The sequence below is a fragment of the Vibrio sp. genome (genome assembly GCF_048266485.1).
In the GTDB taxonomy this organism is placed as follows: Bacteria; Pseudomonadota; Gammaproteobacteria; order Enterobacterales; family Vibrionaceae; genus Vibrio.
The window spans coordinates 1-56,987 of sequence record NZ_JBLWZK010000016.1; the positions used below are offsets into that span (position 1 = coordinate 1).

A 56,987-nucleotide genomic window follows, 5' to 3' on the forward strand; every position below is an offset into this window, starting at 1 on the left:
TATAAGTTTCTTCAATCTTGGCTTCATAAATATCATCAAGTCCATTATTGTTACTGTCGATACCTAAAATAGCCTCTTTGCTTTCAGGATCTAAGGGGTTGTCTGGCTCTGTGGGTAAGGTAGGTTTATCGGCGCCGATTAAAATTAACCAAGCATCGCTACTCTCAGGGCTTTCTCCGCTACTCCAGTACTTGGCTAAATAGAATTTATCCTGATAAGCAACAACATCACCACCATGATAAGTATTTGATGAATCCCAATTTGGGTTGTTATTGGGGAAGGTGACCCATCCATCCCAGTTGTTTTTATTATTGACTGGTGGTGTATTTTTACTCCAATGTGTAGAAACATAAATGACACCATCTTTAGTGACCATATCTCCTGCGGTATAGGTGAGATTTTGGTCCCAAGCTTCATAGGAATGGCTTAGAGATGAGTATAAAAATAAGCTAGATAGCCATAGTTTTTTCATTGCTTTTCCTTTGATAGGTATAAAAGAAAAACAAAGCTACTTAATTTTTTTGTTGATGTTGAATAGTTTCTTAACGGGGAAGAAAGAGAAGGTTTTATTTTAGAAAAGCTAGAAACTTTTAATGAATGGACATCAATAAGTTCTTATTTTTGAGAGGAAAACACCAATATACGACGGGTTATATTGGTGTTTTATTAGGACTTGTTGGGCTGTTTAACCTTGATAAGCCTTATTCACTTCTTCAGCAATAATCTCAATGCCTCGCTGCATATCTTGCTCGCTTTGTACGTAGTTCATACGTAAACATTGGTGGGCATGGTCCCATTCATCATCTTGACCAAAGAAGAAATACTCTCCTGGAACAATCAATACACCACGGGCTTTTAAGCGTTGGTAGAGTTCCATAGTAGTGATCGGTAGTTCATCAAACCACAGCCATAAGAAAATTGCTAACCTAATCAGTGACGAAAGGAAGAGAAGGGTGCCAATTGGGCACCCTTTTTGTTATAACGAAGTATATAAGAAAGATTAATCGATAAATGACATGGAACCCAAGATGCAAGTGGTGATTATTGGTGGGACCAGTGGTATTGGTTTGGCGTTAGCGCGTCATTATTTAAATCAAGGGCATCAAGTTGAGGTGACGGGGCGTGATATAGAGAAAATTCCTGAATCACTCTATTGCGCTAATCTTTCATTTAGTCAATTTGATGTCTGTTCAAAAAATGAAATTCAGTGCTACTTTGAGTCACGAAAAAATCAACCAATAGACATCTTTATTTATTGTGCTGGAAAATATTTCACTCAAGCTCGTTATGATTTAACTGAATATGAAATACAACAGGTGACAGGAGTAAACGGTTCAGGTTTTCTGCATTGCTTTAAATTGGCCGCTGCTAAAATGCAAGCTCAAAATAAACCAGCTTATTTAGTGGCGATTTCTTCAGTGGCAGGCGTGATTAGATCATCAAACCCAACCTTATATGCCCAACTTAAAGCTCAGATGATTTCTGTGGCGGAGCAATATCGAAATAAGCTTAGTCAGAATAATATTTCGGTTACAGTGATTGCGCCTCATTATATGAACACACAAAAATTAAGAGATCTGAAAGGAGGTGAGAATCCTAAAAAAGCGTTTTTGATGGAAGAATCCACCGCCGTAGCGCATATTGTCAAAGCGATTGAAGCTAAAGAAGCACTTGCAATATTTCCTTGGCAAATCAAATGGATGGTAAAAGGCTTGAATCTACTGCCACTCGAGTTGGTTCGTTGGATACTGAATAAACGATAAATGACAAACGACAGCTTTTAGGAGGCCGACCTTTAACTTAAGCTCAGTGAGAAATTTCAGATAAATCGATCATTTGATCTAATGCTTTTAAATGAAAATCATGGATCACACAATGTGGACGTGCTTTCTTCATTATCTCTAAAGCTTGTTGTGCATTTTCTGCTAATCCTTTGACTAACAACCACGCCATTACCGCAGTACAGCTTCGTGAATAACCTAAAGCACAAAATACTAATACTTTTCCTTTGGCATCCGTTTGCTTCATTAATCTGTCTAATGCTTGTGCTGCTTGCCAACATTGTTGCGGTGTTACGGGGATTAAATCCAATCTCGCTTGTTGTTCATATTGGATGCCTGGAGCAATTGAAATCGGTGATTCTGCGCACATATCTAACACGCCTGCATATTGTAAAATCTCGGTTTGATCTGGCTTTCTTCCGACCCAAATCCCTTTAACCACTTCATTTGCAGGATCCGATTGACCTGAATAAAAACGAGTGATTAATCTAAGGACAAGAAAATAAGGCGCGTATAGCCAAATCGAAGCAAGGCAAAAGTGTCCATTATCTTGTTTTTGAAAGCCAAGAGTTCCTAGAACCGCATAATTTAAAGCAACCAAGAAGAAGCAAGTACTTGGCCAAATTAAAGTTAAGCACATGCCTGAAAAATAGATCGCTAAACTCAATAGCGATAAACTGACAGAGAAGTAACGAAAGGCAATCTGAGCACGTTTTTTTTGATGTAAAAGGGAAGCGTCTGCTAGCGTATCTTTTACTAGGTAGCGCCAACGTAAATTAGATAACGGGCTTTTTAAGTGTGTCGGCCAACACCAAAGAATGAAGACTCCAGCCAATATGCCTAAAGGAAGATCTAAAAAGTGATGTTGCCAAGTGGTCAACACAGATAAAGCGATCAGTGCAAACCAAATAATAAACACTAGGCGTACGGTTTTCATTAATGGCGACGAAAAACGGTTTAAATATTGGAAATAACAACGATTTAAGATGATAGCCAAGACCACGTGCAAAGAGGGCGCTTGGTTGAATGGTTGATCAAACAGCATCAATAATCGGAATAATTCACCAAATAATCCTTCCACAATCGGGCGCTCAACGCTAAATGTCAGAGGGAACAGGACGAATAACACACAACAAATAATTTGAGCAGACAACAAACGTAAGCCTAGAGTATTAAGCTCTTTGCGAGTGTTTGGCAGAAAAAAAGCGGTCGCATACAACAAATCAATTGACCAATACGGCACAATTGTCCACGGAATTAACGGGATGTATTGTTCCCAATCAAAACGAATATTGGCGACATAAGGCAAACTAGCTGCGTAGTTATTTGTTGCTTGGTAGGACAGACTAAAAAGCACGCCTAAGGCACAAAGCCAAAGAAGGCGGAGTTTCCATAATGACGTTGATGTTTTTTCTTGAACAGTCATAGTACTTTTAGTATGTCCTATTTGAGCGTGTCTATCTGTCATGCTCGATTTGAATATGATTAATTGATTTTTTTAGCAATAGAAACACTAAAAATACCCATTTCATCAATGCGTTGTTCAATTTTCTCAAAGCCTGCCTTAGCTACCAATTGATCCATTTCGGCTTGGCTACGACGACGCATTACCCAAGCTTGACCTTCTCGGTGGCTGGTTAAAGCTCGAGCGATTAATTCCAGTTGTGGGTGCCAAGGTTGACAGGTGTAAACTAAATAACCGTCTTTTTCCATACCTTGTGATAACCCTATCAATGAATTTTGTACCATCTCATTATCGGAAAACAGCTCATACAAACCTGATACAACCGCTAAATTTGGTTTAGGTTCAAGCTGTGCTAAATCGGCTTGATCAAAGGCATCGCCTCGAACAAATTGAGCAATACCTTGCATGCCTTTTTGTTGAATTAATGCGTTACCTTGTTCAACATTCAGCTCGCTATAATCTCGTAATAATACAGATGTAGGTTTAATATCTGATTGCTCTATGGTTGATAAAATATAACGTCCATGACCAGCCGCAATATCTACAACTCGAATTTCTTCATTGCGTTGTTCGAGCTTTTTCATTGCTAAAGTTAATATTTCTTCTAAGTGAACTTTACGCTGGCGGATACCTACCCAACCGACAGAATTTAAATACTGTTTATCGACAAATTTACCTAGAGCATTTGTTCCTCGGGGTTTATTTTGATAGACGTAATCTAACGTGCTTCCTGAGTCAAAACCGGTATCAAAGCCTAATTTGATACCCATTGAGAATTTGCTCATGTAGGATAAGATTTTACGATAGCCTAACCAAAAAAGTTTATGAGGTGATTTTTTAGGTAACGGTGTTGATAGAGATTCTGATTCAGAACAGAAATAACCAAATTTATCGGCATTAAGTAAGTTTTTAGGAGTGATAGGAGAGGCAAAGCATTGTTTAATAAAGCGATTTATACGAGTTAGTGCTTGTGCGCGGTCTTTCTCACCTAAGGTATCGTGATGAAAACCAGGAAGAATGTGCATTTCTTTATCGCTTGAGCCTAAACACTTAAAAAAAGTTGTTTGAGGTTTTGTGCGTACCACCCAATCACTGCCTGAAATTAATACTTGTGTCGGCACTGTAATTGCTTGAGCATCCGCCACAATTCGTTTTGAAGCATCGTGCAGACTTAATAGCATATTCACCGATATCGCACGGGCGATAAGCGGATCATTTTCAAAAGAATCAATGCGCTCCTGATCATGAGTCAATAGCTTGGCTTTAACGTAACTATTGACGTAAAAATCGCCTTTAATCGCTTTTAATAAACGTAAGCCAGCAATCGCAAAAGGAACATAAAGCTTGATGCTAAAGGCTGGGGATGCGAGTACTAAACCACGAATGTTCGGTGCGTAATCGTGAACCCAAGTGCTGGCAATTACTGCGCCAACACTTTGACCTAAAATAATTGTCTGGCTCAGTTCAATTTTGTGCTCTGCAATAAGGTGGTTTACAAAGGTTTGCACATCTTGAACGCTCGTGCCAAAACTTGGACTATAACCACGTTCACCTGGTGATAAACCATGCCCTCGGGCATCCCAAGCAAAAAACTCAAACTCATCTAGCTCTAATTCATCTACCAAATGTACCATTCGTTGACTGTGTTCGTGACCACGGTGAAACATGATGATAGTTTTTTTTTCTTTCGTTGGCTTTTTCGCAGACCAATGATGATAAATTAATTCAACATCATCATGGGTGTTAAAGCTTAGTTTTTGCATTGTTATTTGTGGCTCATCGATTCGCGTGTCTGTAATGGTCTCAGTCATGGTTACCTTAAGGAGATTTTAATAAATTAATGTCATCAACCTGATATTAGAGAGCGTTTTTATGATTATCTTAGTTTGATATCTTTTTTTCTTGCTTGCTCAAGTCCACAGCGAATACGGTTAAGGACGGTAAATATAGTCAAACATAAGATAGTAATTAAGGCGATATTAATCCAATCAATGATGATCCAACCCCATGCCCAAAGAAAAGCAAGTAATCCAAATATAAAAGCACGGTCACTTTTTCCCATTGGACCATCATAACGACGTTCCGCTCCTACCATTAATCCTAGTACACCGGAAAATTCAGTTAATGTCGCAATAAAAATAATGGAAAAAATTAAATAAGGATTAACACCTACTAAAAAAGCAAAAGGTAAGAATAAAGCAGCATCGGCAATAACATCACTTAATTCATTGAGATAAGCTCCAAAATGCGACTGTTGTTTAAATTCTCGGGCTAACATGCCATCAATTGCGTTCAGTGCCATACGAATAAACATCCATATTGGAAGAATTAAAAAAAGTAGTGGGTGTGAATGAGCAAAACATAAGCCAATTCCAATTATTATTGAAATGAGCATTGCAAAGGTAGTGACTTGGTTGGCAGTAATGTTTTTGCGGTATAATTCCTTCGTCAATGGGCGTAAAAGATCTTGAAAGCGAGATTTGAGTTGATAAATAGATACCGACATTGTGAGATTAGTCCATTATTGATAAGTATTGGGCTCAGGAATATTGAATAATATCATTATCACCAATAATTTGGTTAATTATTGTGCTGATATTATAAGGGGGGAGAATTAAGTTATTCATGCATTTTATTTACAATGCAATATTCTGATAGCTCATCATAGGCTTTTTGCATGGTATTAACGAAGTCATTACTGTCTCTAAATTGTTCGATTTTTTCGCCTAACACAACATCACAGTTGAAAGGAACAAACATAGCAGTACCTTTCGGTAGTGAGCACCCTAAACCACGCATAATTACAGGGACAATAGAGCAGGGATTGTTTTTATTGATATGATTACTTTCTTCTATTAAGTGATAAATCCCTTTTTTTAACCCACTCATCACTTCTGGCTCTCCACGACTGCCTTCAGGGAAAATAATTAAAATATCTTCATTTTTTAATGCCTTATGACATTCATCAAAAATAGTTGCTTTGGTTTCTTTCGTTGCAGCCCGTTGGATTGGAATAATGCCAAGTATATTTGAGGACAACCAAGCCGATAATTTATTTTTAAAAAAGTAGTCAGCTGCTGCAACAGGACGAACTTTATGAACGTGTGTGATAGGAAATAGAGCTAATAAAACCAAGGTATCAAGATGACTGTTATGGTTAGCCGCAACAATTACCGGGCCTTTTAAAGGCAGGTTTTGACGGTTGATGATATTTAGTCCTAAGCCAATGAATACCAATGGTTTAACGATGAATAGTACAAATATAATTTTTAGCCAGATCATCAGCATCCTATTGGTTCGGTTGAATATTTTAAGGTTAATATTTGAGTTTTATGCTTTTCTTTTAGTAATAAAGATAATAGATATAATGAAAAAATAGAGGTGCGGTGAAGATCAAACTATCGACCCTATCTAAAATTCCACCGTGTCCTGGGATAAACTGACTTGTGTCTTTTATCTGTAAATCACGTTTTACCGATGAAATAACCAAGTCACCAATAAAACCACTGAAACCAATAATGATACCTGCAATCGCCCCTTGAACTGATGTTAATGGAGTCAAATAAGGCGCTGCAAAATAACAAAGAATGATGATTGTTCCCACACCACCAATAAAGCCTTGCCATGTTTTATTCGGGCTGACTTTAGGAACGATCTTATGCTTACCAAAACTCTTACCCCAAACATATTGGCTGATATCATTTAACTGAGTAAATACCAATAAAAATAACAGTATTCCAACAGGTCCTGCGTCTGGGTTTTTGTTTGGAAGAACCAATAAGTAAGACATGTGACTAATACAAAATACGGTTAACATTAATGCCCAGTGTATGATTCCTGCAGAACGAATAAAGCCTTTGGTTTCACCGATTAAAACTGCCACCATAGGCAAATACAAGAACATATATACAGGAATGAAAATAATGAACATTCCATACCAACCTATATATAACCAATAATATTGCAATGGAATAGAAAGGTATGCCCAAAAAATGACACGACGGTCAGCCATGCGAGTTGGGACAATAGATAAAAATTCTTTTAAGGCGAGAAAGCTTAAAAAACCAGCGAAGGCTATGGTGTACGCTAAGGGTAAATAAAGTACGATAAAAACAATACCAATCATCCACCACCAAGATCGTATTCTAAGTTTCAACTCTTGGTAATCTTTAGTTGGATTTTGACGTGAAATAAAAAGATAAATAAGAGTTCCGATGACTAAAGTGATAATAATGATAGCCATCATATAAAGGGAGTTAGTGGGGATTTTGTTCATGGTTAGGCCTATATATTGTTATTAGTTTAGTTTTGATATGCCTTATTCACTTCTTCAGCAATAATATTAATACCACGCTGCATATCTTGCTCGCTTTGTACGTAGTTCATACGTAAACATTGATGAGCATGGTCCCATTCATCATCTTGACCGAAGAAGAAGTATTCTCCTGGAACAATCAATACGCCACGGGCTTTTAAACGTTGGTAAAGCTCCATTGTGGTGATCGGAAGCTCATCAAACCACAACCATAAGAAGATAGCGCCTTCTGGTTTATGGATTTTAAAGCGAGGGTCGGGAATCGCGCTTTGTAATAGCTCGACTGCATGTTGGGCTTTGTGTTGGTAGTAAGGCTTAATCACATTTTCGCTTAATGGCAGTAAATTCCCTTGTTTGATCATGTGAGTAGCAATCGCAGGGCCAATACTGCAAGGGGCTAAATTAATGATGCCATTGATGTTGGTCATTGCTTGGGTCATGGCTTCGCTGGCAATCACAATTCCACAACGCACACCGGGTAAGCCCAGTTTGGATAGGCTCATACATAAGATGGTGTTGTCATTCCAAAAGGGCGTGACGTCTTCAAAAATAATATTAGGAAAAGGCGTGCCGTAAGCGTTATCTATGATCAGCGGAATATTGTTATCACGGGCTAATTTATCCAGCTTGCGGATTTCTTCATCGGTGAGCACATTACCAGTTGGGTTGGTTGGACGAGAGGCACAAATCGCTGCAACCGAGTCATCAACTTGAACTTGTTCAAAATCGACATGGTATTTAAACATGCGATTATCCAGTAACTCGATTTCAGGGTGGTAAGAAACAAAAATATCGTCATCAATTCCCGCATCACTATAGCCAATATATTCAGGTGCTAAAGGCAGTAGGATTTTTTTATGACTATCATCAGCTTGTTTGCCAGCGAACAGGTTAAACAATGAGAAAAAAGCGCTTTGACTGCCATTGGTGAGGCTGATGTTTTTCGGGCTGATATCCCAACCATAAGTTTGTTTTAACAAATCGGCGAGGGCTTGAATAAACACATTCTTGCCTTGTGGGCCATCATAGTTGGTCATGGCAGCAATCATTTCACCGTTATTGATCATCTCAGTGCTGGCTTGTTTAAAATACTCGAGCATTTCTGGAATGGCGGCTGGGTTGCCTCCACCGAGCATGATGGCACCAGGAGTGCGGAGGCCATCATTGAGATCATCCATTAATTGGGTAATGCCTGAGTAGCGATTAAACTTGTCACCAAACCGAGAAAACTGCATATCCTTTACATCCAACGTTGTAGTTATTGATTGAATGATGAACATACCTGATTGTGGTATTGATAGAAAGGGGTAAGCATAGAGACGAGTAACAAAAAAGCCCAAGCTACATTGAGTATAGCTTGGGCTTAATCTTAATACTTTTATCAGTTAACAAAGTGATGTTCTGTTACCGATTAATGCTAATGCTTATTTTTGCAATAACGTCTATTTTTGCAGTAAAGAGATGTCAGCGATCTGCAAGAACAAGTTACGCAGGTTGTTCAGCATAGTCAGACGGTTTTTCTTCAGTGCTTCATCGTCTGCCATCACCATCACGTTATCGAAGAAAGCATCAACTGGCTCACGAAGGTCTGCCAATTTGCTGAGTGCTTGTTGGTAGTCACCTGTAGCAAAAGCTGGCTCTAACGCTTCGGTCATCACTTCCACATTTTCTGCTAATGCTTTTTCAGCGTCTTCTTGCAGAAGTGCTAAATCGATGTCTGCGCTTAGCTCACCATCGAATTTCGCTAGGATATTACCGACACGCTTGTTGGCGGCTGCAAGTGCTTCTGCGGCATCTAGACCACGGAAGTGAGATACCGCTTTCACACGTTGGTCGAAATCAAGAGGTTTAGTCGGGCGACGAGCCAGTACCGCTTGAATGATATCAACGCTAAAGCCTTCATCTTGATACCAAGAGCGGAAACGGCCTAGCATGAAGTCTAATACGTCAGATTCAACATTGGCGTTAGTCAGTTTGTCACCTAGCAATTCTTTCGCTTTTGCGATCAGAACCGTTAGGTCTAGCTGGTAACCTTTTTCTACGATGATGCGCAAAATACCTAAAGAAGCGCGACGTAGCGCAAATGGGTCGGAACCTTTTGGTGCTTGGCCAATACCGAAGATGCCAACCAGTGTATCGAGTTTATCCGCCATAGCTACTGACGCTGCCACACCTGAGCTTGGTAAGTCATCACCCGCAAAGCGAGGCATGTATTGCTCGTTAAGAGCTACAGCGACTTCTTCGGCTTCACCGTCGTGACGTGCGTAGTGCATGCCCATCACACCTTGAGTGTCGGTGAATTCAAATACCATAGAGGTCATCAAGTCACATTTGGCTAATAGGCCAGCGCGTTTTGATTTTTCAACGTCAGCACCGATTTGCTCAGCAATAAAGCCAGCCAATTCAGTGATACGGTCGGTCTTGTCTTTGATAGTCCCTAGTTGCTTTTGGAAGATCGCTGTTTCCAATTCAGGAAGGTGCGATTCTAACGTGCGCTTACGGTCAGTATTAAAGAAGAACTCGGCATCCGCTAGACGAGGACGCACCACTTTCTCATTCCCTTCGATCACTTGACGAGGGTCTTTTGATTCGATGTTCGATACGAAGATGAAGTTAGGTAATAGCTTCTTGTTTGAATCATAAACAGGGAAATACTTCTGGTCGCCTTTCATGGTGTAAACCAAGGCTTCAGAAGGCACTTTCAAGAATTCTTCTTCAAACTTAGCGGTTAATACTACTGGCCATTCAACCAAAGACGTCACTTCTTCTACTAGGTCATCTTCTAGATCTGCCGTACCACCAACCGCCGCTGCCGCTTTTTGTGAATCACGTAAAATAATTGCTTTACGTTCTTCGTAATCGGCCATTACTTTGCCTTTTTCAGCCAGTAACGTTGGGTATTGGTCGGCGTTATCGATAGTAAACTCACGCTCACCCATAAAGCGGTGACCACGAATAATGCGATCAGAAGCCACACCTAGGATTTCACCTTGGATAAGTTCTTCACCAAATAAGATGGTTAGGGTTTTTACTGGGCGGATAAATTGAGTTTCTTTATCACCCCAACGCATTGGTTTTGCAATCGGTAGGTTCGCTAATGCTTTCGCTGCCATGTCGACCACTAGATCTTTAACCGCTTGGCCTTTGACTTCTTGTTTATAAAGTAGCCATTCACCTTTATCGGTTTTTAAACGGTCTGCTTGTTCAACGGTAATGCCATTACCACGCGCCCAACCTTGAGCTGCTTTAGTTGGATTACCATCGGCATCAAACGCTTGAGCGATCGCAGGACCACGTTTTTCAACGATTTTGTCTTGTTGGCTTTCAGCCAGTTCGCTGACTTTTAAAGCCAAACGACGAGGCGCTGCGTACCATTTTACGCCTTGGTGCTCGAGATCAGCGGCTTTTAATTCCGCTTCAAAATTGCTAGCAAATGCTTCAGCTAAAGTGCGAAGTTGCGTTGGTGGTAGCTCTTCCGTACCCAGTTCAATTAGGAAATTCTTCGCCATGATTACTTCTCCTCGCCTTTGCTTTTCACATCATTGCTTTTGCACCCATCTTTTGGTCGACACATAGGGAAGCCAAGCGCCTCACGAGAAGCGTAATAAGCTTCTGCAACCGCTTTGGTTAAGTTACGAATGCGTAAGATGTAGCGTTGACGCTCTGTTACCGAAATGGCTTTACGTGCATCAAGCAAGTTGAACGCGTGACCAGCTTTAAGAATGCGCTCGTAAGCAGGAAGCGGTAGAGGCTTTTCAAGCTCAAGTAAGTGCAGACATTCTTTTTCACATTGGTCAAAGAAGCTAAATAGGAAATCCACATCAGCGTGTTCGAAGTTGTAGGTTGATTGCTCTACTTCATTTTGGTGGAAGATATCACCGTAAGTCACTTTACCGAGTGGGCCATCGGTCCAAACTAAGTCGTATACGGAATCCACACCTTGAATGTACATAGCAAGACGTTCGATACCGTAAGTGATTTCACCAGTAACCGGTTTACACTCTAGGCCACCGACTTGTTGGAAGTAGGTAAACTGAGTCACTTCCATACCGTTTAGCCATACTTCCCAGCCTAAGCCCCATGCGCCTAGTGTTGGGTTTTCCCAGTTATCTTCCACGAAACGGATATCGTGAATAAGTGGGTCAATGCCAAGCACTTCTAATGAGCCTAGGTACAATTCTTGAATGTTGTCAGGAGAAGGCTTGATGATGACTTGGAATTGGTAATAGTGTTGCAGACGGTTCGGGTTTTCACCGTAACGGCCATCGGTTGGACGGCGTGATGGTTGTACGTAAGCGGTAGCAATTGGCTCTGGACCAATCGCGCGAAGGCAGGTCATCGGGTGAGAGGTGCCTGCGCCTACTTCCATATCTAAAGGTTGAACAATGGTACAGCCGACTTGGGCCCAATAATCCTGCAGCGCGAGGATCATCCCTTGAAAGGTTTTGACGTCATATTTTTGCATAACTTTATTTGCCTACTCAGTTCGCGCGATTTGAATTGAAAAAATAGTTCCTCAGTATAGCGAGTTCATGAATCACCCTCAATCTACTATTGCAGTAAAGGCTTTATTGATTGAATGAAAAGCGAGGAACTTATATCCTTTTGCGACAAAAAAGCCATTAACGACGAAAAATATAAATGTGAGTAATAGGCAATGTGGGATGTACTGTTTTTAGCGCTAGCATTAAGCATGGATGCGTTCGCGGTTTCGATTGGTTTAGGGGCAAAATTAGTTGGCCAAACTAAGAAACCGACTGCATTAGCCATAAAGGCTGGGGTCTACTTTGGTGTAGCGCAAGCACTGATGCCATTTATCGGATTTTTAGGTGGTCAGGGCGTACTAGGTTGGGTTGAAGGTTATGCGCCTTATATTGCCTTTGTGTTGTTATTGTTTATTGGCGGCAAGATGGTTTATGAGTCGTTTGTCGAAGGCATTGAAGAAGATTTTTGCCAGATCACTCACCGAGTCATGTTAACTCTGGCGATTGCCACTAGTGTTGATGCGATGGCGGCGGGTTTTAGTTTGCCGCTGCTTGATGTCGATCCATTTTTAGCCTGTGCTTTGATTGGTATTGTCACTTTCTTGTTTAGTTTTCTTGGGGTGTTTATTGGCCGTAAAAGCGGTACTTGGTTGGAAAGTAAGGCGGAACTGTTAGGTGGTTTGGTATTGATAGGAATCGCCTTTAAGTTTTTATTGGTTTAGTGATCTTTAATTCATCCATTTGTCATGCTTGTCACTATACTATTTATAAGCCCTATTAATAGTGAGGTGATGCGATGTTGATACGTTACGCAGGTATGACCCCAAAGAGCCAAAGTTATTTATTTACCTTTGGTTTGGCCTTAACTTTAATTGGTATGATGATCACGGATATGTGGCTGCCGATGGTGGCAGGTGCGATTATTTTAGCCGGGCTGGCGGTTGAATCTTGGATCCGAATTCTCTACATCATTCCAATGAAGAAACAGCTCACCGAGCTGACGGTGCGGTTAACTCGGCTTGAGCATAAGTAACCTAAACTAAATATTACAGCGGTCTATTCTTGGTTAAGGATAGGCCGCTTTTAGTTTAATCCTTTTTTAATCACAAACTGGTACGGTAGGTCGTCGGTACTGGCTTGTAATAGCTGGTGGTCCATAAAGCGGCAGAAGCTCGGAATATCACGAGTGGTCGATGGATCATCGGCGGTGATTAATAATATTTCGCCATCTTGCATGGTACGAATCGTCTTTCTTACCATCATCACTGGCTCTGGGCAGCGCAAGCCTAGGGCATCCAATGTTTTACTGGCATTTTTAGGGTTGAATGACATAACCGTTTAACTCTTAGTGTGATATGTGACGAAAAATGAACCGAGATAATACTGATGGAGAAAAAAAAGGCAATCGGGATTTAGTAAAGCGAGTTTTATTTACTAGTGTTAATGGCGTGAGTTCAGTGTATCTATTATTGATGGAATGGACTAACTCTTGCTTCCAATCTGAATTCTACATGTTTAAGTTACTTGGGTATTATAGTTAATTCGCTTATTTGCTGCCGCTATTCGAATATTCACGAATAGCGGTTTTCTTTTTTCTTCAGTCTTTAAACCTTTGGCGTTATGCCCACTCAATGGTTTCGTTGGCATGTTTCTCACATTCAGTTTTTATTAGGCTGAAAAGTTCTGCGCCTGTTTTTGAGCAAATCCACTCACCATCATTATATTTGAAATGGTAGCCACCGGATTTTGATGCTAGCCAAATTTCATGCATTGGTTCTTGGCGGTTAATAATGATTTGGCTACGGTCTTCAAATTCGAGTGTCATCACATTACCTGACACGTCATAATCGATATCTGCGCCAGAATCATCAATCGCTTCTTCAATTTGTGTCATCTGAATATCGACTAATTGGTGGAATTCCGTATCGTTCATTGGTTTCATCCTATTGGTTGAGATAGCTTGGCTATTGCTTTTCTTGTGTGTGGTGCGATTATAGGGGGCATTGAATCATTAATCACGATATCACAATGAAAAAAACAACTTTTAGCTTACTTGCATTAACCGTACTTGGTTTAGCTGGTTGTGGTCAAACTGGGCCACTTTACTTACCGGATGAAGAGCCAACGCCGGTTAATACTGGTGAGGTTTCTATTTCAGGTGCAGATGGCGGAACTGTAACCGTTAAACCTGTAGAAACGGAGCAACCAGAACCCGCGACAGAATCGACTCAGCCTGCAGAGGCTCAAGACGCAGAATAAGGAAGAGAACATTGGATTTTTTTAATTATCAGGATGATGGTCAGCTTTGGGCTGAAGACGTCTCTCTTACGCAATTGGCACAACAACATGGCACACCTCTTTATGTGTATTCTCGTGCCACATTAGAGCGCCATTGGAAAGCATTTGATTCCTCGGTTGCTGATCACCCGCATTTAGTTTGTTATGCCGTGAAAGCCAATTCGAACATTGGTGTGCTTAATGTATTGGCTCGTTTAGGTTCTGGTTTTGATATCGTATCTGGTGGTGAACTTGAGCGAGTGATTGCTGCAGGTGGCGATCCGAAAAAAGTAGTGTTTTCTGGGGTAGGTAAAACCAGCGCTGAAATGAAGCGTGCGTTAGAGCTTGGTATTAAGTGCTTTAATGTGGAATCTGAACCTGAGCTTGAGCGCTTAAATAAAGTCGCCGGTGAGCTGGGTGTGATTGCTCCGATTTCTCTCCGTATTAACCCAGATGTTGATGCACATACTCACCCTTATATTTCGACTGGTTTACGTGATAACAAATTTGGTATTGCGTTTGATCGTGCGCCGCAAGTGTATAAATTTGCGCATAGTTTAGAAAACCTCGATGTACAAGGCATTGATTGTCATATAGGTTCTCAATTAACCGACCTTGCGCCATTTATTGACGCGACTGATCGCTTACTTGCGCTGATTGACCAACTGACAGAGCAAGGCATTAATATTCGTCACCTTGATGTTGGTGGTGGTCTAGGTGTGGTGTATCGTGATGAATTGCCGCCACAACCGTCTGAGTATGCCAAAGCCTTATTATCTCGTTTAGAAAATCACGGTCATTTAGAGCTAGTGTTTGAACCGGGACGTGCCATTGCAGCAAATGCGGGCGTACTACTGACTAAGGTAGAACTACTCAAACCTACCGAGCATAAAAACTTTGCGGTGATTGATGCAGCAATGAATGATTTGATTCGTCCTGCTTTGTACCAAGCTTGGATGGATATTGTGCCGGTAGCGCCTCGTCAAGGCCAGCCTGCTACTTATGATTTAGTTGGCCCAATTTGTGAAACTGGTGACTTCTTAGGTAAAGATCGCGAGTTAGTGCTAAAAGAAGGTGATTTATTGGCAGTTCGCTCTGCTGGTGCTTATGGGTTTGTGATGTCTTCTAACTACAATACCCGCATTCGCGCTGCTGAAGTGATGGTGGATGGCTCTGCTGTTCATCTTGTTCGCCAGAGAGAAGAGTTGAGCAGCTTGTGGGAATTGGAAAATATCCTACCAGAATAATAAAAACAATATGCCCCAGTTTTTGATCTCTGGGGCATTTTATATGAATTAATGAGGCGATATGCATTTCCATTTTTCTAAAATGCACGGTTTGGGTAATGACTTTATGGTGGTCGATTGTATTACTCAAAATATCTTCTTTTCGCCGGATTTGATCCGTCGTTTGGCCGATCGCCATACTGGCGTTGGTTTTGATCAATTGCTGGTGGTAGAAGCGCCCTATGATCCAGAAACTGACTTTCATTACCGTATCTTTAATGCCGATGGCAGTGAAGTAGAACAATGTGGTAACGGCGCACGCTGTTTTGCCCGTTTTGTACGCATGAAAGGGCTCACTAATAAATACAGCATAAATGTCAGTACCAAAAAAGGTCGCATGGTGCTTAAAGTGGAAAGTTTAGATTCAGTGACCGTTAACATGGGTCAGCCAATTTTTGAGCCAAGCAAAATACCGTTTAAAGCAAAACAATCGGAAAAGACCTATATTTTACGTGCAGGTGAACACACATTATTTTGTGGCGCAGTCAGCATGGGTAACCCACATGTGGTGACGATTGTTGAAGATGTTGATATTTTTGATGTCGATAACATCGGCCCGTTAATGGAATCTCATGAGCGTTTTCCTGAGCGAGTGAATGCCGGCTTTATGCAAATCATTGACCGTAAAAACGTTAAGTTACGTGTGTATGAGCGTGGTGCGGGTGAAACTCAAGCTTGCGGTAGCGGTGCCTGTGCTGCGGTTGCAATCGGTATTGATCAAGGTGTGCTTGATCAAGAAGTGACGGTACAGTTGCCAGGCGGAAAATTACGTATATTTTGGCAAGGTCAGGGTAAGCCGCTATACATGACAGGCCCTGTGGCACATGTATATGACGGCCAAATTAGCTGCTAAATATACCCATCGTACTTGAATCTGCAGCTTTGTTGACGGCGTTCATTCTCCTCAATCACATAGGCGAGCTATGCTCATGAGGCCTCATTCACTTGTCGCCTCACTGCAACTCCAATTACTTTGGCTATAGAATATAGTTAACAACACATTTCAAACATAGAGTGAGTGATGCAAGCGGATCATTTGACTGCCGAAACGGTAGCAGAATATTTAAAAGACAATCCTGATTTCTTTTTACATCGTCCTGAGCTGGTGGACCGCTTAGCCATTTCCCATCAGCAGCAAGGGGCGGTTTCTTTGGTTGAAGTGCAAATGCGCCGTCAACGTCAGCGTATCGAAGAGCTTGAAGAAGACATTACGCAAATGATGTCTTTGGCAGCCAAAAACGATCGCACTTTCCATCAATTAATGGAGTTGCAAAAGTCGTTACTGGCTTGTCAAACCATCGAAGCACTTGATCAAGAAATCATGCAATATAGCCGTAAGATAGGCTTGAAATCACACCTTTTATTGGTTGAGCATGTTAATTCAAATTGGCACTTATCTCGCGATACCTACCAGAGATTTGTCACTAATCATTTAAATGGTAAAGATGCTTACCTTGGTCGCTTAAATCGCCAAGACCGTTATGCGTTATTTGGCGGTGATCGTTTTGCTAACAATGAGATGTCCGAATTAGGCTCTTATGTGATTTTGCCTTTAGCAGCGCATAGTAAAAAATTGGGCTTATTGGCTTTTTCTAGTCAAGAAGGCGGTCATTTTCAGCCAGAAATGGACACCTTGTTTTTGCGTCACCTGACCGAGTTAGTTACTTTTATGGTTCAGCTGCTTGATGAACGAATGGAATCGAGCGAGCTAGAAACCTTAAGCTGCGCCAATGAATCCTAATTTTCCAGCTAGTTTAGCGAGATCACTACAACGCTTTTATGATTATTTACATCATGAAAGAGGCTTAAGTGCCCATACTCAAGCTAACTATCAGCGTCAGTTAACCATTATGACTCAACAACTGATTGATATGGGGATTACCGAATGGCAGCAAGTTGACGCCGCGTGGGTAAGACAGTTGACCACTAAAGGAATGCGCGAAGGGTTAAAAGCTAGCAGCATTGGCACGCGCTTATCGTCTTTACGTAGCTTCTTTGATTATCTTATTTCGATCGATGAGTTAACCGCTAACCCAGCCAAAGGGGTAGCGGCGCCGAAGAAAAAACGCCCTTTACCTAAGAACCTTGATATCGATTCGGTTAGTCAGTTGTTGGAAATGAATGACGATGACCTACTTTCGATACGTGATCGTGCCATGATGGAATTGATGTACGGCGCAGGTCTACGTCTAGCCGAATTAGTTAGCATTGATACCAATCATGTACAGCTTAATATTGGTGAAATTCGTGTGATCGGTAAAGGCAATAAAGAGCGTAAAGCGCCGTTTTCTGGCCAAGCTAAGCAATGGTTAGAGCGTTGGTTGCAAGTGCGCTCTAGTCTGGCTAATGAAGACGAGTCAGCATTATTTGTCTCCAAACGTGGCACACGCATTTCACATCGTAATGTGCAAAAACGCATGGAAGAGTGGGGTATTAAGCAAGGGGTCTCTAGTCATATTAGTCCACATAAATTGCGTCACTCATTTGCGACTCACATGTTGGAATCGAGCGGTAATTTAAGAGCGGTGCAAGAATTACTGGGTCATGAAAATATCTCGACTACCCAAATTTACACTAGCTTAGATTTTCAACATTTAGCGAAGGTTTACGATAACGCGCACCCTAGGGCGAAGAAAAATCGCGCGCCATCCAACTCTGAATCGGACGATTAACCTTTTATTCCACACTAAATCAAACTAGGAGCGACCTATGTCATTACGCTTTTATCGCAATATTCCCACCATTAAAGCTATGACGTTTGATTTAGATGATACCCTCTATGATAACCATCCTGTGATTGTCGGCCTTGAACAAAAGACCGCAGACTGGATGCATCAGCATCACCCCATCAGCCAAAACATGAGTCATCAAGAGTGGCGCTTGTTGAAATTCAAACTCGCCGAGCAAACGCCATTTCTACAAAGTGACGTTTCTGAGTGGCGTTTTCAGCAAATTCGTCAGGGATTAATCCATTTGGGTTACGATGATCCAAAAGCTTCTCAAGCGGCTAAATCGGCGATGGATCAAGTGGTGATTTGGCGTCATCAAATTGAAGTCCCCCCCATGACTCACCACGTGATGGTTCAGCTTAAACAGAAAATGCCGCTGATCGCGATCACCAATGGTAACGTCAATCCCGATAAAATTGGTCTTGGTGAGTATTTTGATTTGGTGCTTAACGCCGGCCCAGATGGTTGGGCAAAACCCCATGCTCAAATGTTTGAAACCGCACTAGCGCATCTCGGCTTGCCTGCTGAACATGTTTTACATGTAGGTGATAACCTGATTTCCGATGTCGCAGGAGCCAAATACGTTGGCATGCAAGCCTGTTGGATTAATGATTATCACAAATCACTTAAACATGAAGATTATGGCCGAGTACTGCCGGATGTAGAGATCACCGCACTTGAGGATTTGATTAATTTTACGTAGCTCGTTGCTAGGGCGCTTTGCTTCTCGTGGCTCGGAAAAGGTCGCGAGTAGATTACATAATTTGAAAATCACTCTATGTGTAGACTTCTTTATCTGAAAAGTTAAGTTGCGTTCGAGACACGAGACACGAGACACGAGACACGAGACACGAGACACGAGACACGCTAACCGTAAACCCTATGCTGCCTATCTGCCTCATACACCTTTAAAAACAACTCAAAATACTGTTGTAGTGATGAAAAGTCCTTGTGTGGCTCTCGTTGCTGCAACAGCGATATTCCAACCTCACAAGTACATAGATTTCCCGCTTCTTGATTGCGACGGAGGCGGTAGTTCGACGTTTGTTCACTTGATAGCACTACTTTCGGCAAGCGTTGTAGCCAAGGGCTTTTATTGAGCATTTTCTTGGCTTCTTGCCAGGTGCCATCCAAGATAATAAATAATGGTGAGCTTCGGTTCTCATGGATTTTTATCGAAGCCTGTAACTCACTCACTTCAATCGCATCTTCACTTGGATACAGCAGATAACTTGGTTGTTCAGTAATTTGTTTTACTAGCTCTACTGGTGGATTTACGCGATCCCAAATATGCACTTGGCAATTAGATAAGTTATGGATGAGAAGTTTTCCGGTGTTGGTGGCGCGTTGGGTTTCTTTTGGATGCGTCAGTAGAGCAATCTGCGTAGTGCTATCAAGTATAGGGTGGTGACGGCAAATACATTGATAACGTAGACCACAGCGTGGGCATGCTGTGGTTTGAGTCGTGCTTTGCTGTGACATACTGGCTCTGCTGAATAGGTGGAAACGAGTTTATATCCAAGTAACTTCAAGGTGCTCTGAATTCTGCCTCTTGAAGTCACTTGGGTATAGTTTACATTTTTATCCCTTGTTGCGCTGCACTGATGTTATCGGAGAATAGGGTGACGTTGCCTTTTTTATCACTTACTGGCGCAGTAGAAGCATTAATCGGGTAGCTGACGCCGGTGTATTCCATCGCGTGATTGGATGCTTTGGTGCTGCCGCCACTTACTGGAATGATTAAATCACGCCAACCAAAGTGATGATAATTTGTGACTTGTATAGGCGTGCTTACTTGAGTGATACGGCTGTTAAAACGCCATTCATCATTATGGTTTTCAAACATTAAGAGGGTGCAACCGCCGGAGCCACACCAGTCGGTTAAGATAAATAATTCAGGTTGTTGGTCATTGTTAATATCGTAAGTTAGCCAGCGATAACGGTTGTTTTTTGGATCGGTACGGTTGTATTTAAAGTACTGACGTAAGGTGGCATCGACTTTGGCATCATATTGATTGCTGCCTTTAATGCTTGCGACTGCTAACGCATCAACTGGGCCTTGAGTGCTTTTTGCTCCTGCTTCGACCATCGTGGTTTCAACTTTCATTTTTTGTAGCGTTAAGCCATTCATGCCTAGGTTATATTCACCACCATTAATGATTTCTTTGCGAGCTTTGAGTTGAAAACCATCAACACTAAACACTCGCAGTGCTTTCACTTGGGTGTTTTCATGTTGAGTCATTAACACATGCAGTTTCTGATCTTGTTGTTGCCAATAACCCGTTTCAACTAAGCCTTTATCTCCATTTTGATAATCATAATGAGTAATCGCGGTGTGGTCGGCATTCAGCACTAATCTGGTCGTTAAACCGGCGATAGGCTGGCTTTGATAAGTCCCTACGAATTGTTCGGCTGCCTTGTCTTTGGCTTGTTGTTGGCTAGCTAAAATGAAATCTTGCTCTGAAATGTTGTTGCTGTTCGAGTCCTGAGCCTTGCTGCTGGCCATTTCAATTGGTTCACTTTGTGCCAATAGTTGTGGTTCATCCGGTTGGCTGGAACATGCACTTAGTAACAATAGTGCAGAAAAACTCAATGGGATTGTATAAGCCTTCATGGTATTTTTTATTCCTTAATGATACGTAACCAAATGATTTATTTAACGCTGGTTATTTCTTTGTATAGCCAAGTAATTTCAAGTCACTTAGTAGACTGACAGCAAAACAGAAGGTTCATTATGGCATATTGGTTATTTAAAACTGAACCCGACACGTTTTCGATTGATACTTTGCGAGTGCAAAATATCGCGTGTTGGGAGGGAGTCCGCAATTATCAAGCCCGTAATATGTTGCGTGATGAAGTGAAAGTGGGGGATGAGGTTTTGATCTACCATTCTTCTTGCAAAAAGATTGGGGTAGCGGGCATCGCTAAAGTAGTGAAAGGCGCATACCCAGATCACTTCCAATTTGATCCAGAAAGCCCTTATTTTGATATTAAGTCTGAGCCGAGTAACCCACGATGGGTAATGGTGGATATTGAGTTTGTTCGTAAAACTAGTCGTATTATTAGCTTGGCAGAAATGAAAGCCATGCCCGAGTTGGAAAATATGCCTTTGGTGAAAAGAGGAAATCGTCTATCGATCATGCCTGTGAGTAAATTTGAATGGCAGGTAATTTTAGATAAAGAGTAGGTTACTTGTAGTGATAAAAAATGGCAGCTTAATTGAGCTGCCATTTTTTGATTCAACTACTTGTATGTATAGGAGACGATAACAAGTGATCTTCTAGGTAATGCGCGACGGCTTCGTCGATGCTGTTACCAATAATTTCATTGTTTGGTAGCGCTTTCATCACTTTGTCGTGAGCGGTGCCCATGATTAAACCTTTATACGCTGTGGCGAGCATTTCTACATCATTCATACCATCGCCAAACGAAATGCAGTTTTCAAGTTTTTTGCCCAGCTTTTTGGCCACGGCTAATAATGCATCCCCTTTTGATACATTAGGTGCCATGATTTCTAAACACCAAGGGGTTGAGAAGGCAATGCTGATGCGGTCACCAAACTGTTCTTTTAGCTGCTGTTCATAAGCGGCTAAATGATCATGATCGGTATGGGTAAAGAATAACTTAGCAATGTCTTCGGTTGGTGCGTTATTAATATCAAATAATGAATAATTAAACCCAGATTCTTGGTGATGCTTGCTGAGTTTTAGATCTTCTTTATCCGTCAGCCAATCATTGCTGCGATAGATGTGAATGCGATGGTCTGGATCTTGTTTGATGATATCGACAATCGGCTGAATCACATCTTCAGGCAGGTTTTTGCTGTATAATAATTCATTATCTGGCGAATGAACACGCGCACCATTAGACGTGATCATATAAGCCGGAATGCCCGCACTAGCACGGAAGCTTTCCACATCAACATGATGGCGACCTGTGGCAAAAATAAACGTCATGCCTTTTTCATGTAGCTTCTTCAGGGTTTGCTTGGTGAATGCACCTAAGGTGTGATCGGGCAACAATAGCGTGCCATCTAAATCCGATGCAACAATATTCACATCTTGTAGAGCAGGTTGAGAAAGCGTGTGGTTTGACATATTGCCTCTATAGAATCATTTAAAAACAGGAATAGTTTACGTTAATTTAATAGGAAAAAAGAGGGTAAAGCTTGCATGGTTCATTTCCTCTTTTATCGCGAACAAAATTTAACTACAAAAGAACAACAGGTCTTAGGAATTAAGATTGTTGGGCAAAAAAATTCAGGCACTGAGCAAGAGCTTGGCTACGGAGTTCATCGGTTTCAAAAAACAATTCGTGGCGAGCACCTTGTATTATTGCTAATTTTGCTAACCCCGGCTTGGTTTTGTTGATCTTGTTGATGAAACGTTTTTGTGCGCTGTTATCGACCACGGTATCTTGACTGGCTTGCATCAAGAGTACGGGTAAATTCAATTTATGCGCTTCTTTACTACAGAGCTTAGCGGCGATTAATGATTGATGCGCCCAGTGAGTGCTGACGCCACCGAGTTGAATTTCGGGTTGTTGCTCATACAAGCTTCGGAACCATTGGTAACGCAGTGCACTGTGAGTGAGGTCATTAGTTTCAAAGGGTTTGTTATAATATGGTTTTTGTCCCGGCGCATAGATAGGCTCTGAGCTACGGGATGACATCCATTTAGTCAGTGGACCAGAGATCGGGCGAAGATACCATTGCATTTGAATGCCGATCATTGGTGCACTGAATGTAATTGCATCAAAATAATGGTTTGGATGAGTTTGCAGATAACGAGTTGAAATGGCCCCACCCATTGAGTGAGCCAAAATAAAGCGTTTTTGGTAACGGCTGAAATCAAACGCTTCGACGACATGATGCATATCTTTAATGTAGTAGTCGAAATGCTCAACATGGCCGATTTGTTTATCGGTGCAGCAACGTTCTGATATGCCTTGACCACGATGGTCATAAGAGTAAACGTCATAGCCTTGTTCTACGAGATCCCAAAACAATTCTTGATACTTATAAACACTCTCAATTCGACCATTGACCAATAGAATAACTTTGGTATTTTCAGGACGAGTGAAAGAAACCCAGTACAGTTTCTTGCCCTGCTGGCCTTCAATAAATCCTTCATTTCGGGATTGCCAAAATGGGCTTAAAGTCTGTTGTGAAAACGCGATCAACTCTTGTTCACGTTGCCAGTGTTTGTTGTGCTCAATCATATGCTGCTTAATCATTACGCAATTATGTTGCTTCAACTATGCCACTTTTTGTCTATCTTCCGTAGCGATTTCTTATCTATTTTATTGGGTCATTTTATGGTTTTAAATATAAAGCCCAGATGATGTAACGATAAGTTAAGTTTTGGTCAGGTTATAGCTATGCAGTTATTGTTGCTTTATGTTAGATGGATAAAGTAATCATGGAGTGACACGTTATGTCGCAAGTTAGCCAATCAACCCAGCCTAGTCAGCCAAGGGTTTTCTTCTTTGATTTATTGCGTTGCGTAGCGGCTATTTTTGTTATCGCTATTCATGTGCTGGCTCCTTATCGTCATGATCTTGGAGTGATTCCTTTTAATCAATGGGTCACAGCGGTGAGTCTCAATAGTATTTCTCGTTGGGCAGTACCTGTATTTATTATGATCTCAGGTGCTTTGTTATTAAGTGATCGTCGTCCATTTGATGCCAAATATTATCTGCAACGTCGATTTGGCAAAGTACTCGTCCCCTTTTTAATTTGGTCGCTATTTTATGCTTATCTTTCTGGTTGGGGAATCAATGGTTTTGATGGTGAACTTGCTTCCTCTGTGTTAGCGGATAGTTTTCATCATGCAACTTATTACCACCTTGGATTTTTCTATTATTTCCTTCCGTTATATTTCGTTGTTCCTTTCTTGCAAATATTAGTGCAAAAAATTGATAACACTGGGTTGTTCATCTTGGTGATGCTGTGGTTAATGACCACTGCCTTTTATTTACTGAGTTTTGATGGGCCATGGAGTAATCAATATTATTTATATAGTGGCTATTTGTTATTGGGTTATGTCTGTTATCAAAAATTACCGCTAAATCACTCGCTCGTGATAGGGCTGACAGTGTTGGGCGTCGCTGCATTATGGATGACAGGGTTTATGGTGATAACGGATAGTGTTGAAGTTGGTAAGTACACAGTGGGGCGTTGGCTTTCTTATAAAACGTTGAATACCGTATTAGCTGCTACAATGATATTTATGTTAGCTCGTTACTTTGGTGAGTTTATTGTCGGTAAGGCGAAGCGAGTGATTAGTTTTATTAGCGATTACAGTTTAGGGGTCTATATCTTGCATCCACTTTTTCTATGGCCGATGAAAACTTATGGTTGGCACCAAGGCCACCCAGTTTGGGTGATTCCAATTTGGGTAGTGTTGAGTGGCGTAGGATCGTTGGGGTTAAGTTGGTTAATTACTCGCTCTAATAAGACTTGTTGGTTATTGCCAGTGGTAAGAAAGTCTTAAGATAGTGGGGGTTATTCTTTTAATAAAGCAAAGTGAAGGAATTTATCACCTTGATAAGTGAGTGTGCCTTTATCTCCAGGGTTTAATGCGCTGTAGTAGTGGATACCCACTTTAAATTCTCGCTTAGGTCCCACTGGAAGTTTTTGAACATAAATCCAATGCTCTTGATCCTCTTGGCCAGATTGAGCTTCAGGAATATCGATAGTTTGTTTATCGATAACCATCACTTTGACTTGTTGTTCAGGCGCATCTAGCCCTAAGTTGTGCTTTTTATGAAATTGGCGATACATCCATGCCGCCAGTCCGATGAGTAAAATAAGGCTAATTAATAAAGTGATTGGCATTGTGATACATCCTAACTAATTAATTTTATAGTACATATACCCAAGTGATTTCAAGATGCAGAATTCAGAGTTATCCTCCTGAAACTCGTATCTTGAAGTTACTTGGATATAGTATCCAAATTGCGATAGATATTACCTACCCTAATAGAATAATTCGTGATCCAGTCTCGTTTTTGTCGACATATGACTAGTTTTATAGGGCTGATGTTGGTTTATTCTTATATATGATTCGTGGCTAAGAGGTGTGTAGAGTGTCCGATATTGAAAAAGTAGTTTTACATACTCGTCGTTTAGAACGTTTATTGAGAGAGCAGTATCATGCTAAAGGGCAAGGTTTAGTTGAGCTGACCGAAAGTTGCGTGACACGTTTGCCTCATGATGTTGCTCAAAGAATTCATTTAATAGCTCAAAGTCGTCAACAACTACTGGATGGTGAGATTGATTTGGAATTAACCGCTGATTTTATTCAGACGTGTATTGAGTGTGAAAAAGAACTGACACCACGAAGTGGTCGTTTTATTTGGGGAGTGGCTATTGTGTTAATGCTGGCAATGACACTAGGTGCAATTTTATTTTATTCAATTCATTGGGATGTGGTCGCTCATCATTTAAATTTGTAATCAAACCAAATTAACCGTTTGAATATAAACAAAAAAGGACGCTGCTAGCGTCCTTTTTTGTTTTAGTATTTGATTAAGAAATCATTGGTAGAGTCATTAAACCAACCATTACTGCAATCAATACCAATCCTTGTCTTTGAGATGTCGTCATGTGAAAACTTCCTTCTGGTTGATTAGATATGCAGCTAATATAACAAAAAAAATACAGTTGATCTAGATCTATTTAATATTGGCCTATAAATGTAAGTTTAGTGTAAGAAAAATCGCTAATTGTGACGATTAAATTTTTTTATTTTTATTTGTGAAATGCATGATTTCATTTATGGAGTTGTTGTTTTGTTCTTAACTTGTTGATTTTTATTTGTTAAGTATGTTTTTTGTTTTTTAGTATTTTTATTTTTTTTAAAACCTATAATTTTGGTTGCTAGAATCTATGACCTTGTGTTTAACCGTTTAACTTTAATGGTAGGTGAAGTTTTAATGGATATGGAGAGCTTTTATCACTTTTAGGTAGGAAGATATAAGCTTATTTGACAATAGATTGTTTTTGTTTATTTTTTGGTTAATTTTAATACGCATTTTTATCGTTTAACTCACTGTTATATATGGAATTTATAAACTTGTTTATTTATTGCTCTATGAAAGTTTTGTTTTTATTATCTAAAGGGAGATTTTAGACCATTATGTTTGTTTTCTAGAGTTAATGATTAGAGGGGGATAATCAGGATCATTGCTTTTCTAACCTTGGCTATTTTAGCCTTTACCTTCTTGGTGGCTCTCTCTACACTAAGTTGATAAATAGAAAGGGGAAACGCATGTGGTATTGGCTATTAATGGGGGGATTATTGCTCCCCATGCTTGTGTTTATAAAGTTTGAGCAAACTAAATGGTTGTCTGTCTCCAAATTATTACTTTTCATTGGCTTGATTGGTAGTTTGCTATTGCAACACGATCTTAACCATTCGTCGTGGTTACTATCGCTTTTTGCACTAGTCTTTTTTACCTTATGTTATGGGATAGAAGAGCTTGCCCCTAAATATAGAAACCTTCAGTTATGTTTTTTCTCTATTGCTTGTCTTTGTTACAGCTTAGACCTTTGGTGCCAAGTTCATACATTGAGTTGGGCGGTCGCGATTCCAACTTTTGCACTCGTGGTGGTCGCTTTCTTACTGGTATTGCCGTTATTAGATAGCTTTGCGATTCAAGCTTCGATGGTAGCTTTGATTTTATGGCAGATGATGTGGGCAGCGGGTCAGCTTTGGTATATCAACCGAACCTTGTTGGATATGAGCAGTTTGTTAGGGGCGTTATTGCTTTCTATCGCGGTATTGATTTGGGCACTTCATTATTTTAGAAGGCCTTTTAAATATTCTTATGCTTGGAGTATGTGTTGCTATTTTAGTGCCCATATTTTAATTATCGCACCAACGGTCTTGAAGTAATGTTTGTTAACCTGAGTGGATAGCTGGTGGATTCAACCCACCACACACCACATTAATAGCGCTTATCTTATTATTTAAATTGGATTTTTTATGGAAATTTTATCAGCAGCAGTAATGCTGTTTTTGATCATGGACCCGCTTGGTAACCTACCAGTCATTCTTTCTATATTGAAGCATTTAGAGCCAAAACGTCGCCGTATTGTATTGGTGCGCGAGTTGTTATTTGCGTTGGTGATCCTGTTGCTCTTTTTATATGCGGGTAAATCCATCTTAGGATTTTTGCATGTCAAAGCGGAAACCTTGAGTATTTCAGGTGGTTTGATCTTATTTATTATCGCGATTCGAATGATCTTTCCACAACCAGGTGGTGTTGTTGGGTTGGCGGCCGGCGAAGAACCTTTTTTTGTGCCTATGGCGATCCCTATGATTGCTGGGCCTTCGGTGATAGCGTCTTTATTATTGTTATCGACTCAATCACCAGATCGTATGTTGGATTGGTCGATTGCAGTATTCCTCGCTTGGGGGGGCACCTTTTTGATCTTGATGTTTTATAACTTCTTCCATCGGATTTTGGGTGAAAAGGGCCTAAAAGCGATTGAGCGTTTAATGGGCTTGTTATTGGTGATGATGTCGACGCAAATGTTCTTAGATGGGTTGAAACAGTATTTAGGTTGAATAATTCACTAACAAAGCCGCAGTTAACTGCGGCTTTGTTGTTTTTAATAGATTGAATAATGACATTATTTTAAATATTTACTTTTCAGGTCGAGTAACGCAAAAGTACCAAATAAAATAATCGAAATTTTTTCCCAACGTGTCAGTGCCACTCCTTCGCCAAGTGCACTGGAAAACAGCAGACTTTGTAGCCCATGCATAAACAAGGTGAAAACCGCCATTACATTTAATGCAATATGTGCCATACCTGGAAATGGCTGAACTAAGTTAGTAATAAATACCGCCCACACCAACAACATAAAGGCTTTCGCTAATAGATTTAATACTTTTTTCATCGGTTGCTCCGTAGTATGTCGGCTTTAACTGAGTTGATACAGGCGGTAGCAAACTTGTCCGGCTGTTTTTTCACGATGTAGCTGCCAATGCTCTGGAATTTCAGGCAATTGCAGCTCTTTTTCGGTTTCGATATAGACTAAGCCATTTTCTGCCAGCCAACCATTTTGTTGTAATAAGTTGAGAGTTTGCTCAAGTAAGCCTTGGCGAAAAGGGGGATCGATAAAGACCACATCGTAGGCTTGCCCAGGTTGCTGTAAAAACTGCAAGGCATCTTGTTGATGGATCTCAATATTGTTGGCTTTGAGTTGGCGACTATTAGTGACTAACTGTTGGCAAGCCTGTTTATTGAGCTCTATCATAGTCACCAGTTTTGCCTGGCGAGAAGCTGATTCAAAACCTAATCCACCAGAGCCGGCAAATAAATCAAGACAGCGAGCATGGGGAATATCAGCCGCTAACCAATTAAATAATGTTTCTTTGACGCGGTCTGTGGTGGGGCGTAAACCTTGAGCATCATGGACCGGTAACTTGCGGCCTCGCCATAAGCCACTGATGATGCGAACAAAACCAACATTGCCTTTGGCTGATTGAGAAGATGAAGCTTTACGTCTTTGCATAGAATAAACCGCAGATAGATTTTTGAGTGCTCGAATAAAGTGATATTATATACCCAAGTAACTTCAAGGTGCAGAATTTTGCCGTTTTCTCATTACGGATGTTTGGTTATTATTGCTAATCAATGTGTTCGTTACGCGTTAGTTACCCACTCAAACTTAAATAAATTTGCCACTTTAAATCAAAGTGCATGCTAGGACTTGTTCATGACAGCTAAAAAGAAACGCGGTTTACTCTCTTGGCTCGGTTTTGCTGAAGAAGAGAATAAAGCCTCATCCGACCAACATATTGAATCACAACAAGATGAAGCGCTTAAGCAAACTGATGAACAAGCTGCGGAGCAATCTGAGGTTGAGCAGTCAGTCGTAGAGCAAACACCACAAGTGCTTGAATTGGATACAGAGATAGCCTCAGAAACCTCTCAACAATCTGATGACACTCAAGATGACAACCTAGTCGCTCAACAAGCTGAAGCACTAGAAACGGATCGCGTTCAAGAGCAAGTTAAGCCAACCGAAAGCTTTTTTACTCGTTTAAAGCGCAGCTTGCAACGAACCAAACAAAATATTGGCGCGGGATTTTTTGGTCTATTTAAAGGCAAGAAAATCGACGATGAATTATTTGAAGAATTAGAAGAACAATTATTAATTGCTGACGTGGGCATGAACACCACGGTGAAAATTATTGATAATCTGACGGAAAAAGCATCACGCCAAGATCTAAAAGATGGTGAAGCATTATATGGTCTCTTAAAACAAGAGATGGCGGATATATTAGCCGATGTTGAACAACCGCTAGAAATTGATACCAGCAAAACGCCTTACGTTATTTTAATGGTTGGTGTGAATGGTGTCGGTAAAACTACTACCATAGGTAAACTAGCCAAACAATTCCAATCGCAAGGTAAGTCGGTGATTCTCGCGGCGGGTGATACCTTCCGCGCGGCTGCTGTCGAGCAGTTACAAGTGTGGGGTCAACGTAATGATGTGCCAGTTATCGCTCAACACACTGGTGCGGATAGTGCTTCAGTCATTTATGATGCGATTGAAGCCGCTAAAGCACGTGGTGTTGATGTGGTGATTGCGGATACCGCTGGTCGCTTACAGAATAAGAGCAACTTGATGGAAGAGTTGCGTAAAATCGTTCGTGTTATGAAGAAAATTGACGATTCCGCTCCGCATGAAATTATGCTGACACTTGACGCTGGAACCGGTCAAAATGCGATTAGCCAAGCCAAGTTATTTAGTGATGTCGCACCGGTAACAGGTATCAACCTAACTAAATTAGATGGCACCGCCAAAGGTGGGGTTATCTTTGCACTAGCCGATCAATTTAAAATTCCTATCCGTTATATTGGGGTAGGTGAAGGCATTGATGATTTACGTCCATTCCAAGCACAAGACTTTATTGAAGCGCTATTTAGCCGAGAAGAATAATTTTTATCCATGTTATTGGGTGAGTATTAAGGGAAAGAAATGATTAAGTTTCAACAAGTCAGCAAGGTATACCGTGGTGGTCATCAAGCGCTGCAAAAAGTCGACTTTCATATACGTCGAGGTGAAATGGCCTTTCTTGGAGGACATTCCGGTGCAGGTAAAAGTACTCTGTTGAAGTTGATTTGTGCGATCGAGCGTCCTAGCGATGGCAAGATCTATTTTAATGATCACGATATTACGCGTATCGCCAGTAAAGATATTCCATTTTTACGTCGTAATATTGGTATTATTTTCCAAGATCATAAGCTACTGATGGATCGAACCGTTTTTGATAACGTTGCATTGCCAATGCGTATTGAAGGCGCCTCGGAAAATGAGATCAAACGCCGCGTTTCAGCTGCCTTAGATAAAATTGGTATGCTAGATAAAGCACCTTGCTTGCCACGTCAATTATCAGGTGGTGAACAGCAGCGTGTCGGGATTGCTCGTGCGGTAGTGAATCGTCCTCGTTTATTATTAGCTGACGAACCGACGGGTAACTTAGATCATGACTTATCTCACCAAGTACTCAATCTATTAGAAGAATTTAACCGCGCAGGAGTGTCGATTATTTTCGCTACCCACGATTTAGAGTTGGTTAATAGCCGCCCACAATATCGTCGTTTTGAATTAAACCAAGGTTTTTTAAGTGAGGTAGAACGCTATGGCCAATAAGAAGCTTAAAGCGGCCAAATTGTCTAAAGCGAATACGCGTCCAAAATCGGCAGGCTTTTTTCAAACTCACATCAAACAAGCTAAAGATTCTTTTCGTAGTTTAATGGCTCGCCCTCTTGGTACTATTTTAACCTTAGCTGTGGTATCGATGTCTTTAACACTACCTGCAACCTTTTATACCGCTGGTAAAAATATTGCGATAGTAGCTGAGGATATGAATACCGCTTCACAAGTGAGTGTGTATTTAAAAGAAGGTACGCCAGAAGCACGCCTGATGGTATTAAAAGACCAAGTGGAAACCTGGCCTGAAGTAGAGTCAGTACAGTACATTTCCTCGCAACAAGGTCTAGAAGATTTAAGTCAGTTTGCCGGCTTAGAACAAGCTATGTCACTGTTAAATGATACCGCTTTGCCGCCGGTACTTGTGGTCATGCCAGATACTGAGCACCAACAAACCGATAACATCAAAACATTGGCGAAAAAACTGCAATCAGAAAGCGATGTGACCGACGTTCGCTTGGATGAAGATTGGTTTGCTCGTCTTGATGCGATTAAACACTTAGCTTATATCGTCGCTTATTCGTTTGCTTTATTGATGCTGGTGTCGGTGTTCTTAATTGTCGGCAATACTCTGCGATTCAACATTTTGGCGCATAAAGAAGAAATCCAAGTAATGAAGCTGATTGGTGCAACGGATCACTTTATCTTACGACCTTATTTATATACCGGATTATGGCTTGGCCTATTAGGCTCCTTAATTGCTTGGTTCTTAACCTTGATTATTACCTTGTTGCTAAGTGGCGCAGTCGACACCTTAGCGGGCTTATATGACAGTCACTTTAGTTTGCTTGGTTTAGGTTGGGATGAAAGTATCTTGTTGTTGATGCTCGGTTCTACTTTAGGGTGGATAGCGGCGAATTTATCGGCCAGAAAGCATTTAAAAGAAATCGAACCGGTTTAATAAAAATCTGAACTAATTTTATGTGGAAATAAGGTGAATGTGAGTTTAGTAGGCTTTCTTCTATTCAATTTATATTCACTCTTGCATTCTAGAGATTTGCTATGAATAATAGTTACCCCCTTGAAGATCTCTAGCAGAAGGTCCAGAATAGGTGGGTTGAAATTAATCAAACTGTCTTTTTTAAAGTGTGTTATTAATTTTTTAAAGACAAAAGAGGAATTGAATGTCAAACGCATATCCAATGACTTTAGTCACTTCAGATAGTTTAGATAGCTATATTCGCACAGCCAATAGCTACCCAATGCTGACGGCTGAAGAGGAACGTGACTTAGCAGAGCGACTACACTACCACGGTGAAATTGAGGCAGCGAAAGGCCTGATTTTGTCGCACCTACGCTTTGTTGTACACGTTGCGCGTGGCTACTCTGGTTATGGTTTACCTTTAGCGGATTTGATCCAAGAGGGTAATATCGGCTTAATGAAGGCAGTAAAACGTTTTAACCCAGAAGTGGGGGTTCGTTTGGTGTCTTTTGCGGTGCATTGGATTAAAGCAGAAATTCATGAATACGTGTTACGTAACTGGCGTATTGTGAAAATCGCGACTACCAAAGCACAACGTAAATTGTTTTTTAACCTACGTAAGTCTAAGAAGCGCTTAGGTTGGTTTAATAACGGTGAAGTTGAAACGGTAGCTAAAGAGCTGGGTGTTTCGACCACTGAAGTGCGTGAAATGGAATCTCGTTTAGCGGCGCAAGATGCGACCTTTGAGATGCCATCAGAAGATGATGATTCTGTCTCTTCTTATACTGCGCCAGTTTTGTATTTAGAAGATAAGCATTCTGATATTGCTGAGAATATCGAAGCGGATAATTGGGAAAACCATACCAATAACCGTCTAGGTCATGCGTTAGCAACTTTAGATGAGCGTAGTCAGCATATTGTACGCTCTCGTTGGTTAGATGATCAGAAAGCAACGTTACAAGAACTGGCAGACACGTATAGTGTTTCGGCAGAGCGAATTCGCCAGTTAGAAAAGAACGCGATGAAAAAATTAAAATTGGCGGTAGGTGAGTTCTAATTCGATCTCTCATGAACGCTTAATTTAACATGAAAGGCCAAGATCACATGATCTTGGCTTTTTTTATGCGATCGAGTTTATTTACGGGGATCAAAGGCAATGATCTAATGGTTAATCACAAGCGATCGTTTTCTGTGGGTAAATATGTGGATAAGCTAGGGGTGGGTATAGGGTACGATACACTATATATGGTATTAAGGGCTTTTTTCGAATGTTGATAAAGTTACGCTTACTCACACTTAGATCAGGATCATTACTACATGTTGTGGATCCAAAAATATAAAAACACTTTATCAACGTAATTCACAGCCTTATCCACAGCTGAGTGAATTATGTACACCATAAGGTGTCCCCACTTTCTATCTGTCTTTGTTTGTTGTGGGATACGTTATACTAGTCTGCCCTTATTATGGAAAAAGGAGACAATAATGGACCAGTTTCAACATATCGATGTAGAGCAAGCTCAGAAAATGATAATTGAGCAATCAGCGGTATTATTAGATATTCGCGATCCACAATCTTTTGCGGTGGCCCATGCCGAACAAGCTAAGCATTTAACGAATGATACTATTGTAGCCTTGATGGAAGATTTAGAGTTTGATCAACCATTATTAGTAATGTGTTACCACGGCATTAGTAGTCAAGGGGCTGCACAATATTTGGTAAACCAAGGCTTCGAAGAAGTGTATAGTGTCGATGGTGGCTTTGAAGCATGGCAACGTAGTAATTTGCCAATGATAAAAATGGCTTAAATATTCTTTGAGTATTATTAAGCTTCGATATTACTAAGTTTTAATATTGTAAAACTTAGCCGACTCTTTTGTGGGTTAGCCCTTTGGGGGCCGCATTGCGGCTAATCATTACCGAAAAATTTCATAGGTAGTCGTATGATTCGTTTGATCGCTTTAAATAATCCTCGGATTGCACAATCATTTATAGATTATATGGCATCGCGAGATATTGAAATCTTGATGACACCAGAAGGCGAAGGGCTGTTCGCGTTGTGGCTGAAACAAACTGAATATCAAATTGAAGTAGAAGCTGAGCTCAAGTTATTTATCGATAACCCTCACGCTCAAAAGTATCAAGCGGCCTCTTGGGAAGTAGCAGACTCTCGTACTCAGCAATTTCATTATGACTCCCCGAGCTTTATCGCTCAGATTAAAGCCAAAGCCGGCCCTTTGACGTTAGCAATTATGGCCATTTGCCTTGTGGTGTATGGCTTGTTGTTCTTTGGTTTTGGCCAACCGTTGTTCCAATCTTTGCACTTTCCTGCCAACCCTGAACAAAAATGGCAATTATGGCGTTGGGTCAGTCATGCCTTCTTGCACTTTTCGGTCGCTCATATTGCCTTTAACCTTCTATGGTGGTGGCAGTTTGGCGGTGATATTGAGAAGAAATTAGGTTCAGGTAAGTTATTACAAATTTTTCTTCTGTCGGCTGCATTGTCCGGTTCGGCGCAATATTGGGTCGAAGGGGCAAACTTTGGCGGGCTATCGGGCGTGGTTTATGCCTTGATGGGGTACTTATGGATTATTGGTTGGCGTCGACCTGACAAAGGTTTATCGGTTCCGCGTCCATTGGTAATCTTTATGCTAGGTTGGTTGGTCTTAGGTTTTGTTCAGCCATTTATGGCGATTGCTAACAGTGCTCATTTAGCGGGCTTGCTTGCCGGTTGTGGTTTAGCCGCCTTGGAAGGGCAGTCAAAAGCGGTATAAGTTTTTGTGCTTTAGGTATACCTTTCTTTCGCGTTAGATATTCGATGAGTCATTCTATTGGTACAATGGCACTTGGCCGTAATATTCAGCGACGATTTACACATGATTGAGCAAATGTATTCTTCATATTTTAATTATTTTACTCGCCTTGATTGGCAAACGGCATCGTCGTTTTGTTTTGGTGAGTGTTTGGATGCCGAGTGGCTGCGCGAACAAGGCTCGCTTTCGATGCGCTTTTCTCAGCAATGTCAGCACTTGTCTGCCGAGGTGGTGCGTAATCAAATTATCCCAAGTAGCCAATTAACCGACTTTCAACGTGCTATGTTGCTAAGAGCGGACACTTTAGATCAAGACTACCTACTACGAGAAGTCGTATTAGCGGCTGATGGTGAGCCTTGGTTGCTGGGGAGTACGCTAATTCCCCGTTCATCATTAACCGATGAGCAATTTGATTTATCGAAACAAGGCGAAGTGCCGTTAGGATTAACGGTATTTCAAGCAGATCAAGTAGCCCGAGATCAGTTGTATTTAGCGACCATATCTTCTCCATTAGGCGAGTTGGCAGCACGTAGTTCTCGTTTATGGATGAATAAAAAACCTATGTTGGTTGCAGAGCTATTTCTTCCCCCATCGCCTATTTATCGAAAGGAATGAATGATATGACTATGGCAAAAGCTGCGGCTTATTGGCAGCTTACCCGTATGAACCGTCCAATTGGTTCACTACTTTTATTATGGCCGACGTTATGGGCGTTGCTACTTTCTGCTGATGGTTTACCAGGTTGGCATGTGACGATCGTGTTTGTACTAGGTGTGTTTACTATGCGTTCAGCCGGTTGTGTGATTAATGATTTTGCCGATCGTAAAGTTGATGGTCATGTAAAGCGCACTAAAAATCGCCCTTTACCTTCGGGGTTAGTCTCGAGCAAAGAAGCCTTAGTATTGTTCTTTGTACTGGTGTTGGTGTCATTTTTACTGGTGCTAAGTATGAATAGGCTGACAATTGAGCTGTCGTTAGTCGGTGTGGTACTCGCATTTATTTATCCCTTTATGAAGCGTTTCACACATGTACCGCAATTGTTTTTGGGCTTAGCCTTTAGTTGGGCGATTCCAATGGCGTGGGCCGCGGAAGCTGGCACATTACCTGTTGAAGTGTGGTTAGTGTTTGTGATTAATGTGTTGTGGACCATCGCTTACGATACTCAATACGCTATGGTTGACCGAGATGATGATTTAAAAATTGGCATTAAGTCGACGGCGATTTTGTTTGGTCGTTTCGATAAATTGATCATTGGCTTATTGCAATTAGCTTGCCTATTATTATTAATGGTATTGGGTGATTGGATGGGGCTTTCACCTACTTACTATTGGAGCCTACTTGCGGTAGCAGCGTTATTTGTTTATCAGCAGCGTATGATTAAAGATCGAGAAAGAGATAGCTGCTTTACTGCCTTTTTAAACAATAACTACGTGGGGATGGTTATTGCGATGGGGATCTTGATTAGCGTGCTTTAATGACTATACCCAAATGACTTGGGTGTATACCAACCCTAATAAAAATGCCGTCGTTGAGTTCAATCATGAAGTGACCCCCAATAGTTGGACAACCAACGTTGGGGGTTATTTATTTCTAGTCTCAACAAGGATTATTGATTATTTGGAGTCTGCTTTGCGCATAATGCTTTCTTGTAACGTTAGCTGAACTTCTGGTGATAATAGCTCACCTAGTAAATCGACTAAGGTTTCGATTTTGTGCTGCTGTTCAGTTTGTGGCGCTAAGTAGCCTTGCTGTTTAAGCGTCTGGAATAAGGTGATAAACACTCCTTTATCGAAAAATTCAGGAGCATTAATGCCGTGCAGTCTTCCTAAACGCTGAGCAATAGTTTGGCTTTGCTTTTCAAGTAATGCTTTATCAATACCAGGCATCGCGACGAGTTGAGTTAACGCAATAGCATAGCGTTGCAAGGTTTCGAGAATAGTACGAGAGAGTAGAATTAACCCCTGTACTTGAGAAGGATTAATCGAAATCATGCCATTATCTTCTTTAATCAACTCTTGGCGTAGTAACTCATTCACTAAATCGGTGATCACTGTGTCTAGCTGATCTTGTTGATAATGTAAGAACAATTCAGCTTTCAAAAATGGGTAGATCAAGCTAATCGCTTGGTGTAATTCATCACGAGAAATGTGTTCTTTTTGAACCACTAGGTGAGCGATCAACGACGGTAAAGCGAATAGATGGATGATATTATTTCGGTAATAGGTCATTAGAACCGATTGTTGTCGATCAAGGGAAATAATATCGCCTTGTTCATCAGCTTCTACCACGAATTTATCTAGCTTCTCTGCATGCTCGACCAATTGTGAGGCGCTACTATTTGGCACTGTACTGGTTGGCGTGTAAGGTACTTGCGTTAATAGCGATAAGTAACAATTAATTTGTTGTTCAAGCTTGCGGCGAGAAAGAGCACGTTGATTTGAGGCCAGTAAAGCAGTGGCACAAAGTGTCAGAGCATTGGCTGCTGCGGCATCATTAATATGCGTCATCATTTTATTGGCAAGTTTATTTACCACCGGATTCATCCATTGTGGTTTTTGGTTGCTATCTTGTGCTTGGTTTTCTTTACACGACCAACCTGGTATTTCTTCATTGAGGTATTGGTTGAGGTTAATTGGCTCACCAAAATTCACATAGCCTTGGCCAAAGTTACGTAGCTTACGTAGCGTTTTCAGTACCATGCCTGCACTTTCTTTCTCTTTACGTTTGCCGGTTAATTCTTTGGCGTAAGTCGACACTTCCATTACATGTTCGTAACCAATGTAAACAGGTACTAAAGTCACTGGACGGTTTAAACCACGCAACATGGTTTGGATAGTCATCGCTAACATGCCAGTTTTAGCTTGCAATAAACGACCGGTACGTGAGCGACCACCTTCGCTGAAAAACTCAACCGAGTAGCCTTTGGTGAATAATTCCGCTAAATATTCACGGAAAATGGTGGAGTAGAGTTTATTGCCTTTAAAACTACGGCGAATAAAGAAAGCACCACCACGACGGAAAATTGGGCCTGCTGGGAAGAAGTTGAGGTTCACCCCAGCGGCAATGTGTGGCGGAACCATACCTTCATGATGTAATACGTAAGAAAGGAGTAGGTAGTCCATGTGGCTACGGTGACAAGGCACATAAATGATTTCATGACCATCTTGCGCCAGTTTGCGAACGGTTGCCATGTTGTTGATATTTAAGCCTTGATACAGCTTGTTCCACAACCAACCTAAGAAGCGTGCGCCAACACGAATTAAGGTATACGAAAAATCGGCAGCAATTTCTTCTAGTATGTCTTGCGCTTGTTTTTGCGCTTTTTCTAGCGAGATATTTTTATTCTTAGCTTCATCTTGAATCGCTTGTTGGATTTCAGGCGATTTTATTAAACGATTAAACAGTACTTGGCGTTGTGGCAAGCTTGGGCCTGAAGCGGCTAATTTTTGGCGTGAAAAGTGGATACGCGCCACACGCGCTAATTTATGAGCGATGGTTTCATCTACGCCATGAGTGTCGGCCATATAACGCAATGACACCACAGGGCTAAAGCGGATCATACAATCGCGACCTGATGAAACTAATAAGCGACTTTTCTGACAAGCGCTCATTGCCTGTAAATATGGCTTTTCTTTACCTTCTTGATTCGGTTTACGGCCCCATAAAATAGAAGTAGGCAGCATTTGAATATCCAGTTCAGAATCGGCTTGATGCAGCTTGAGTAATTGAGTAAATAACTCAACAGATTGCTTGGGTAGAATTTGTTTACTGTGAGTTGTCATACCCTTTGAGGTTAGAAACACAAAGCGCGAGAATTCTTGTCCATTGATTTGTAATGGTGTTAACGGGTCGGGTAGACCGAGTGCTTTAGTTTGTGTTTGTAAGCTGATCAGATCGATATCTGAATTAAAAGGAAGAGCATAGACAATGGGCTTGGTTAGATCTAACGTCAGTTCTTCAATCGGATTGGCTGGAATGGTTTTCCCTTTAACTAAAAAAGAAAGGGGTAATTTTAGAAGTGAGCGAGAAACGCGGTGTCCGTAAGACATAACAGTGTACAGCCTCAAATATAAAAAGTGGGGCTCAATCCCCATATAAAATGCGCTGCAAGAATAGCAGAAAGTTACCAATTCTATTAGCTTATTCCAGTTAAATCACACCAAATGATAAAATATCGATGTATATATAATGGTTATATGAGGTTAAGAAAGCTCCAAATCAATGCTCAAAAAGTGATTCATACCTCTGGAGTTATCGTACTTTACTGTATATACTCACAGTCAACTGTATAAAAAGACAGGTGAATTATGAAACCGTTGACGCCCCGCCAACAGCAAATCTTTGAATTGATCAAAGATAAAATTGATATGACTGGAATGCCACCAACCCGTGCAGAAATTGCGCGCGAATTAGGTTTTCGTTCGGCCAATGCCGCCGAAGAGCACTTAAAGGCATTAGCTCGAAAAAATGTAATTGAAATTATTCCTGGCGCTTCTCGTGGTATTCGCATTGTGCAAACTGAGGAAGAATTGCTAGAAGAGCAAGGACTACCTCTTGTTGGTCAAGTGGCTGCTGGTGAACCAATCTTGGCGCAAGAGCACGTAGAAAGTCATTACCATGTTGATCCAGCGATGTTCCGTCCGCAAGCTGATTTCTTGTTGCGTGTTCATGGCATGAGTATGAAAGATATCGGTATCGTTGATGGTGATTTATTGGCGGTGCATAAAACTCAAGACGTTCGTGATGGCCAAGTGGTGGTTGCACGGGTAGATGAAGATGTAACGGTAAAACGTTTAGAGCGTAAAGGGTCGAAAGTTTTTCTGCATGCTGAAAATGAAGAGTTTAGTCCAATTGAAGTGGATTTAACTCATCAAGAATTGACCATTGAAGGCTTAGCAGTCGGCATTATCCGCAATAACACTTGGATGTAATATTTCTGCATTTTGACGTGACTTGCAGTTATGAGCAAATTTCCCACAAACTTGCTTGTAAATTTAAATGATAATCATTATCATCAATTAATCTCAACCTAGGGGATTAATTGATGACTGCTTCTTCTGATCCAACTCAACCAGCTACTTGCCAAACTTATCAAGTTCCTAGTGAGTTATTGCAACCTTTGTGGTTACGTAGTCGTGAAAGCTTGATTGATGATGGTTTAGTCTATGATCCGATTGCAGCGCGCGCTTGCCAACGTTGTCATCTTTCGGCTGAATGCTTAGCGGGCGATATCGATCAAAAGCAGTTACTACATGCCACCCTTACTCAACTATGTGATATGGAAGTCTCGCGCTTTCTTACTCGCCACCCTAATGCGTGGATTATTAATGTTGGTGCCGGGCTGGATACTCGTTTTTATCGTTTAGATAATGGGCTTTGTCATTGGATTGAAGTTGATGTCGATGAAACTTTGTTATGGCGACAAAAGTTATTTCATCATAGTGAGCGTTATAAAATGATGTGCGGCTCTGTGCCGGATATGAAATGGCTCGATCAATTGGCGATTCCTGATAACGCACCGGTTTTAGTGGTGTGTGAGCAAGCGTTATTACTGCAACCTCGCAACCAAGTGGCGCATTTTGTGCAAAAACTTGGGCGACATTTTTCTCACGCTCAAGCTTGCCTAGTGTTGGCGGGTGATAAAAGTCAATCACACTGGGGCAAGAAAATGGGGTGTTCACTCTATAAACATGGCTTAAAAGATCCTGTGACTAGTGTTTTATCTTGGCTGCCATGGATTGATCGGATTAAAGCGCGCTCTCCTGTTGAATATAACTGTAAGCGTTGGCGAGCTTGGCAGAAATTGGTTTCCAAGTTGCCTTTTATCAAACATAGACTTACCCCAACCATGATTCATTTGAATTGGTAGATGAATCACGGCTACTCATTTCTTTGCACTTATACCTAAGTGACTTCAAGATGCAGAATTCAGAGCTATCATCCAGACCTTTAGACAAGGTAAACTGTCGCCTCATCTAAGTGAGGTTTTCGTGAATAAACAATCTTCGTCATTCCAACTGCTTCAACAAATTCTCTCGCAACGCTCTTTGCATAAACAGGTGTTGTTGCTCGCCATTCCTATGGTGCTTTCCAATATTACTGTGCCTCTTTTAGGTTTAGTCGATGCTGCGGTGATTGGTCATTTAGATTACGCCTGGTATCTAGGTGGCGTGGCATTAGGTAGTACTATGATCAGCGTGACGTTTTGGTTGTTAGGTTTTTTGCGTATGGCCACCACCGGACTCGCTGCTCAAGCACAAGGTGAAGAAAGCTCACAAAAGTTAGCCCATGTTTGGTTGCAAGGTATGTTGGTGGCTTGGTTATTGGCTGGCTTGTTTCTATTGTTTCATTCGCCATTGGCTGAGTTGATTTTTTCTTTAAGTAATGCCAGCACCGAAGTGAAGCATTACGGCATGCAATATTTTTCGATTCGGGTGTGGAGTGCGCCAGCAGCACTTGCCAACTTTGTTATTTTAGGTTGGTTGCTCGGAACGCAAAATGCCAAAGCGCCGATGTGGCTAGTGATCGTCATTAATCTTGCCAATATTATTTTGGATGTCTTGTTTGTCTTGGTATTTGATTGGAAAGTAGCAGGTGCAGCATGGGCTTCCGTTTTAGCAGATTATACCGGCTTAGCGTTAGGCTTGTTTTTCGTGATGCGTACTTGGATCAAACAACAGCTTCCTAATGTATTGACATTACTGCCTTCTGCCACTCATGGCATGGGTAGAATGCTGCGTTTAAATAGCGATATATTCTTACGTTCATTGTGTCTACAAGCGGTATTTAGCTTTATGACCTTCCAAGGTGCGGCACTAGGTGATGATATAGTCGCTGCCAATGCGGTATTGATGAGCTTTTTGATGATGGTGTCTTATGGCATGGATGGTTTTGCTTACGCCATGGAAGCCATGGTTGGTAAAGCTGTTGGGGCGAAAAGTCGTGGGCAACTACTCAATTCGTTAATCGGTACTTCATTTTGGGGGTTGGTGTGTAGTGTTTTCTTAACCTTGATGTTTTGGCTATTTGGCCACCAATTGGTTCGGCTGATTACCGATATTCCTAATGTGCAGGCACAAGCGGATATTTATCTACCTTGGCTGATTGTGATGCCGCTAGTGTCGATGTGGTGTTTTTTATTGGATGGCATTTTTGTCGGGGCGACCAAAGGCAAAGATATGCGTAATAGTATGCTTATCGCTATGTTGTGCTTTTTTGCGCTGTATTTCAGTTTCGCTTCTTGGGGCAACCATGCATTGTGGATGTCGATGCTAACCTTTATGGGAATGCGTGGTATTGGGCTTGCGGTGATATTTATTACCCAATGGAAGCAGCAACGATTTATTGAATCCGTTTGATGGTCAATATAGTTGATACTGAGCATTAAAAAAAAGGAGCCTTAAGTTGGCTCCTTTGTTTTGTGACTAGTGTAGCCTTCAGAATAAACGATTCAGCCCATTGAGCGCCGCTACCCGATAAGCTTCTGCCATGGTTGGGTAGTTAAACGTAGTATTGACGAAATATTCAATGGTATTGGCTGGGCCTTTTTGTTCCATAATAGCCTGTCCGATATGAATGATTTCTGCGGCACGCTCTCCAAAGCAGTGAATACCTAAGATTTGTTTGGTTTCTCGATGGAATAAGATTTTCAGGTTACCAATATCTTTACCAGCGATCTGCGCGCGCGCTAAATGTTTAAATGACGCGCGTCCTACTTCATAAGGGACTTTCGAGGCAGTGAGCTCTTGTTCTGTTTTACCAACCGAACTGATTTCTGGGATGGTGTAAATGCCGGTTGGAATATCATCAATTAAGAATCCATCAGCTTTGCCTTTCGCAATCGCTTGAGCAACAAAACGCCCTTGATCATAAGCGGCGCTGGCAAGACTAGGGTAGCCAATCACATCGCCTACCGCGTAAACATGATCCACTTCAGTTTGGTAGTGCTTGTTAACTGAAAGCTGTCCGCGTGAGTCTGGTGTTAATCCCACGAGTTCTAAATCAAGCTTGTCGGTATTACCCGTTCGTCCATTGGCATAGAGCAAACAGTCGGCTTTCATTTTCTTGCCGGATTCAAGGTGCACGATCACCCCGTCATCGGTGCCTTCTACTTTATGGTAGGTTTCATCGTTGCGGATCACGACACCACTGTTCCAAAAATGATAGGAAAGGGCATCAGATGTTTCGTTATCTAGGAAAGCCAGTAAGCGATCTCGAGTGTTAATTAAGTCAGTTTTTACCCCTAAACCACGGAAAATAGATGCATATTCACAACCAATTACTCCTGCGCCGTAAATGATGATGTGCCTAGGATCATGCTTGAGACTTAAAATCGTGTCGCTGTTGTAGATGCGTTCATGGGTAAAATCGACATTTTCAGGTTGATATGGACGTGAGCCAGTAGCAATAACAAATTTATCAGCAGTATATTCTTCAAATGTGCCATCGGATTGTGCAACCGACACATTGTTTGGGCCAGTAAACTTAGCGCTACCAAATAACAGAGTACAAGCATTGCGGTCATAAAACCCTTGGCGCAAGCGAGTTTGTTTATCAATTACACTTTTGGCGTGGTCGAGAATGTCGGAAAATGAAGCTGTTAAGCTAGTGTTGTTTTTACAGAAAAGTGGGTTGCTATTGAATTCAATAATGCGGCTTACTGCATGACGGAGGGATTTAGATGGAATGGTTCCCCAGTGGGTACAACCGCCACCAACGCTACTTTCTTTTTCAATAATTGCAACGTTAAGTCCTGCTTTTGCCAACCCCATTGCGGCACCTTCACCGCCTGGGCCACTACCAATGACAATGACATCAAAGTGTGTTGAATTCATCATGCTTTCCCTTGATATTGTGTGAAATCCTGAAATGCATACCGAAATTGATACCGGTAGATCTATATCCAAGTTACTTGAGTATAAGATAGTAACGCATTAAATTATTGGGTAAATGATTGAGATGAAAGACAGTCGCCACGATCACATAGATTGATGCTGAAAGAGAAAAATAACCTGCGGTTGAATAATTTATTGAGGGAAGATAGGCGATAGATACATTTATCGGTATATTAACTAAATGGTGATCAACGAGAAAGCATAATGGGTATTCGAGCTCAACAAAAAGAAAAAACACGTCGCTCATTAATTGATGCCGCTTTTGGGCAACTTAGCGCTGATCGCGGCTTTTCCAATTTAAGTCTACGAGAAGTGTCTCGTGAAGCGGGGATTGCACCAACTTCTTTTTATCGCCACTTTAAAGATATGAATGAACTCGGTTTAGTGATGGTGGATGAAGGTGGACTGTTATTAAGGCAATTAATGCGTCAGGCTCGTCAACGCATTGTCGCGGAAGGTAGTTTAATTCGCACTTCGGTGCAAACTTTTATGGAGTTTATTGAACAAAGTCCTAACGTGTTCCGTTTGTTATTGCGTGAACGTTCTGGGACTTCGGCTGAATTCCGTGCCGCCGTGGCACGCGAGATCCAACATTTTGGCGCAGAATTAACTGAATATTTGGTCGGTGCTGGAATGGCGCGTGAAGTGGCGGCTATTCAAGCGGAAGCCTCTGTAATGATTGTCTTTACTTCTGGTGCAGAAGCGCTTGATCTAGAAGAAGATGCTCGTGATGCTCTGGCTGAGCGTATGATTCTGCAATTAAGAATGTTAGCTAAGGGTAGCGCTTTGATGAAAGGATCAATTAAGAATAGCGGTTGAGCAATACCAATATTTACGATTCAGATATCAACCCAGTCCTAGAAAAAGCCACCAATGAGGATTTAGCGCCATTGGTCGGTTATATCGAAAAAAAGTTCTCACAAGACTTAACCTTATCGGACGTCTACAAAAAGCATCGACCAGACCACCAAAAGTATTACGACCTTATTGCAAAAGAAATTCGTGAAATGGGCGGCAACTCTTTTGCAAACCTATACCGTAGTGCTGGCCCTAACTATGGTGAACTTGTGTTTGATGTGGGTAAGAAGGTGAAAGCGAATGTGAAAAAGGGCGTTGCGGTTGAGGAGAATGAGCAAGCCATACTAGAAGTGATTTTGAAAAAAGCCGTTGAGCAAATGAGTGAAGAGGAAAAGGCAGCGCTATTTGAAGCGTTAGATTATTCAGGTAGTGCGCCTAAAGGTGCCATGGCAAGCTCTGTGCTCATTACTTTGTTCCGCGCTGGTGGCTTTAAGTCTTATCAATTGACCGTCATATTGCCAATCAAATCGCTAAGCTTATTTTAGGTCGAGGACTCATGTTTGCCACTAACACGACTGTAGTGCGAACAGCTTCTGTATTGGCTGGGCCTGTTGCTTGGGCGATAACAGGAGTATGGACGGCTATCGACTTAGCGGGGCCTGCTTACAGCGTGACCATCCCAAGTGTTATCCATATTGCGATGCTACGAAAAGGTCAAGATGCTGTGTATTGCACAAACTGCAATTGCATGTTGATGGATAGCAGAGTGAAGTTTTGTCCAGAATGTGGGAGAAGCAAGCAAAAAAGCTTATTGAGAAAGTAGGCAAAAACCTGCCAGTTATTAAGCAATATATTGCCTGCTTTTCTTTGTTGATGAAATGTAAAGTCATTGATTTTATTTGAAATTAAAGTTGGCACGCCAATTGCTGTGACATGGGTGTAAATTCGAGGCAAATGCTGCCTTCGTTTATCTATCACTCAAAAAGGAAAATAGTAATGCCAACTCCATGTTATTTATCAATCAAAGGCGCGACTCAAGGCAACATCACTGCTGGCGCATGTACTGCTGATTCTATTGGTGATTCTTACGTAGAAGGCCATGAAGATGAGATGCTGGTTCAACATGTTGAGCACACTGTCACGATTCCAACCGATCCACAATCTGGTCAGCCATCAGGGCAACGAGTTCATAAACCCTTCAAATTTACGGTTGCTTTAAACAAAGCCGTTCCGCTGATGTACAACGCATTAACGTCTGGCGAAAAGTTGGATGAAGTTGAACTGAAATGGTACCGCACATCTATCGAAGGTAAACAAGAGAACTTCTTTACCAGCAAACTTGAAGGCGCAACCATCATTGATATCAACTGTGAAATGCCACATTGCCAAGATCCTGCAATGAAAGACTTCACGCAAAACATCACGGTATCAATGTCTTACCGCAAAATCACTTGGGACCACAATAATGCAGGTACTTCAGGTGGTGATGATTGGCGTAAGCCTATCGAAGCGTAATTGCTTAGATAACCAAACATTTAGCTTGGCAGTTCTCTGCCAAGCTTTTTCTGTTTATTTTTCGCCTCAATATTTACCTGTTTGCTTTGGGTGTGACTCGATTGTTCGCGAACAAAGCAAACCGGTAAAGCGTTAAACATTAAAAGGATAGGGCATGGCTACGCTGCAATTTAGTATTCGCGTCGATGGCGTCAGTGACGAATCGTTAGTGGTGAGAAGCTATCAAGGACAAGATAACTTTTCTTCGGTTCAGCAAGCTGATGGCACTTGGTGTCATGGTTTTCTTTATCAAATTGAGCTTGCCAGCCGTCGCCCAGATTTAACCGCTTTAGACATGGTAGATAAAGGTGCTGAGATTGTCATGCATCGCGATGGCGAAATAGTGCAACGCATCAATGGTATTGTTCGCAACTTTACTCAAGGTGAAACCGGTCACCACCACACTTTCTATTCTTTAACTCTAGTGCCTGAAATTGAGCGTTTATCCTTGCGCCATAACAGCCGCATTTTCCAATCGATTTCTGCGCCCGATATCATCGCCACCTTGTTTAAAGAAATGGACATTCAAGACTTTGCCTTTGCGCTAACTCGCACGCCAAAACAACGTGAGTTTTGCATGCAATATCGTGAAACCGACCTTGAGTTCATTAATCGCCTTGCCGCCGAAGAAGGCATGGTTTACCACATTGAACAATCGAAGGGTAAACACAGCGTACTGTTCACCGATGATTCTCAAGTCATTAGCTCGTTAGATTCTCCTGTTCCTTATAACGTGATGGCAAGCGGTATCAGCTCAACGCCGTATATAAAAGAATTCAGTAAGACTACTCAGTTTGAAGTCAGTGAAGCGCACAGCAGTGACAACAGTTTTAAAAAGCCTCAGTACAGCTTTAGCCAACAAGCCGTTGCCAGCGATATAGACTACCAGCGTGATACCTATGAGCACTTTGACGCGCCGGGGCGTTTTAAAGATGACGCCATCGGTAAAGAGTTCAACCAACTACGCCTAGATAGCCTGCGTCGCCATGCCCACACCGCCAAAGGCAAAAGTAATGAGCCACAACTACAAACGGGCGCGAAGTTTGAGTTAAGCGAACATTCTGATGATAGCTTTAATAAACAATGGTTAGTCATTGCGAGTACTCACCAAGGCGACCAGCCACAAGCACTTGAAGAATCCGCAGGTGGTAAACCGACCACTTACGCTAATCAATTTGAAGCAATACCTGCGGAGAAAACGTGGCGTATGCCTCAGATGACTCGACCGAGAATTAAAGGCCCAATGACCGCTTACGTTGTCGGGCCTGAAGGCGAAGAAATCTTCTGTGATGAATATGGTCGCGTGAAACTGCATTTCCCGTGGGATAGATATTCCAACGGTGATGAACATAGTTCATGTTGGGTGCAAGTCTCACAAGGCTGGGCAGGTAGTCAGTACGGACAAATTGCCATTCCACGCATCGGCCATGAAGTCATTGTCTCATTCTTAAATGGTGACCCAGACCAACCGATTGTGACCGGTCGTGCCTTTAATGCGAAAAACCTGCCCCCTTATCCATTGCCGGATAATAAAACCAAAACCGTATGGCGAAGCCAGACCCATCAAGGGAATGGCTTTAATGAAATCAGCTTTGAAGACCAGTCGGACTCAGAAGAGATTTACCTGCACGCGCAAAAAGACTTTAGGTCTGAAACACTCAATGACCACATTACTGACGTCAACCACGACCAGCATTTAACGGTTGAGAACGACCAATTCACTCAGATTAAAAACAATCACAATCTAACGGTAGAAGGTGAAAGTCGTACCAAAATCACCAAAGATCAAACTTTTGTGATTGATGGCAGTATGCATGTGAAATCCGGCTCTGTGATCGTTAATGAAGCCACTAATGAAGTACACATTAAAGCAGGCAATAAAGTCGTCATGGAAGCGTCCGCAGAAATTACCGTCAAAGCGGGTGGCAGTTTTGTCAAAGTGGATGCAGCAGGTGTGCATTTAGTTGGCGCGGGCGTGAATATCAACTCTGGTGGCAGCGCAGGGAGTGGCAGTGGCTTTAGCAGTTCAATGCCGACACTACCAAATGGTGTCGAGCCAGTAGTCGCACCTGAGCCGGCTGTACTTCCTGTGCATCAATCCTCAGTAGAATCGGCGGTGGTTAAACCTTGTGAGCAAGGGAAAACATCATGATGGCGGTTGATCTTTCTCAATGGTTACAAGAGCAAGCCGAATTAAACAAAACCGTTTATGCGATTGTTGATCCACAATCTGCGCATCAACCTCATGTGGCTTTTTGCCAGTGTGACGGGCAAGAAGGTGCGCCTTTATTGACGCCAAGAGAGTTAAGTAATCCGCCTGATGGTCCATGGTTACTACCCGTTAATACTGCTTTTATGCAATGGTGGCAGCAAGATGAGCATGCCAACAGTGGTATTTTGATAGCCAGCGGTTCAACACTTGATGAAACTAGAATGCATTTTTCCAGTCTTTTTCAAGCCATTATGTTCGGTGAAATGGTGTTTTTTCCGTTTTATAAACCAGCTTATCTGGGAGATATGTTACCTCGCTTAGCACCAGAAGATCTGACATTACTTTTATCTGATTATTCAGCTTTGCTGCATCACAACAATGAGTGGCAGCATTGGCAATCAACCACGCCACCCACTATTTATCAGTCACAAGCCGCGCCTTGGTGGATAATAAAAGAACATCACTTAGACCCAACCCCAAACCTAGCATTGCTCACCACTAATGTAGAAAGCTGGTTGTGGCAACATCAACCAGAATTGATGCAAAAGCGAATAGAGCACAATCAACCTAATTTCAAATTGGCTTTTCAGGGGCATTTTGCGTCATTAGAAGAATCGGCAACCGTTCAAACCAAAACCTTATCCGCCAGTATTTTAACCCTTTATGGACAAGAAACGCTGATGCAAAGATTTACTCAAGAATCCATTCAAGCACTGAAAGACGATGAATTGCTGTTTGGCCTAAAACACATCTTCAACCAATTACAAGGAGAAGCATAATGGCGATGGAAATGTACAACTATTGCGTGTTATGTAACCCAGAGAAGAATTGGTTAGAAGTCGAGTTTCGTAGTGAGAACGATGAACCAATAAAAAACCTAAAAGTTACCATCACTAACCCCAGCACACTACAAACTCATCAAATGATAGCTCACCAGGGCCATTGTATTTTTGGTGATATTGCTGCCGGAGAATGGGTAGTCAGTGTTGAGACTGAGAATTTACTCTCCACTGTTGAGCAATACGCCAGCCGTAAAAAGGAAGAATCTTCACCAGTAAAATCAAGAGCGAAAAGTGAGCTAGGTGCAGCCCATAAAAACCCGACAAAATACTACAATGTGAGCGTTGGTGATTTATGGGTAACGCCGCCAGAAGATATGTTCCTTATCGACAATCACGGCGCATTAATGAGTAATGTTCGCCCTGAACTCAATGGCTTTAGAGCTTATCACAATGCCACCTTTGTACTCGAAATCAAAGCGCTGCGCAGTTATATGCCAATGATTGTCGATACGGATGAGTTTAGCTTGGTGAATAGTTATAACTTTGCGCTGTTAGCCCAACAAGCGTATGCCAGTAACGAGTTTGGAATACCAAGAGATAAAAAACTTCCAGATGGTGGGCACAAAAATGTGTTACAAGCATTAAAAGCCAGACAACAACCGCAATACACCGCCGACAAACCAGAAACATGGCTGGTTGAAGATATTCCTTATTCTCAAGCCTTAAGTGGTGAATATTTTCATGACGATAATATTGGTGCTGAAGGGTATATTTTTAGTAATGATGAGATTGCAATTATTGGGGTGAGAGGCACCGAAACGCATTTTTCTAATGAGGAACTATTTAAAACCAGCGAAACACATCTTGCTGAGCAAGCGGATGCTGGTTCGCCTTACCCTGTGATGGAAGTACTCCAGGTAGCCGATGGTGTGATTGCTGCTTTTAACTCACCGGGTTATCAAGATGTAGTCTCTGATATTAATGCCTCACAAATTGCCCCGCCTGAATTTGGCGGTAGCTATATACATCAAGGATTTTATCGGTATGCGATGGCACTTTGGAAACCAATCAAAGATGCCATTACTAAAAAACATTCTCAAAAATATTTTTTTGTTTGTGGGCATAGCTTAGGAGGTGCTGGGGCATTATTACTAAGTGCTTTAATACAAAATACATACCAGCCAGCCACATTACGCTTATTTACTTATGGCATGCCACGTACTGGAACTTACAGTTTTGTCTCTCGCTATAAACAAATAGTTCATCACCGGCATGTTAATAATCACGATTTGGTGCCACAAGTACCGATGCGTTGGATGAACACCAATCCGGATGATAAATATGCTTCTCATCCTTGGTGGGCATTCATCAATCCGATACTGGATCTCGTTGTTGATAATGATAGCGATAATTATCAACATCACGGTAATTTAACTCAACTGCTCACCTACAGTGAAAATAAACATCATCCCGAGCCTGTAGAACAAGTATTACTGACACCTCGGCAAACCCATATCAATAGCTTGACTTTACTTAGTAATAAAATAGATGACTCTTATCGATTGGCGGATTCATTAAGTCAAGATTACATCGATATTAATGGTTATATTGGTACGGTGGTAGATTCTGGAATGGATCACAAAATGTCGGAATACATCCCTAATATTAAAGCTCAATTGAGATTCTTGCTTAATGACAACTTAGATAAAAGTTATCAAGCTGCTGCGCGAGTTGTGGAAAATACCACCCGTTTACTGGTGAAATCCTATAAAGAATTGAAAATCGGCCAAACCGATGCTTTTGGTATGCAATATGTTTACCGCAAAGATCCTGCCGCACAAGCACAAGATGAATATAAACGCACGCAAGCTTTGTTTAAAATTAAGCTAGAACTAGAAGCTAATGAAAAACTGGCTTTAAACAACCAACGAATAATGAAAGAGCTACAAACTCTAGCCAAAGACGCCTCGTTATTACCCATGGATAACTTATTATTTGGTGACCGTGTGTCAGATAAAAGCTCAATTAAGGAGCAATTACAATGAATGATATAATGAGAAAATTAATCATTGTGATTATTTTTGCTGTTGGTATTAGTATGTACTACTACTCCTATACCAAGACTAAAAACCAAATATGGGGGGAATCTCAAGGTCAGCCCTATATGGTAATTGCGGGACAAAAACCAACAGATGCAACGGTTAGTGCTCGAGTTAATTACTTTGGTCGTGGTGAAGCTTGCTCTGGCTGGGCTTGGAGTGCTTCTAGTGGCAAAACCAGTAAAAATATTTATAACGAAAGCTTCAAAATTGAACACAACTTTTCAAATGATCCGACTCGTTATGAGCTTAGGGTTCCTTATCAAACTAGGCAGCCAGAAAAAGGTTGTTTCACTGATTTGTCAGATATGGAAGTGATTGCTAAAAATGATGTTGATACAGTAGGATTTGCTACTTTAAGAATCCATCAAGCAGGTAATGATTACTATAACAAAGCAATTTCATTAGATTCAAAAATTGAAGCAAGAAATTGCGAACGATATTACTCTAAGCATTTAAATATTTGGACTGATGGTTTTGGTTGTTATTATTTTGTAGGCCAGAAAAAAATCTAAAGATCAAGAGTTTAATGCTGAGACTGTCTACTTCGATTTTTCTCAGTTCAACGATGACACTGTCATTCACTACGATATTTTAGCGGGTAAGGATTATCGTAGTGAACCGTTAGAACCGAAGACGGGTGAATGACAATTTCCGTTGATACTATCATTCCCATATTAAAAACTTACATCCCTATATCCTCAACATGAATACGCCCATCAGTTATTGCTGGTGGGTTTTCTTTTTTGAGGATAATACATCAATGCAAACCTTATCTAATCTTGATATCCAACCAACCATATTGCCTGTTTCTAAAGTGCTAAAATCCCACCTAAATGAGCGGTTGTCTCAATACCTGCAAGCATCAAACCCCGCCATTTTATCCCCCCAAACCCAATCCATTACTTTTAATTTTAAAGACACCAGTTATACCGCTGAAGAAGGGGGGGCATCCTGTTGAAATTATGCTTAAGCGTACCGATTCAAATCAGCCCTGGACGCTGGCTTATATTACGGACTTTGCGTATTTAGGTCGTGTCTATCCTGAACTAGAGCGTTGTTTGGATTTTGATTTTCAATCCGGTAGCTGCTTTTTATTTCCGGCCTGTTACTGGCAATCGTTAAAAAATAATAAGCATGCTTCAGAGCTGTATGCTTTATGGGAGACAGCATTTTTACAATACTTAGAGATGGACTCTTATAACCAGATATCAGTGCGACTTCTTTAGTGGTGAAGATTTTAATATTTATTTCAAATGGGCCGTTGATATTGTTGTTAATGATTTCATTCGGCCCTATTAAGTGAGGGTTCATGAGTCGAGAAAAACACATTGAATACGCGCTAACAGTGTACCGCTTATTGTCTGATAGGCATTGGACTGACTGCGCTGGTGGATATTCATCAATCGTTATTAGCGTTAGGGGACTGGCTCAGCATGCCCTTTGAGCCGTAACTAGAGGCGATATTAAGTGCGCTCTATCGAGAGCATCAAATCTTACTGGTGTATGCCTCCTCCTTTACCGAACGCTGCTGAGGTAGCCCCTGAAGCGCTTAAGAATGTGAATAGTCATCACACGATGAAGACAGATGATGTTAAAGCCGAGATGATTATCCCGGTGAGTCATTGGCGAGTTTGGTTATTAGCTTTATCACCATTGATTGGGTGTGTCATTGTCTCATTTGTGGCAGCGGTCTTAAATGATGGTCATGAAGCTAAAATGCTTCGAGATATTGCCAATAATTATTTTGTCTATTTTCCAATATGGATAGCGACGGTGCTGCTGGCTTGGTTCTTAGATATTCGGTATCAAAATTGAGGAAATAAACAACAATTTTGTACAATACTGACGTTAGTGAAGATTTTATTGTGTAGGGCAATTACGTAAAAGGACTACATGATGATACCAAACAACGACAACTTTTGGCTTAGGCAAGCACCGCACATAACCTCCATAGCAACACTGGGACCAGAAGGATCCAGCAGCCAGTGTGCAGCAAAATATCTATCCAGTCTTATTGGAGAGCAATTAAATATATTATTATTCAGTACCTTTGAGCAAGCGTCAAAGCATGTAGAGTCAAATGATACTTGTTTACTCCTTGTCGCAAATGCATATCAAAGGGTTGATAATTTCTACATGAATAATCAAACGCTTCTTTTAGGTTCATTTTTTTTTTGCTCCTCCTACCTATTACTTAGCATGTAAAGATATCTCTGAACTCACATTTAAAATATTGAGTAAGAAGACAATATCTATAGCGTCTCACCATGCACCTCTATCTAGATTAGAAGACCTCATACAATCGTCTGAAAAAAGAGTTTCTGGTATACGGAAATCTCAAATTGATGTGCAACTCATTGACTCTACAAGCGTTGGTGCCCAAAAAACCGCCTTAGGGAAAGTAGATTGCTGTCTCGCAAATATCGATGCAATAAATCTTCACAATCTCACGGTCATTTCTCAGCCCCTACATATTGAAATGACATGGGCTGCATTTTCTAAAAACACAACCACTCAAAAGGAATTTGATAATGGAAAGCAACAAGTGCGTATTAGTCATTGATAAGGAACTCCCATTAGGAGTTATAGCCAACACTGCTGCGGTACTCACCCTTAGTTTAGGTAAAGTTCATCCTGAACTGGTTGGTGAGAGTATTACAAACCGAGATGGGGGAAAACATCTTGGTATAACTCGAATACCTATTCCCATTCTGGCCAGCAGTAGTGACGAGATCAAAATTATTCGAGATAAGCTCCAACCTGTAACAACGCTCGTGGATTTTTCGAGTGTAGCTAAAGGGACAAAAAATTATGAGGAGTATTCAAGTGCTATTGCTGGGACTGAAGCGAAAGATATTGAGTACCTTGGTATTGCAGTCTATGGAGATAAAAAAGTTATTGCGAGATACACCGGAAATATGAGGTTAATGCGATGAATAAATTAATAGAAATGGTACTCGTGTCTGGTTCTCCATATCAACGTGGCTCATATTTAAGCCCTGATGAACAACCCGTATCCCTAGTTGCATTAAGTGATTTTTTTATTGATGTCCATCCAGTCACAAATGAAGAATTTTCGGTATTTGTCAATCAGAAAGGCTACGAAATAGCAGAGTATTGGTCTGAAGAGGGATTTAAATTCATTCAAGACAATGAAATAACAGAGCCGTTGTATTGGCGAAATCCAAAGTGGAATGGTGCGAAACAGCCAGTGACTGGGATAAGTTGGTATGAATCCGAGGCATACGCAAATTTCGTTGGAAAAGAGCTCCCAACAGAAGCTCAATGGGAGTTTGCAGCAAAAGGTAACGATAATAGATTATATCCGTGGGGCGATTCCCTGCCATCTACTTCAATCGCTAATTATGCTCCTGACTGTGAGCCATTAGAATTTGATAGATGTTCTACTGAGTGGGATGCCCACCCTCAAAATCGTTCTCCCTTTGGGTGTATGGACATGGGGGGTAATTTAGCTGAGTGGTGTCAAGATAACTACCAGCCTGATTATTCATGGGATAAGACTCATTCAGATCCTGTTTATATTAGTGAGCGACAGGCTGATCACATTGTTCGTGGAGGCTCAGGTCTTCATGATGAGGATTACATGCGTTGTACATGTAGAGATAATTACCCACCAACAGTACGAGACAACATTGTCGGATTGCGCTGCGTTAAAAATTTATAAGGAGATACTCGAAACATGCAAACACCACATATTGAAAAGAAACCTTCTTCTCTTCGTTACTATCAAGAAGGACCGCCAGAATCATTTGACGCTATAGATATGTCTACTTGGACCTTGAAGGTATTTTTACCTTACGAGTCGTCACCAATTCAAATCACATTTGAAGAGCTCAAAAATATATCCACCATTACGGAAAATAGAAGAGTCGTTTGTGTATGCAATTGGAGTATAAGAAGAAATTGGACGGGTATATTACTGGAAGACCTATTCGATTATTTGGGAATAAATCCATCAAGGTATCGTTGCTACAATTTAAAACAGCTTAGTTTGGGTACAGCGAAAGGAGTTTATGACTCAACCATCGAACTTAGCAACGCTTTTGAAAACCGAGCAATGATAATTTGGGCTATTGATGGTGCGGCTTTGTCGTTGGAGGAGGGGTATCCAATCAGATTTGTTGATTTCTCATTATATCGCTATAAGGGAGTTAAGTGTCTATCTGAGTTATATATAACTGACGAGTTTGAACAGGGGTATTGGGAAGGGAAGGCTGGCTATTGTAAGATGGGTAAGATCAAGCCTAAAAGATATCGAATCGTTGATTTACAAGAGCATCGGTTCATCGATGGTACTGGTGAGGTAACGGAGTTTTAAGGAACGATAATGATGTCACTATTAATAGCGATGGCAGTTTTTGCCTTGGTCACTTCGATCTCACCGGGCCCAGTAAATATTTTAGCCACTGTAACAGGTGCTAATCACGGATATACCCGTACCATGCCTCATATCACTGGTGCTACTTTCGGGTTTGTGTCAATTTTGTTTCTGTTGGGATTAGGGTTGTCGCAATTCATGACCGAGACTCCTTATTTAGCTAAGGGGATGACGTATGTAGGAGGTGGTTTTCTATTATACCTCGCCTATAAAGTAGCCACCCAAGAACTGGCAACCAAAAGTGAAGGTTCAGAAGAAAGCAGTGCTGCACCATCATTCTTACAGGGAATGATGTGTCAGTGGTTGAACCCTAAAGCGTGGGTTGTTTCTCTTGCTGGTATTTCAGTTTTTTATACGGGACACAACGTAGGGCAGGAAATATTACTATTATTCTGTGGAATATTTTTTGTCGTTTGCTACATTTCAATTTCAGCGTGGGCACTACTTGGGGTTACCATTAGCTCTATTATAGACACTCCTAAGCAATTCAGGACGTTTAACATTACTATGGGACTACTACTAGCGTTAACAGTTATATATACTTTCTTTATATCTAGTTAAAACAGTATTAGTTGATATGGCTAAACAACAATTTTACCGGTCCAATATAATTCCAATAGAACTGCGTTGTTCCACTAATTCAAACGCATGTTACGGTAAACATACTCACGAAGAGTTTTCTGTTGGATCGGTAGATTCAGGCCAAAGTGATTATTTTAATAACAATATAAACAGAAAAATTGAAATGGGCTCTCTTGTCATAGTGAACCCATTGGACGCTCATTCATGTAACCCTATTCCGGATACGAATTGGAGCTATAAAATGCTGTATGTGTGTCCGGAGTGGTTGGCTAACATACAATCCATGATTGTAGATAATCCGTCAAAAAAGTTCATACCATTCTCAACTATTAGTACTGATTCTTCAGAGCTCTACTGGCAGTTTCAATCATTAGCAGACTCAATCATAAACAATGTCGATCATATGAAAGTGGAAGAAGAAAGTATCGCATTTTTCGCTAATTTATTTCACAATGCCAACGCCCTAGATATCGACGATCTGAGTCTAAAAAAAGCAAATATTACTAAGGCTTATTGTTTTATTCGAGACAATTTCAAAAACAATATCTCAATTAAAGAGATTGCTCAATATTCTGGATTAAGTGAATATCACTTAATTCACTCTTTTCGAAAGTCTTATGGAATAACGCCTCATGCCATGCAAATTGCCATGCGGATAAATGAAGCGAAAGTATTGCTAAAAAAAGGACATAATATTGTATCAGTTGCCACTGAATTAGGGTTCAATGATCAAAGTCACTTTCATCGCAATTTCAAAAAGCTAGTAGCTGCCACTCCAGCTCAATACAAAGATTGAGCCTAATGGTCAGTTATAGTGGCGAGTTAAACCTGATCATAGCTTTGGATTTGTCACCA

General features: G+C 41.2%; 60 protein-coding genes and 2 pseudogenes. 41 read left to right on the forward strand and 21 right to left on the reverse strand.

The window, feature by feature from the left end:
- Nucleotides 1–472: carbohydrate-binding protein (locus tag ACN0T8_RS14300; protein ID WP_417881301.1), on the reverse strand; the 472-nt coding region annotated here is incomplete at its 3' end.
- Nucleotides 473–685: 213 nt separating this feature from the next.
- Nucleotides 686–922, reverse strand: a pseudogene (gene avtA, locus ACN0T8_RS14305) (valine--pyruvate transaminase); the annotation flags it as partial.
- Nucleotides 923–1,016: 94 nt separating this feature from the next.
- Between avtA and ACN0T8_RS14310 the strand changes: the two are divergent.
- The gene (locus tag ACN0T8_RS14310) at nt 1,017–1,763 is read left to right on the forward strand and encodes an SDR family NAD(P)-dependent oxidoreductase (protein ID WP_417881302.1); all 747 of its coding nucleotides are present in this window, start codon (nt 1,017–1,019) and stop codon (nt 1,761–1,763) included.
- A 43-nt stretch (nt 1,764–1,806) separates the two neighbouring features.
- Here ACN0T8_RS14310 and ACN0T8_RS14315 read toward each other — a convergent pair whose 3' ends face one another.
- The 8 genes from ACN0T8_RS14315 to glyQ all read right to left on the reverse strand — a co-directional run bounded on the left by ACN0T8_RS14315 (nt 1,807) and on the right by glyQ (nt 12,026).
- Nucleotides 1,807–3,207 (reverse strand): phosphatase PAP2/dual specificity phosphatase family protein, encoded by a 1,401-nt coding sequence (locus ACN0T8_RS14315; protein WP_417881303.1) that lies wholly within the window; start codon nt 3,205–3,207, stop codon nt 1,807–1,809.
- Between the two features lie 59 nt (nt 3,208–3,266).
- Entirely contained in the window at nt 3,267–5,057 is a 1,791-nt protein-coding gene (locus tag ACN0T8_RS14320; RefSeq protein WP_417881304.1) for a bifunctional alpha/beta hydrolase/class I SAM-dependent methyltransferase, read from the reverse strand.
- A gap of 65 nt (nt 5,058–5,122) precedes the next feature.
- Complete coding sequence (locus ACN0T8_RS14325) at nt 5,123–5,752, reverse strand: CDP-alcohol phosphatidyltransferase family protein (RefSeq protein WP_417881305.1); 630 nt, start codon at nt 5,750–5,752, stop codon at nt 5,123–5,125.
- Nucleotides 5,753–5,865: 113 nt separating this feature from the next.
- On the reverse strand, nt 5,866–6,534 hold the full coding sequence (locus ACN0T8_RS14330; protein ID WP_417881306.1) for a lysophospholipid acyltransferase family protein: 669 nt from the start codon (nt 6,532–6,534) through the stop codon (nt 5,866–5,868).
- A gap of 55 nt (nt 6,535–6,589) precedes the next feature.
- Nucleotides 6,590–7,522: a phosphatidate cytidylyltransferase gene (locus ACN0T8_RS14335; RefSeq protein ID WP_417881307.1), complete on the reverse strand. Its 933-nt coding sequence runs from the start codon at nt 7,520–7,522 to the stop codon at nt 6,590–6,592.
- A 26-nt stretch (nt 7,523–7,548) separates the two neighbouring features.
- Nucleotides 7,549–8,796 carry a valine--pyruvate transaminase gene (locus ACN0T8_RS14340; protein WP_417881308.1) on the reverse strand — a complete coding sequence of 416 codons (1,248 nt, stop codon included), beginning with the start codon at nt 8,794–8,796 and terminating at the stop codon, nt 7,549–7,551.
- A gap of 207 nt (nt 8,797–9,003) precedes the next feature.
- Nucleotides 9,004–11,070 carry a glycine--tRNA ligase subunit beta gene (glyS, locus tag ACN0T8_RS14345; RefSeq protein ID WP_417881309.1) on the reverse strand — a complete coding sequence of 689 codons (2,067 nt, stop codon included), beginning with the start codon at nt 11,068–11,070 and terminating at the stop codon, nt 9,004–9,006.
- A gap of 2 nt (nt 11,071–11,072) precedes the next feature.
- Complete coding sequence (gene glyQ, locus ACN0T8_RS14350; RefSeq protein WP_086959066.1) at nt 11,073–12,026, reverse strand: glycine--tRNA ligase subunit alpha; 954 nt, start codon at nt 12,024–12,026, stop codon at nt 11,073–11,075.
- A gap of 192 nt (nt 12,027–12,218) precedes the next feature.
- Between glyQ and ACN0T8_RS14355 the strand changes: the two genes are divergently transcribed.
- Together ACN0T8_RS14355 and ACN0T8_RS14360 are read left to right on the forward strand one after the other, a co-directional pair.
- Complete coding sequence (locus tag ACN0T8_RS14355; RefSeq protein ID WP_417881310.1) at nt 12,219–12,767, forward strand: manganese efflux pump MntP family protein; 549 nt, start codon at nt 12,219–12,221, stop codon at nt 12,765–12,767.
- A gap of 74 nt (nt 12,768–12,841) precedes the next feature.
- A complete protein-coding gene (locus ACN0T8_RS14360) occupies nt 12,842–13,078 on the forward strand; it encodes a hypothetical protein (protein ID WP_417881311.1) in 237 nt (78 codons plus the stop codon).
- 50 nt (nt 13,079–13,128) lie between these two features.
- On the opposite strand, the gene tusA is transcribed toward ACN0T8_RS14360, so the two are convergent.
- Together tusA and cyaY are read right to left on the reverse strand one after the other, a co-directional pair.
- Nucleotides 13,129–13,377, reverse strand: a complete 249-nt coding sequence (gene tusA / locus ACN0T8_RS14365; RefSeq protein ID WP_417881312.1) for a sulfurtransferase TusA — start codon at nt 13,375–13,377, stop codon at nt 13,129–13,131.
- A gap of 286 nt (nt 13,378–13,663) precedes the next feature.
- Complete coding sequence (gene cyaY, locus ACN0T8_RS14370) at nt 13,664–13,978, reverse strand: iron donor protein CyaY (RefSeq protein WP_417881313.1); 315 nt, start codon at nt 13,976–13,978, stop codon at nt 13,664–13,666.
- Between the two features lie 95 nt (nt 13,979–14,073).
- On the opposite strand from cyaY, the pseudogene lptM reads away from it, so the two are divergent.
- From lptM to yigB, 6 genes and pseudogenes are all read left to right on the forward strand, one after another.
- Nucleotides 14,074–14,163, forward strand: a pseudogene (lptM, locus tag ACN0T8_RS14375) (LPS translocon maturation chaperone LptM); the annotation flags it as partial.
- Between the two features lie 152 nt (nt 14,164–14,315).
- Nucleotides 14,316–15,569 carry a diaminopimelate decarboxylase gene (gene lysA, locus ACN0T8_RS14380; protein WP_417881314.1) on the forward strand — a complete coding sequence of 418 codons (1,254 nt, stop codon included), beginning with the start codon at nt 14,316–14,318 and terminating at the stop codon, nt 15,567–15,569.
- A 61-nt stretch (nt 15,570–15,630) separates the two neighbouring features.
- Entirely contained in the window at nt 15,631–16,461 is an 831-nt protein-coding gene (dapF, locus tag ACN0T8_RS14385) for a diaminopimelate epimerase (protein ID WP_417881315.1), read from the forward strand.
- A 168-nt stretch (nt 16,462–16,629) separates the two neighbouring features.
- Nucleotides 16,630–17,349, forward strand: coding sequence for a DUF484 family protein (locus ACN0T8_RS14390; protein ID WP_417881316.1), 720 nt, complete (start codon nt 16,630–16,632; stop codon nt 17,347–17,349).
- Nucleotides 17,339–18,280: a tyrosine recombinase XerC gene (gene xerC / locus ACN0T8_RS14395; RefSeq protein WP_417881317.1), complete on the forward strand. Its 942-nt coding sequence runs from the start codon at nt 17,339–17,341 to the stop codon at nt 18,278–18,280. The genes ACN0T8_RS14390 and xerC overlap by 11 nt, the downstream gene beginning before the upstream one ends.
- A 37-nt stretch (nt 18,281–18,317) precedes the next feature.
- On the forward strand, nt 18,318–19,040 hold the full coding sequence (gene yigB, locus ACN0T8_RS14400) for a 5-amino-6-(5-phospho-D-ribitylamino)uracil phosphatase YigB (RefSeq protein WP_417881318.1): 723 nt from the start codon (nt 18,318–18,320) through the stop codon (nt 19,038–19,040).
- A 164-nt stretch (nt 19,041–19,204) separates the two neighbouring features.
- Here the strand turns inward: yigB and ACN0T8_RS14405 are convergent, their stop codons facing one another.
- Together ACN0T8_RS14405 and ACN0T8_RS14410 are read right to left on the reverse strand one after the other, a co-directional pair.
- A complete protein-coding gene (locus tag ACN0T8_RS14405; RefSeq protein ID WP_417881319.1) occupies nt 19,205–19,819 on the reverse strand; it encodes a tRNA-uridine aminocarboxypropyltransferase in 615 nt (204 codons plus the stop codon).
- A 91-nt stretch (nt 19,820–19,910) separates the two neighbouring features.
- Nucleotides 19,911–20,951, reverse strand: a complete 1,041-nt coding sequence (locus ACN0T8_RS14410; RefSeq protein ID WP_417881320.1) for a hypothetical protein — start codon at nt 20,949–20,951, stop codon at nt 19,911–19,913.
- Between the two features lie 120 nt (nt 20,952–21,071).
- Between ACN0T8_RS14410 and ACN0T8_RS14415 the strand changes: the two genes are divergently transcribed.
- Nucleotides 21,072–21,524, forward strand: a complete 453-nt coding sequence (locus tag ACN0T8_RS14415; protein ID WP_417881321.1) for an EVE domain-containing protein — start codon at nt 21,072–21,074, stop codon at nt 21,522–21,524.
- 52 nt (nt 21,525–21,576) lie between these two features.
- On the opposite strand, the gene ACN0T8_RS14420 is transcribed toward ACN0T8_RS14415, so the two are convergent.
- Together ACN0T8_RS14420 and ACN0T8_RS14425 are read right to left on the reverse strand one after the other, a co-directional pair.
- Nucleotides 21,577–22,434, reverse strand: coding sequence for a Cof-type HAD-IIB family hydrolase (locus ACN0T8_RS14420; protein WP_417881322.1), 858 nt, complete (start codon nt 22,432–22,434; stop codon nt 21,577–21,579).
- Between the two features lie 139 nt (nt 22,435–22,573).
- Nucleotides 22,574–23,593, reverse strand: a complete 1,020-nt coding sequence (locus ACN0T8_RS14425) for an alpha/beta fold hydrolase (RefSeq protein ID WP_417881323.1) — start codon at nt 23,591–23,593, stop codon at nt 22,574–22,576.
- A gap of 179 nt (nt 23,594–23,772) precedes the next feature.
- Here ACN0T8_RS14425 and ACN0T8_RS14430 point away from each other — a divergent pair, with 179 nt between their 5' ends.
- Nucleotides 23,773–24,831, forward strand: a complete 1,059-nt coding sequence (locus tag ACN0T8_RS14430; protein ID WP_417881324.1) for an acyltransferase — start codon at nt 23,773–23,775, stop codon at nt 24,829–24,831.
- An 11-nt stretch (nt 24,832–24,842) separates the two neighbouring features.
- On the opposite strand, the gene ACN0T8_RS14435 is transcribed toward ACN0T8_RS14430, so the two are convergent.
- Nucleotides 24,843–25,175 (reverse strand): DUF2500 domain-containing protein, encoded by a 333-nt coding sequence (locus ACN0T8_RS14435; RefSeq protein WP_417881325.1) that lies wholly within the window; start codon nt 25,173–25,175, stop codon nt 24,843–24,845.
- Between the two features lie 251 nt (nt 25,176–25,426).
- Here ACN0T8_RS14435 and ACN0T8_RS14440 point away from each other — a divergent pair, with 251 nt between their 5' ends.
- The 3 genes from ACN0T8_RS14440 to ACN0T8_RS14450 all read left to right on the forward strand — a co-directional run bounded on the left by ACN0T8_RS14440 (nt 25,427) and on the right by ACN0T8_RS14450 (nt 27,912).
- A complete protein-coding gene (locus tag ACN0T8_RS14440) occupies nt 25,427–25,795 on the forward strand; it encodes a DUF4145 domain-containing protein (RefSeq protein ID WP_417881326.1) in 369 nt (122 codons plus the stop codon).
- An 815-nt stretch (nt 25,796–26,610) separates the two neighbouring features.
- Nucleotides 26,611–27,237: a lysoplasmalogenase family protein gene (locus ACN0T8_RS14445; RefSeq protein WP_417881327.1), complete on the forward strand. Its 627-nt coding sequence runs from the start codon at nt 26,611–26,613 to the stop codon at nt 27,235–27,237.
- 90 nt (nt 27,238–27,327) lie between these two features.
- Nucleotides 27,328–27,912 (forward strand): YhgN family NAAT transporter, encoded by a 585-nt coding sequence (locus ACN0T8_RS14450; RefSeq protein ID WP_417881328.1) that lies wholly within the window; start codon nt 27,328–27,330, stop codon nt 27,910–27,912.
- Nucleotides 27,913–27,977: 65 nt separating this feature from the next.
- Here ACN0T8_RS14450 and ACN0T8_RS14455 read toward each other — a convergent pair whose 3' ends face one another.
- Together ACN0T8_RS14455 and rsmD are read right to left on the reverse strand one after the other, a co-directional pair.
- The gene (locus ACN0T8_RS14455) at nt 27,978–28,247 is read right to left on the reverse strand and encodes a DUF1145 domain-containing protein (protein ID WP_417881329.1); all 270 of its coding nucleotides are present in this window, start codon (nt 28,245–28,247) and stop codon (nt 27,978–27,980) included.
- 24 nt (nt 28,248–28,271) lie between these two features.
- Nucleotides 28,272–28,865, reverse strand: a complete 594-nt coding sequence (rsmD, locus tag ACN0T8_RS14460) for a 16S rRNA (guanine(966)-N(2))-methyltransferase RsmD (RefSeq protein ID WP_417881330.1) — start codon at nt 28,863–28,865, stop codon at nt 28,272–28,274.
- 204 nt (nt 28,866–29,069) lie between these two features.
- Here rsmD and ftsY point away from each other — a divergent pair, with 204 nt between their 5' ends.
- From ftsY to ubiA, 8 genes are all read left to right on the forward strand, one after another.
- Nucleotides 29,070–30,299, forward strand: a complete 1,230-nt coding sequence (gene ftsY, locus ACN0T8_RS14465; RefSeq protein WP_417881331.1) for a signal recognition particle-docking protein FtsY — start codon at nt 29,070–29,072, stop codon at nt 30,297–30,299.
- Between the two features lie 39 nt (nt 30,300–30,338).
- Complete coding sequence (ftsE, locus tag ACN0T8_RS14470) at nt 30,339–31,013, forward strand: cell division ATP-binding protein FtsE (protein WP_417881332.1); 675 nt, start codon at nt 30,339–30,341, stop codon at nt 31,011–31,013.
- Entirely contained in the window at nt 31,003–31,974 is a 972-nt protein-coding gene (gene ftsX / locus ACN0T8_RS14475) for a permease-like cell division protein FtsX (RefSeq protein WP_417881333.1), read from the forward strand. The genes ftsE and ftsX overlap by 11 nt, the downstream gene beginning before the upstream one ends.
- 223 nt (nt 31,975–32,197) lie before the next feature.
- Nucleotides 32,198–33,052 (forward strand): RNA polymerase sigma factor RpoH, encoded by an 855-nt coding sequence (rpoH, locus tag ACN0T8_RS14480; protein ID WP_417881334.1) that lies wholly within the window; start codon nt 32,198–32,200, stop codon nt 33,050–33,052.
- A 428-nt stretch (nt 33,053–33,480) separates the two neighbouring features.
- The gene (gene glpE, locus ACN0T8_RS14485) at nt 33,481–33,804 is read left to right on the forward strand and encodes a thiosulfate sulfurtransferase GlpE (protein WP_417881335.1); all 324 of its coding nucleotides are present in this window, start codon (nt 33,481–33,483) and stop codon (nt 33,802–33,804) included.
- Nucleotides 33,805–33,939: 135 nt separating this feature from the next.
- The gene (gene glpG, locus ACN0T8_RS14490; RefSeq protein ID WP_417881336.1) at nt 33,940–34,770 is read left to right on the forward strand and encodes a rhomboid family intramembrane serine protease GlpG; all 831 of its coding nucleotides are present in this window, start codon (nt 33,940–33,942) and stop codon (nt 34,768–34,770) included.
- Between the two features lie 105 nt (nt 34,771–34,875).
- On the forward strand, nt 34,876–35,424 hold the full coding sequence (locus ACN0T8_RS14495; RefSeq protein WP_417881362.1) for a chorismate lyase: 549 nt from the start codon (nt 34,876–34,878) through the stop codon (nt 35,422–35,424).
- Nucleotides 35,425–35,429: 5 nt separating this feature from the next.
- The gene (gene ubiA, locus ACN0T8_RS14500; protein ID WP_417881337.1) at nt 35,430–36,284 is read left to right on the forward strand and encodes a 4-hydroxybenzoate octaprenyltransferase; all 855 of its coding nucleotides are present in this window, start codon (nt 35,430–35,432) and stop codon (nt 36,282–36,284) included.
- 138 nt (nt 36,285–36,422) lie between these two features.
- Here ubiA and plsB read toward each other — a convergent pair whose 3' ends face one another.
- Nucleotides 36,423–38,858, reverse strand: coding sequence for a glycerol-3-phosphate 1-O-acyltransferase PlsB (gene plsB, locus ACN0T8_RS14505; RefSeq protein ID WP_417881338.1), 2,436 nt, complete (start codon nt 38,856–38,858; stop codon nt 36,423–36,425).
- Between the two features lie 258 nt (nt 38,859–39,116).
- Between plsB and lexA the strand changes: the two genes are divergently transcribed.
- The 3 genes from lexA (at nt 39,117) to dinF (ending at nt 42,167) form a co-directional block, all read left to right on the forward strand.
- Nucleotides 39,117–39,740 carry a transcriptional repressor LexA gene (gene lexA / locus ACN0T8_RS14510; protein ID WP_417881339.1) on the forward strand — a complete coding sequence of 208 codons (624 nt, stop codon included), beginning with the start codon at nt 39,117–39,119 and terminating at the stop codon, nt 39,738–39,740.
- A gap of 113 nt (nt 39,741–39,853) precedes the next feature.
- A complete protein-coding gene (locus ACN0T8_RS14515; protein WP_417881340.1) occupies nt 39,854–40,678 on the forward strand; it encodes a class I SAM-dependent methyltransferase in 825 nt (274 codons plus the stop codon).
- A 121-nt stretch (nt 40,679–40,799) separates the two neighbouring features.
- A complete protein-coding gene (gene dinF, locus ACN0T8_RS14520) occupies nt 40,800–42,167 on the forward strand; it encodes an MATE family efflux transporter DinF (RefSeq protein WP_417881341.1) in 1,368 nt (455 codons plus the stop codon).
- A 78-nt stretch (nt 42,168–42,245) separates the two neighbouring features.
- On the opposite strand, the gene sthA is transcribed toward dinF, so the two are convergent.
- Entirely contained in the window at nt 42,246–43,646 is a 1,401-nt protein-coding gene (sthA, locus tag ACN0T8_RS14525; protein ID WP_417881342.1) for a Si-specific NAD(P)(+) transhydrogenase, read from the reverse strand.
- A 261-nt stretch (nt 43,647–43,907) separates the two neighbouring features.
- Between sthA and fabR the strand changes: the two genes are divergently transcribed.
- The 16 genes from fabR (at nt 43,908) to ACN0T8_RS14605 (ending at nt 56,928) form a co-directional block, all read left to right on the forward strand.
- Nucleotides 43,908–44,522, forward strand: a complete 615-nt coding sequence (gene fabR, locus ACN0T8_RS14530; protein ID WP_417881343.1) for an HTH-type transcriptional repressor FabR — start codon at nt 43,908–43,910, stop codon at nt 44,520–44,522.
- Entirely contained in the window at nt 44,519–45,046 is a 528-nt protein-coding gene (locus ACN0T8_RS14535) for a hypothetical protein (protein ID WP_417881344.1), read from the forward strand. Before fabR ends, ACN0T8_RS14535 begins: the two co-directional genes overlap by 4 nt.
- 11 nt (nt 45,047–45,057) lie before the next feature.
- A complete protein-coding gene (locus ACN0T8_RS14540; protein WP_417881345.1) occupies nt 45,058–45,324 on the forward strand; it encodes a hypothetical protein in 267 nt (88 codons plus the stop codon).
- Between the two features lie 173 nt (nt 45,325–45,497).
- Entirely contained in the window at nt 45,498–46,016 is a 519-nt protein-coding gene (locus ACN0T8_RS14545; RefSeq protein WP_417881346.1) for an Hcp family type VI secretion system effector, read from the forward strand.
- Nucleotides 46,017–46,170: 154 nt separating this feature from the next.
- Nucleotides 46,171–48,207 (forward strand): type VI secretion system Vgr family protein, encoded by a 2,037-nt coding sequence (locus ACN0T8_RS14550; RefSeq protein ID WP_417881347.1) that lies wholly within the window; start codon nt 46,171–46,173, stop codon nt 48,205–48,207.
- Entirely contained in the window at nt 48,204–49,046 is an 843-nt protein-coding gene (locus ACN0T8_RS14555) for a DUF4123 domain-containing protein (RefSeq protein ID WP_417881348.1), read from the forward strand. Before ACN0T8_RS14550 ends, ACN0T8_RS14555 begins: the two co-directional genes overlap by 4 nt.
- Nucleotides 49,046–51,094 carry a lipase family protein gene (locus ACN0T8_RS14560; protein WP_417881349.1) on the forward strand — a complete coding sequence of 683 codons (2,049 nt, stop codon included), beginning with the start codon at nt 49,046–49,048 and terminating at the stop codon, nt 51,092–51,094. Before ACN0T8_RS14555 ends, ACN0T8_RS14560 begins: the two co-directional genes overlap by 1 nt.
- Nucleotides 51,091–51,663, forward strand: a complete 573-nt coding sequence (locus ACN0T8_RS14565; RefSeq protein WP_417881350.1) for a hypothetical protein — start codon at nt 51,091–51,093, stop codon at nt 51,661–51,663. The genes ACN0T8_RS14560 and ACN0T8_RS14565 overlap by 4 nt, the downstream gene beginning before the upstream one ends.
- A gap of 248 nt (nt 51,664–51,911) precedes the next feature.
- A complete protein-coding gene (locus tag ACN0T8_RS14570) occupies nt 51,912–52,109 on the forward strand; it encodes a hypothetical protein (RefSeq protein ID WP_417881351.1) in 198 nt (65 codons plus the stop codon).
- 4 nt (nt 52,110–52,113) lie between these two features.
- Complete coding sequence (locus tag ACN0T8_RS14575) at nt 52,114–52,377, forward strand: DUF2787 family protein (RefSeq protein ID WP_417881352.1); 264 nt, start codon at nt 52,114–52,116, stop codon at nt 52,375–52,377.
- A gap of 241 nt (nt 52,378–52,618) precedes the next feature.
- Complete coding sequence (locus ACN0T8_RS14580; protein ID WP_417881353.1) at nt 52,619–52,966, forward strand: hypothetical protein; 348 nt, start codon at nt 52,619–52,621, stop codon at nt 52,964–52,966.
- A gap of 716 nt (nt 52,967–53,682) precedes the next feature.
- Nucleotides 53,683–54,087 (forward strand): DUF2000 domain-containing protein, encoded by a 405-nt coding sequence (locus ACN0T8_RS14585; RefSeq protein WP_417881354.1) that lies wholly within the window; start codon nt 53,683–53,685, stop codon nt 54,085–54,087.
- Between the two features lie 14 nt (nt 54,088–54,101).
- On the forward strand, nt 54,102–54,836 hold the full coding sequence (locus tag ACN0T8_RS14590; protein ID WP_417881363.1) for a formylglycine-generating enzyme family protein: 735 nt from the start codon (nt 54,102–54,104) through the stop codon (nt 54,834–54,836).
- Nucleotides 54,837–54,851: 15 nt separating this feature from the next.
- Nucleotides 54,852–55,490, forward strand: a complete 639-nt coding sequence (locus ACN0T8_RS14595; RefSeq protein ID WP_417881355.1) for a molybdopterin-dependent oxidoreductase — start codon at nt 54,852–54,854, stop codon at nt 55,488–55,490.
- Between the two features lie 12 nt (nt 55,491–55,502).
- On the forward strand, nt 55,503–56,111 hold the full coding sequence (locus tag ACN0T8_RS14600) for a LysE family translocator (RefSeq protein ID WP_417881356.1): 609 nt from the start codon (nt 55,503–55,505) through the stop codon (nt 56,109–56,111).
- A 16-nt stretch (nt 56,112–56,127) separates the two neighbouring features.
- Nucleotides 56,128–56,928: an AraC family transcriptional regulator gene (locus ACN0T8_RS14605; RefSeq protein ID WP_417881357.1), complete on the forward strand. Its 801-nt coding sequence runs from the start codon at nt 56,128–56,130 to the stop codon at nt 56,926–56,928.
- Nucleotides 56,929–56,987: the final 59 nt, after the last annotated feature.

Excerpts from the sequence above, each read along its gene's own strand:
- ACN0T8_RS14310 (WP_417881302.1), top strand. The coding sequence starts at position 1,017 with ATGGAACCCAAGATGCAAGTGGTGATTATTGGTGGGACCAGTGGTATT.
- ACN0T8_RS14565 (WP_417881350.1), top strand. The coding sequence starts at position 51,091 with ATGAATGATATAATGAGAAAATTAATCATTGTGATTATTTTTGCTGTT.
- ACN0T8_RS14390 (WP_417881316.1), top strand. The coding sequence starts at position 16,630 with ATGCAAGCGGATCATTTGACTGCCGAAACGGTAGCAGAATATTTAAAA.
- sthA (WP_417881342.1), bottom strand. The coding sequence starts at position 43,646 with ATGATGAATTCAACACACTTTGATGTCATTGTCATTGGTAGTGGCCCA.
- tusA (WP_417881312.1), bottom strand. The coding sequence starts at position 13,377 with ATGTCATTCAACCCTAAAAATGCCAGTAAAACATTGGATGCCCTAGGC.
- glyS (WP_417881309.1), bottom strand. The coding sequence starts at position 11,070 with ATGGCGAAGAATTTCCTAATTGAACTGGGTACGGAAGAGCTACCACCA.
- ACN0T8_RS14420 (WP_417881322.1), bottom strand. The coding sequence starts at position 22,434 with ATGTCAAACCACACGCTTTCTCAACCTGCTCTACAAGATGTGAATATT.
- ACN0T8_RS14605 (WP_417881357.1), top strand. The coding sequence starts at position 56,128 with ATGGCTAAACAACAATTTTACCGGTCCAATATAATTCCAATAGAACTG.
- glpG (WP_417881336.1), top strand. The coding sequence starts at position 33,940 with ATGATTCGTTTGATCGCTTTAAATAATCCTCGGATTGCACAATCATTT.
- xerC (WP_417881317.1), top strand. The coding sequence starts at position 17,339 with ATGAATCCTAATTTTCCAGCTAGTTTAGCGAGATCACTACAACGCTTT.
- ubiA (WP_417881337.1), top strand. The coding sequence starts at position 35,430 with ATGACTATGGCAAAAGCTGCGGCTTATTGGCAGCTTACCCGTATGAAC.
- ACN0T8_RS14315 (WP_417881303.1), bottom strand. The coding sequence starts at position 3,207 with ATGACTGTTCAAGAAAAAACATCAACGTCATTATGGAAACTCCGCCTT.
- ftsY (WP_417881331.1), top strand. The coding sequence starts at position 29,070 with ATGACAGCTAAAAAGAAACGCGGTTTACTCTCTTGGCTCGGTTTTGCT.
- ACN0T8_RS14430 (WP_417881324.1), top strand. The coding sequence starts at position 23,773 with ATGTCGCAAGTTAGCCAATCAACCCAGCCTAGTCAGCCAAGGGTTTTC.
- ACN0T8_RS14515 (WP_417881340.1), top strand. The coding sequence starts at position 39,854 with ATGACTGCTTCTTCTGATCCAACTCAACCAGCTACTTGCCAAACTTAT.
- ACN0T8_RS14595 (WP_417881355.1), top strand. The coding sequence starts at position 54,852 with ATGCAAACACCACATATTGAAAAGAAACCTTCTTCTCTTCGTTACTAT.
- lexA (WP_417881339.1), top strand. The coding sequence starts at position 39,117 with ATGAAACCGTTGACGCCCCGCCAACAGCAAATCTTTGAATTGATCAAA.
- ACN0T8_RS14355 (WP_417881310.1), top strand. The coding sequence starts at position 12,219 with ATGTGGGATGTACTGTTTTTAGCGCTAGCATTAAGCATGGATGCGTTC.
- rsmD (WP_417881330.1), bottom strand. The coding sequence starts at position 28,865 with ATGCAAAGACGTAAAGCTTCATCTTCTCAATCAGCCAAAGGCAATGTT.
- ACN0T8_RS14550 (WP_417881347.1), top strand. The coding sequence starts at position 46,171 with ATGGCTACGCTGCAATTTAGTATTCGCGTCGATGGCGTCAGTGACGAA.
- glpE (WP_417881335.1), top strand. The coding sequence starts at position 33,481 with ATGGACCAGTTTCAACATATCGATGTAGAGCAAGCTCAGAAAATGATA.
- ACN0T8_RS14405 (WP_417881319.1), bottom strand. The coding sequence starts at position 19,819 with ATGTCACAGCAAAGCACGACTCAAACCACAGCATGCCCACGCTGTGGT.
- glyQ (WP_086959066.1), bottom strand. The coding sequence starts at position 12,026 with ATGCAAAAATATGACGTCAAAACCTTTCAAGGGATGATCCTCGCGCTG.
- ACN0T8_RS14455 (WP_417881329.1), bottom strand. The coding sequence starts at position 28,247 with ATGAAAAAAGTATTAAATCTATTAGCGAAAGCCTTTATGTTGTTGGTG.
- ftsX (WP_417881333.1), top strand. The coding sequence starts at position 31,003 with ATGGCCAATAAGAAGCTTAAAGCGGCCAAATTGTCTAAAGCGAATACG.
- ACN0T8_RS14540 (WP_417881345.1), top strand. The coding sequence starts at position 45,058 with ATGTTTGCCACTAACACGACTGTAGTGCGAACAGCTTCTGTATTGGCT.
- ACN0T8_RS14360 (WP_417881311.1), top strand. The coding sequence starts at position 12,842 with ATGTTGATACGTTACGCAGGTATGACCCCAAAGAGCCAAAGTTATTTA.
- ACN0T8_RS14560 (WP_417881349.1), top strand. The coding sequence starts at position 49,046 with ATGGCGATGGAAATGTACAACTATTGCGTGTTATGTAACCCAGAGAAG.
- ACN0T8_RS14410 (WP_417881320.1), bottom strand. The coding sequence starts at position 20,951 with ATGAAGGCTTATACAATCCCATTGAGTTTTTCTGCACTATTGTTACTA.
- ACN0T8_RS14590 (WP_417881363.1), top strand. The coding sequence starts at position 54,102 with ATGGTACTCGTGTCTGGTTCTCCATATCAACGTGGCTCATATTTAAGC.
- dapF (WP_417881315.1), top strand. The coding sequence starts at position 15,631 with ATGCATTTCCATTTTTCTAAAATGCACGGTTTGGGTAATGACTTTATG.
- ACN0T8_RS14545 (WP_417881346.1), top strand. The coding sequence starts at position 45,498 with ATGCCAACTCCATGTTATTTATCAATCAAAGGCGCGACTCAAGGCAAC.
- ACN0T8_RS14320 (WP_417881304.1), bottom strand. The coding sequence starts at position 5,057 with ATGACTGAGACCATTACAGACACGCGAATCGATGAGCCACAAATAACA.
- ACN0T8_RS14600 (WP_417881356.1), top strand. The coding sequence starts at position 55,503 with ATGTCACTATTAATAGCGATGGCAGTTTTTGCCTTGGTCACTTCGATC.
- plsB (WP_417881338.1), bottom strand. The coding sequence starts at position 38,858 with ATGTCTTACGGACACCGCGTTTCTCGCTCACTTCTAAAATTACCCCTT.
- rpoH (WP_417881334.1), top strand. The coding sequence starts at position 32,198 with ATGTCAAACGCATATCCAATGACTTTAGTCACTTCAGATAGTTTAGAT.
- ACN0T8_RS14585 (WP_417881354.1), top strand. The coding sequence starts at position 53,683 with ATGGAAAGCAACAAGTGCGTATTAGTCATTGATAAGGAACTCCCATTA.
- cyaY (WP_417881313.1), bottom strand. The coding sequence starts at position 13,978 with ATGAACGATACGGAATTCCACCAATTAGTCGATATTCAGATGACACAA.
- yigB (WP_417881318.1), top strand. The coding sequence starts at position 18,318 with ATGTCATTACGCTTTTATCGCAATATTCCCACCATTAAAGCTATGACG.
- fabR (WP_417881343.1), top strand. The coding sequence starts at position 43,908 with ATGGGTATTCGAGCTCAACAAAAAGAAAAAACACGTCGCTCATTAATT.
- ACN0T8_RS14555 (WP_417881348.1), top strand. The coding sequence starts at position 48,204 with ATGATGGCGGTTGATCTTTCTCAATGGTTACAAGAGCAAGCCGAATTA.
- ACN0T8_RS14570 (WP_417881351.1), top strand. The coding sequence starts at position 51,912 with ATGCAAACCTTATCTAATCTTGATATCCAACCAACCATATTGCCTGTT.
- ACN0T8_RS14340 (WP_417881308.1), bottom strand. The coding sequence starts at position 8,796 with ATGCAGTTTTCTCGGTTTGGTGACAAGTTTAATCGCTACTCAGGCATT.
- ACN0T8_RS14330 (WP_417881306.1), bottom strand. The coding sequence starts at position 6,534 with ATGCTGATGATCTGGCTAAAAATTATATTTGTACTATTCATCGTTAAA.
- ACN0T8_RS14415 (WP_417881321.1), top strand. The coding sequence starts at position 21,072 with ATGGCATATTGGTTATTTAAAACTGAACCCGACACGTTTTCGATTGAT.
- ACN0T8_RS14450 (WP_417881328.1), top strand. The coding sequence starts at position 27,328 with ATGGAAATTTTATCAGCAGCAGTAATGCTGTTTTTGATCATGGACCCG.
- ftsE (WP_417881332.1), top strand. The coding sequence starts at position 30,339 with ATGATTAAGTTTCAACAAGTCAGCAAGGTATACCGTGGTGGTCATCAA.
- ACN0T8_RS14325 (WP_417881305.1), bottom strand. The coding sequence starts at position 5,752 with ATGTCGGTATCTATTTATCAACTCAAATCTCGCTTTCAAGATCTTTTA.
- ACN0T8_RS14445 (WP_417881327.1), top strand. The coding sequence starts at position 26,611 with ATGTGGTATTGGCTATTAATGGGGGGATTATTGCTCCCCATGCTTGTG.
- ACN0T8_RS14435 (WP_417881325.1), bottom strand. The coding sequence starts at position 25,175 with ATGCCAATCACTTTATTAATTAGCCTTATTTTACTCATCGGACTGGCG.
- ACN0T8_RS14335 (WP_417881307.1), bottom strand. The coding sequence starts at position 7,522 with ATGAACAAAATCCCCACTAACTCCCTTTATATGATGGCTATCATTATT.
- ACN0T8_RS14575 (WP_417881352.1), top strand. The coding sequence starts at position 52,114 with ATGCTTAAGCGTACCGATTCAAATCAGCCCTGGACGCTGGCTTATATT.